Source organism: Pseudoalteromonas sp. Of11M-6 (assembly GCF_022347905.1).
Classification (GTDB): domain Bacteria; phylum Pseudomonadota; class Gammaproteobacteria; order Enterobacterales; family Alteromonadaceae; genus Pseudoalteromonas.
The window spans coordinates 1-57671 of sequence record NZ_JAKRFW010000030.1; the positions used below are offsets into that span (position 1 = coordinate 1).

Here is a 57671-nt window from a genome sequence, read left to right on the forward strand (position 1 = left end):
TCGTTGCTGCTTTGCTTTTCAGCGTAGCGCCCCGTGTCAGTGGGGTCGCATTATAGGGCGATCCGATTTTAGTGCAACCCTTTTTTTAAAGAAAATTGCAAAAAATAGATCGCTCGAGCAAAAAAAAGCCGAAACGTTCATTTTTAACACGTTAATAAGGCATATTAGGCTTTCTAAAGGCGACTTTTCTAGTTTAATTAACACAATTTTCGAATCTACAAATATGTAAGAGAGGTGTGTCTACTATAGATAGCACTTTTTAGTATGGACTTGGTGAACACTATCTATAAAACAAACCGGCCTAAACTGAATCTATTCAGTTTAGGCTGAGGGAATTGAGATAACTCCTAAAAACTACTGTTGTAGAAGATGAATAGCTGTAAGCCCTCTTTTATTTTATCAACTGGACCAAGTTCAATTTTTATGTTGATTAGAGCAGAATACATTGTCGGTAATGTATGAGTTAGCAGTTGCAGGTTCTTCAATTGCTAACTTTATAAATGAAGCTAATAAGAATAGTGACCAAAAGATATGAGAGAGCGTTTAGTTATTATAAACAGACGCAAAAGTCTTAAGGGATATAAAAAGAAAAAGCCGAGCTATGCTCGGCTTTTTTGTGTCTTTAAAAAGACTAATTACTCTGCAGACTGCGCGTCTTCTTGAACTTCTTCTGTCGCTGGGCGATCTAGTAGTTCAATATAAGCCATTGGCGCATTGTCACCTGTACGGAAGCCACACTTAAGAATACGAGTGTAACCACCTGGACGATCCGCGAAACGTGGACCGATCTCAGAGAACAATTTACCAACTACTTCTTTATCACGCGTGCGAGCAAACGCTAAACGACGGTTTGCTACGCTGTCAGTCTTAGCCAGTGTGATTAAAGGTTCAATTACACGGCGCAGCTCTTTTGCTTTAGGCAAAGTAGTTTTGATGATTTCGTGCTTCACCAAAGAACCAGCCATGTTGCTAAACATCGCTTTGCGATGGCTGCTGTTACGGTTTAATTGACGACCACTCTTACGATGGCGCATGACCCTATCCTTCTAACTAAACTAATATAGTAACTTAGATTACTCAGCTAGACTTGCAGGTGGCCAGTTTTCTAGGCGCATACCCAGAGATAGACCACGTGAAGCTAGCACGTCTTTAATTTCAGTTAGAGACTTCTTACCAAGGTTTGGTGTTTTCAGAAGCTCAACTTCAGTACGCTGTACTAAGTCACCGATATATTGAATTTGCTCGGCTTTCAGACAGTTTGCAGAACGTACAGTTAGTTCTAAGTCATCAACTGGACGAAGTAGAATCGGATCGAACTCCGGTTTCTCTTCTTTCTCTTCTGGCTCAGAAACATCACGTAGGTCTACGAATGCATCTAACTGCTCAGCAAGGATAGTTGACGCACGGCGGATCGCTTCTTCAGGATCTAAAGTGCCGTTCGTTTCCATATCGATGATTAGTTTATCTAAGTCTGTACGCTGCTCAACACGAGCTGACTCAACCGAGTACGCAATACGCTCAACCGGGCTGAATGATGCATCTAGCAACAAACGGCCGATTGGACGCTCATCGTCATCAGAGGATAAACGACTAGACGCCGGTACATAACCGCGACCACGCTCAACACGAATGCGCATGCTGATTTCGCTATTGTCAGCAGTTAAGTGACAAATGACATGCTCAGGGTTGGCGATAGTCACATCTCCGTCGTGCTGGATATCAGCCGCAGTCACAGGGCCTACACCAGACTTAGTCAGGGTAAGGAAAACTTCATCTTTACCTTCTAGAGATACCGCTAGACCTTTAAGGTTTAACAGAATTTCAATGATGTCTTCTTGTACGCCTTCTTTCGCGCTGTACTCGTGCAATACGCCGTCAATTTCAACTTCTGTCACAGCACAACCAGGCATAGATGAAAGAAGTATACGACGTAGAGCATTACCTAGTGTGTGGCCAAAACCACGCTCTAGAGGCTCTAAAACTACTTTAGAACGCGTTGAGCTTACAGCGTCGATATCGACTAATCTTGGTTTTAGGAATTCGGTTACAGAACCCTGCATTTTATCCTCTCTTAACTCTTAACTTTACTTCGAGTAAAGTTCGACGATTAGTTGTTCGTTAATGTCCGCAGACAGATCAGAACGCTCTGGTAGACGCTTGAAAGTGCCTTCCATTTTCTTACCGTCAACTTCAATCCAAGTTGGCTTTTCACGTTGCTCAGCCAACTCTAGAGCAGCGATGATACGCGCTTGCTTTTTAGACTTCTCGCGAATTACTACTACATCTTCAGGAGTAACTACGAAAGAAGGGATATTAACAACACGACCATTAACCATAATCGCTTTGTGGCTTACTAGCTGACGTGCTTCAGCACGTGTGCTTGCAAAACCCATGCGATATACAACATTGTCTAGACGTTGCTCTAGAAGCTGTAACAAGTTTTCACCTGTGTTACCTTTAAGGCGAGCAGCTTCTTTGTAGTAGTTACGGAATTGCTTTTCTAGTACACCGTAGATACGACGAACTTTTTGCTTTTCACGTAGCTGTAAACCGTAATCAGATAGACGACCTTTACGTGCGCCGTGCTGACCAGGTGCTGTTTCTAGTTTACACTTAGAGTCAATTGCTCTTACGCCGCTTTTAAGGAACAGGTCAGTACCTTCACGACGACTCAGCTTGAGCTTAGGGCCCAAATATCTTGCCATGTTCTTTCTCCTAACCTATTGTTATACGCGACGTTTCTTCGGTGGACGACAACCATTGTGTGGAATTGGCGTCACGTCAGTGATGTTAGTGATACGGTAACCAGCAGCATTCAATGCACGAACAGCAGACTCACGGCCTGGACCTGGACCTTTGATGAATACTTCTAGGTTCTTAAGACCGTACTCTTGTGCAGCAACACCTGCACGCTCCGCAGCAACCTGTGCAGCGAATGGAGTAGACTTACGAGAACCACGGAAACCTGAACCACCTGCAGTCGCCCAAGAAAGAGCATTACCTTGACGGTCAGTGATGGTCACAATCGTGTTGTTGAAAGATGCATGAACGTGAGCCATGCCGTCAACAACCTGCTTTTTGACCTTTTTACGACGAATTGGTGCTTTTGCCATAACTTACCCCACCTTATTTCTTGATAGGCTTGCGAGGACCCTTACGAGTACGCGCGTTAGTCTTAGTACGCTGACCACGTAGTGGTAGCGAACGACGGTGACGTAAGCCACGGAAACAACCAAGGTCCATAAGACGCTTGATGTTTAGTGTAACTTCACGACGAAGATCACCTTCAACAGTGTACTTGCCAACTTCTTCACGAAGGATGTCAAGTGTTTCGTCATTTAACTCGCCGATTTTAGTAGTTTCAGCGATACCTGTCGCAGCTAAGATCGCCTTAGCGCGAGTTTTACCTACACCATAGATGCTTGTTAAACCGATAACAGCATGCTTATGATCAGGAACGTTAATGCCTGCGATACGGGCCACTAACATATCTCCTATAAATAAACTTGATTATCATCTTGCTGGAAAGCCCGTATAGGATACCCAACCGACATTCAAGTTTTACCAAAGAAACAGGCTAAGTAAAGTTACTCAGCCTGCACGACTTAATTTGCTTAGCCTTGCCTTTGCTTGTGCTTTGGCTCACTGCAGATCACACGTACAACACCTGCACGCTTGATTACTTTGCAGTTACGGCAAATTTTCTTAACGGAAGCACGTACTTTCATTACTCAACTCCGTAAACTGACCTTAACGGCCGTAGCCTTTAAGGTTCGCTTTTTTCAGCACAGAATCATATTGATGTGACATCATATGAGTCTGTACTTGTGCCATAAAGTCCATGATGACAACAACGATAATCAGAATCGATGTACCGCCGAAGTAGAATGGCGTTTGCCATGCCATAGTCATAAACTCGGGCACCAGACAGATAAAGGTTATATACAAAGCACCTGCCAATGTCAGGCGTGTCATCACTTTATCAATGTATTTAGATGTCTGCTCACCTGGACGAATGCCTGGAATAAAAGCGCCAGATTTTTTCAGGTTATCTGCTGTCTCACGCGGGTTAAACACCAACGCAGTGTAGAAGAAGCAGAAGAAGATAATAGCCGCAGCTAATACCATCGCATACAGTGGTTGACCTGGAGTCAATACTGCTGAGATAGCTTGTAGCACATCAGCGACCGGACCTTCACCTTGGCCAAACCAGCTTGCTATTGTACCAGGGAACAAAATGATACTGCTAGCAAAGATTGGTGGAATAACACCCGCCATGTTAACTTTTAGTGGTAAGTGCGTGCTTTGAGCAGCAAATACCTGACGACCTTGTTGACGCTTCGCATAGTTTACAACGATACGACGTTGACCACGCTCGAAGAACACAACTAGGTAAGTTACAGCGAATACGATTACCGCAATCAATAACAATGCTAAAATATGCAGATCACCTTGGCGCGCCATTTCTGCTGTCGAACCAATTGCAGACGGCAGGTTAGCTACAATACCAACAAATATTAGAACTGAGATACCGTTACCGATACCACGCTCAGTGATTTGTTCGCCCAACCACATAAGGAACATAGTTCCTGTGACTAAGCTCACTACAGCTGTGAAATAAAAGCCGAAGCCTGGATTCACAACTAGGCCTTCCATCATGTTAGGTAGACCAGTAGCGATACCTATCGATTGGAATGTAGCAAGCACAAGCGTACCATAACGCGTATACTGGCTTATTTTCTTACGCCCTTGCTCACCTTCTTTCTTAAGCTCTATCATCGCAGGATGTATGTGCGTTAATAGCTGCATAATAATCGAAGCCGAGATGTACGGCATAATACCTAGCGCCAATACCGATGCACGCTCAAGCGCACCACCGCTGAACATGTTGAACATCTCAACAATGGTGCCCTTTTGTTGCTCGAAGAATTCGGCAAGTACAGCGGCGTCAATCCCAGGGATTGGCACAAAAGAGCCCAGACGGTAAATAATGATAGCACCCAATACGAATAGTAATCGGCGCTTCAGTTCCGCAAGCCCACTTTGTGCACTTTGCATATCTTGACCTGGTTTAGCCATAGCGTACTTCCTTAGTCTTCTACCTTGCCTCCGGCAGCTTCGATAGCTTCGCGTGCACCTTTAGACACTTTCATGCCTTTAACAGTAACAGCGCGTGAAACTTCGCCAGATTTTACAACTTTTACGAACTGGATGTTCTTTTTAACGATACCAGCTGCCTGTAACGCGTTTAGATCTACCACATCGCCTTCAACTTTAGCGATTTCGAATAGATTCACTTCTTTAGACACAAGAGACTTGCGTGAAGTGAAACCAAACTTAGGTAGACGACGTTGCATAGGCATTTGACCGCCTTCGAAACCAACGCGTACTTTACCGCCAGAGCGTGACTTTTGACCTTTGTGACCACGGCCACCAGTCTTACCAAGACCAGAACCGATACCACGGCCAACACGCTTACCAGCTGTTTTTGAACCTGCAGCAGGTGAAAGTGTATTCAAGTTCATCGAATTACCCCTCAACCTTAACCATGTAAGAAACTTGGTTGATCATACCGCGAACTGCTGGCGTATCTTCTAGCTCAACAGTGTGATTGATACGACGTAAACCAAGGCCACGTAATGTAGCTTTATGCTTCGGTAAACGACCGATTGAGCTACGTACTTGAGTTACTTTTACTGTGTTTGCCATGGTGTCTTACCCCAAGATTTCGTCAACGCTAAGACCACGCTTCGCAGCAATACCTTCTGGAGAATTCATATTCTCTAGCGCTGCGATAGTTGCGCGAACGATGTTGATCGGGTTAGTTGAACCGTATGCTTTAGATAGTACGTTCTGTACACCAGTTACTTCTAGTACTGCACGCATCGCACCACCTGCGATGATACCTGTACCTTCAGATGCTGGCTGCATGTATACTTTAGAACCCGCGTGGCGACCCTTGATTGGGTGCTGTAGCGTGTTACCTTTTAGTTCAACAGTGATCATGTTGCGACGTGCTTTTTCCATTGCTTTTTGAATAGCAGCAGGAACTTCACGTGCTTTACCATAACCAAAACCTACTTTACCAGCGCCATCACCAACTACAGTTAGTGCAGTGAAGCTAAAGATACGACCACCTTTAACCACTTTAGACACACGGTTTACCGCGATTAGCTTTTCAGCCAATTCAGGCTGTTGTGCTTTTGCTTCTACGTTAGCCATTGTCTACTCCTAGAATTGCAGACCGGCTTCGCGCGCAGCATCAGCTAGCGCCTTCACACGGCCGTGATATTTAAAGCCACTGCGATCAAAAGCGATTTTTTCAACGCCTTTGTCAGCTACGCGCTCAGCGATTGCTTTACCAACTGCTTGAGCCGCTTCGATGTTGCCTGTGCCTTTAACTGTTTCAACAATTGCTTTTTCAACAGTAGAAGCAGCAGCCAGTACATTACCCTCAGCATTGATTACTTGAGCGTAAATGTGACGTGGCGTGCGGTGGATAACAAGACGTGTTGTGCCTTGTTCGATAATATTTCTACGAGTGCGCTTAGCACGACGTAGACGAGCTGTTTTCTTATCCATCGTCTTACCTTACTTCTTCTTAGCCTCTTTACGACGCACGTGCTCATCAGCGTAACGTACACCTTTACCTTTATAAGGCTCTGGTTCACGGTATGAGCGGATGTTAGCAGCTGTTTGACCAACTAACTGCTTGTCTGCGCCTTTAACAACAATTTCAGTCTGGCTTGGAGCTTCGATAGTGATACCTGTTGGGATCTCGAAGTTCACTGGGTGAGAAAAGCCAAGGGTTAAATCTAATGTATTACCCTTAACTGCCGCACGGTAACCAACACCTACTAGCTGTAGTTTCTTCTCATAACCATCGTTAACACCAACAATCATGTTGTTGATTAGCGCACGTGCAGTACCAGCTTGAGCCCAAGCATTAGCAACTTCACGAGGAGCTGTAGTGATAACGTTGTCGTTTAGTGAAACTTCAACCGCATCGTTGATTGTGCGAGTTAATTCACCGTTCTTGCCTTTAACTTTGATGTCCTGGCCGTTAATTGTAACTTCAACACCGGCAGGAACATTGATTGGAGCCTTCGCTATACGAGACATAGTTCCCCTCCGATTAAGCTACAAAGCCAATGATTTCACCACCAACGCCAGCGGTACGCGCAGCGCGGTCTGTCATCAGGCCTTTAGAAGTTGATACGATAGCGATACCTAGACCACCCATTACCTTAGGTAATTCGTCACGTCTCTTATAGATACGTAGACCAGGGCGGCTAACACGCTGGATGTTTTCGATTACAGCTTTGCCTTCGAAGTACTTAAGTTCGATAGTCAATTCTGCTTTTACGTCACCAGATACTGCGAAGTCAGTGATATAACCTTCGTCTTTAAGTACCTTAGCTACAGCTACTTTCAGCTTTGAAGTTGGCATTGAAACAGATACCTTCTTCGCAGACTGACCGTTACGGATACGTGTGAACAAATCCGCAATTGGATCTTGCAAGCTCATGTCTTACTCCCGTGATTCTATTACCAGCTAGCCTTTTTAAGGCCAGGAATTTCACCGCGCATCGCTGCTTCGCGAACTTTAATACGGCTTAAGCCGAACTTGCGAAGGTAACCATGAGGGCGGCCCGTGATGTTACAACGATTACGTTGACGTGAAGGGCTAGAATCGCGTGGTAAAGACTGTAGCTTTAACACTGCATCCCAACGCTCATCATCAGATGCATTAACATCGCTGATGATAGCTTTTAACGCAGCACGCTTTTCAGCATACTGAGTAACTAATTTAGCACGTTTTACGTCACGTGCTTTCATTGAATTCTTTGCCATAACCCTACCCTTACTTTTTGAATGGGAAGTTGAACGCTTCTAACAACGCACGGCCTTCGTCATCTGTTTTCGCAGAAGTAGTGATTGTGATATCCATACCGCGAACGCGGTCTACTTTATCATAATCGATTTCTGGGAAGATGATTTGTTCACGTACGCCCATAGAGTAGTTACCGCGACCGTCAAAAGACTTTGCGCTAACACCGCGGAAGTCACGAATACGTGGCATCGCGATAGAGACTAAACGCTCTAGGAAATCCCACATACGCTCGCCGCGTAGGGTTACTTTACAGCCAATTGGGTAACCTTCACGGATCTTAAAGCCAGCAACTGATTTGCGTGCTTTCGTCACTAGAGGCTTCTGACCAGAGATTGATTCTAGGTCTGCTACTGCGTTTTCTAGAATTTTCTTGTCAGCTAGGGCTTCGCCCACACCCATGTTAAGTGTGATCTTTTCGATCTGAGGGACTTGCATGACAGAGCTGTAACCGAACTTCTCTTGAAGCTCTTTTACCACTTTGTCTTTGTACACTTCATGCAGTTTCGCCATCGTCTACTCCAACTATTAAATAGTTTTACCGGTAGACTTGAAGAAACGGACTTTTTTACCGTCTTCAAATCTAAAACCTACACGATCCGCTTTGCCAGTTTCGGCATTGAAAATCGCTACGTTTGATACGTCGACTGACGCTTCTTTCTCAACAACACCGCCAGCTTGCTGTAGTTGTGGTACAGGCTTCTGGTGTTTCTTGATGATGTTAACGCCTTCAACAAATACTCGGCCAGTTTCAGTAACAACTGAAAGCACTTTACCGCGCTTACCTTTGTCTTTACCGGCTAGTACGATTACTTCGTCATCACGACGGATTTTTGCTGCCATGATCGACTCCTTATAGTACTTCTGGTGCTAGTGAAACGATCTTCATGAACTTTTCAGTACGAAGTTCACGAGTCACAGGGCCGAAGATACGAGTACCAATAGGCTGTAAGTTATCATTTAAGATAACAGCCGCATTGCTATCGAAACGGATTAAAGAGCCGTCTGGACGACGTACGCCTTTTTTAGTACGCACTACTACTGCGTTTTTAACATCACCTTTCTTCACTTTGCCGCGAGGAATCGCTTCTTTAACAGAAACTTTAATGATGTCGCCAACCGCTGCGTAGCGACGGTGCGAACCACCAAGGACTTTTATACACTGCACTTTGCGAGCGCCGCTGTTATCAGCAACGTCCAGCTGAGTTTGCATTTGGATCATCTTAATGACCTCCGGTGTAGTTACAACTCGCCTAGATTTCGTTCAAAATCAAGGCATTTAGGTTAAATTCCACTCAAAAAACTGTGATTATGTCTTTCAAGGGCGGGCAATTGTATCAGCAATGTCGCATCAAAGATAGTTCAATTTTTAATTAATTTAACGCGTTAACATGACGTACCGATTACAGTTTGAGGATATGGCGGCAAGCAATCGAGAATTCAACCACTTGCGCAAATATTAAACAAAGTTTACAGCGAAAATTTTATTTCGATTATTGTTTAGGCATATCGCTTAGTAGGCTGTGAACAAGAATTTCTCATCCTTTTCTCACAAACAAGCTCAAGCTTTGAGCAAACAGCTATATGGAGCGACGAGAGAATTTTAGAAATCGTCAAGTCGAGATAAATCTCGACCTACGGCTCTCTTTTACTTTTGATGTAATCACCCACATTGCTTACGGTGTCTAACCAATAACCGTTTTTAGGGTTCTGTGAGAAGTCGAGATAAATCTCGACCTACGACTCTCTTTTACTTTTGATGTAATCACCCACATTGCTTACGGTGTCTAACTAATAACCGTTTTTAGGGTCCTGTGAGAAGTCGAGATAAATCTCGACCTACGGCTCTCTTTTACTTTTGATGTAATCGCCCACATTGCTTACGGTGTCTAACCAATAACCGTTTTTAGGGTCCTGTAAGTAAGGAATAAGCTGGTCTAACATTTTGGTGTCGACGGTGTACATGCCTTTTTCGCCCACCTCATGTCCAGCAAGAATTATCCAACTGTTATTCGCCCTAAGATGCTCCAGTAGCCCTTTTAGTTCTTCAAAGCTAACACCGTCCATCCTGATTCCGGTGAGTTGCGCAAAGTCAGTATAAGTTGGGTGGTTAGCGGTTTCATCTAACCACGTGCGGCCACTGTCAAAATGCTTCGCAATCACAGGCACATAACTTTTTACTTCAGCGCCGCGACCAACAAAGGTATTACCACAAGGGTATGCAAAGCTTCTAGGTGTTACGCCCAAATGCTTTTCAATATATTTTGTGGTGCTTACTACATCCCGTTCTATGTAGGCCAAATCAACCTGTTCGAGTCCTTTGTCCTTTTCCCTTAGCCAGGCAAAGTTGCCCGTACATAAGTGTTCACTGGTGTGATTGCCTATTTCATGCCCCTGCTTCACAGCGGCTTGCCACAATGCGAGCTTTTCCTTCACCTGTGGTGGCATAACATAAAATGTGCCTTTCACCTTGTGGCGATTGAGTAGCGGCACTCCCACATCAACTTGACTTGGTCTTGCATCATCAAACGTAAGGCTTATTGCGTTACGAGCGTTATTGGGGTAACTAAAGGTTTGCTTGTTACCTGCCGCTATACTAGACGTATTCACGAGCAGAGCGCTTGCCATTAAGGCGGCCAAACTGAAGTGAGAAACTAAATTAGAAGATAACTTTGCCATTTGCTTGTCCTTATTGTTGTTTATCCTTATAACCTACATGCGGCTGTGAGTATGACAAAGTGTTAAATTTTCAACTTGTTATTTGCGACTAAGCCCAACGCAAATGGTACTAATTTAGTATTTTTAGCGATACACTAACCCCAATAATAAAAGAGAAAGACAGCGCTGTGTTGAAGTTAGAAGAATACTATCAGGACGTGATCTTGCTCGCCGAAGGCGGAATGAGCAAAGTGTACCTTGCTACCGACAAAAAATTAGGCCGCCGAGTGGCGGTAAAGGTGATATCACTAACTCAGCACACGCAATCAGATGCACTCAACGAAGCCCGCCTGTTAGCGCGTTTTAACCATCCAAATATAGTACAAATTTATGATGTATTTGAAAGCGATGGGCTAATGGCTTTGGAAATGGAATATGTGCAAGGTGCAACTTTACAGCACTACACAAAAACACACGTATTAACTACCGAGCAAAAAGTCGAGCTACTAAGCCATATTGCCGATGGCCTAGCCTCAGCTCATGGCCAGAACATTCTTCATTTAGACTTAAAACCTGGCAATATACTGGTTAATGAACAGAGCATAGCCAAAATTGCCGACTTTGGTATTTCACAATTAGAAGACAACCAAGCCTCTCGTCCACATACCAGTTACGGTAGTCTCACAGCAATGTCACCAGAGCAACTTCGTGATGAAACGCTAGACAGTCGCAGTGACTTATTCTCATTTGGGCTAATAGCTTATCAATTGTTAGCAGGACATCATCCTTATTTCGAACAAGCTGACGATGGTAGTGACAAGTCTATTGCTGAACAGATCAAGTTCCAGCCATTAAAAGCCAGTGCTAAACGTATTTTAGGTATTCCCCCTGCACTGGCACAGCTCATTGATCGCTTATTGCAATACGACAAAAACGCTCGCCCAAGTAGCGCGAATGAAGTCAGTCAGCAGCTAAAGCAAATTTTACACGCCTTTAGCTACGATAACAGCGAAGCGACAGTGTCACTTGAACAAATAGAGCTACGAGATAGAGCCAGAGAGAAAGCCAAAGCACGTAAAAAGCAACTAGGTATTGCAGCACTTTTCACCTTTTTAGTGTGCTTAGCCGTTGGTGGGTATTGGTATTGGCAGGAAACCAAACCCAAGATCTATATTGCAGCGCTACCGATAAAATTCACTAACTCTTTTCAACTACTTGAAGCGCATCAACAAAACATCGAGTTAGCAATTAACGACGCACTTAAACAACATTTTTTAAGTAATAATGATTACGTCTTCATTTCAGACAGTGAAGTAGATCAAACACAAAAATTTATTGGTGTTGACGCACCATTAAAGGCATTGGGGCGAGCGTTAAATAGTAATGAGCTCATTACGATAAAACTAGACTGTAATATTCAAAGCTGTGACATCGTTATCGACTTAGTTGATGCGTCTAATGGAGCCTTAATTAATAGTGCGCGAACGATGACGTCGAGTGAAAACTACAGCCATGTTTTTGCTATTACAGCCTCGGCCCTCACTTCATTAACCGGAGGCTCAACTGATTTAGCCACTGGCAATAAAACATTACTGAATAACTACGCCACACTGCATGATGCTAGCTTAGTAAAAGGGGCTGACCGCGTTGCGATATTAAAAGAGTTAACAACGCTGATTGATACTGCGCCGGACTTCCTGCCGCTGTATTCACTTTACTCTGAACTCGCAATTCAGTTGTATACAGATAGTTCAAATGATCAAGTACTTCTAAACTGGGAGCAAGTATTACAGCAAGCCCCCAAGAGATTAAAGGCAAGTACAATTATTCAAACTTCCTATCTCGAGTTTTATGCGTTTGTAAAAGACAAGAGCCGTGCCAAAGGAACCTTTTTAGCCATTCAGAATTCAGTCAAGGACGAGTATCAAAAGCATGCACTTATCAGCATCTACTATAATTTAATAAACGATTACGCTTCGGCCCTTCATCACATTGAGCTTGCCTATGAACTTAGGCCGACCTTAAAAGTCATCCGCAATGCAGCCTTGCTCAACATGAAGCTTGGCCAGTATGAAGAAGCCTTACCTTACTTACGAGCAGCCAGCCACTACGGCCCTGACAACCTGAAAACACTAAAGGCCATTGCCGATATCTCTCTTCTACTTGGTAAGCTCCATGACGCAGAGAAATCTTATCAAGCTCTAGTTAATCGCTCATATACAAGTACGGCTACCTTTAATAATTATGCCATTGTATTGATGCTCTTAGGTGATTTAGAACGGGCACTAGAGTTTGCTGAACGAGCGACTCAGTTGGCGCCCAGCAATGTAGAAATCTTACTTAACTATGCAGACATTTACTCCCTAATGGGCGAGAAGGCGAAAGCCAGTGAAGTGTATCAGCAAATTTTAGCCAGTGCTCCAGCAAGCCAAGTTGAAGTCGTACGCATTCAAGCTTTGGCACACCTAGGTCGGAACCAAGAGGCATTAATAGCAATTGATGAATATTTGGCAGAGTACCCCGATTCAGCCGAGGCTTTTTACGTAAAATCGTTAATTCAAACACTGATAGAAGAAAAGTATTCCGCGATGGCTTCACTGAAAAAAAGCATTGATTTAGGCTGGAGCCCGTCTTTTTATCGCCTGTCATGGTTCAAGACACTATGTCACTCGCCATCACTTGAATTAAGAATTGGCACAGAACACTTTACCTATCTGTGCCAAGTGCAAATTACGAATTAGACTGGAGCATCTGGCTCGTCAATTATCACCCTTGGATCTTGAGAGAAATAACGCACAGCACCATTTGCGGAATTGTATTGAGCAACAAGTCTGAACTCAATATTCGAGTTGTTATTCTCTACGAGTGTAACAACCCTCGCATCAGGGTCAGCTGAAAGCGCTTTGATATCATCTTCACTTAGCGTATTCGCAACATTCAATGCTTCAATCTTTACCTCAACCGTTAACTCATCTTTTAATGTGCTTGTAAGGTTATAATTGAAATTGTCTTGCGCTTCGGTAAAAAAAGTACCGTTTTCAGCAAAGCTCCAGCCGGCTTCATCAGTAACGAGCTTATAAGTTAGAACAGCGCTTTCACCCTGAGCTAATTTAAGTTCAACTGGTTTATCGTCATTTGAAAATATCCAGTTACCCTCAGCTTTTGGCGTCACCGTGTATTCGAGTAAAGTAGGTGTACTCATTCTTTTATCCTTCGTTTGTTTATAGAGCTATTCGCATCTATCTAAGCACATGAATAGCAGTAATTCTATTACAGCTGGTTACAACTTATAGGCATAAGTCATCATAAGCTCACTATAACTGCATATAGATAATTAACTCGCGATAAATATAGAACAAGGGCTACCATCGGCAAGCCCTTGTTAAGCTGAAATTGATTTAAAACAAACAGATGAGCTGTTTATTGAAGCGTCATAAAGATCTATCCACCAAACAAACCTTTAAGTTTGTCTTTTACCTTATCCTTAACCTTGTCTTTGGCTTTGTCTTTTGCCGCTTCTTTTAGGTCTAAGCTAGTTTCAACTTTGTGGAATGGACCTTTGATCCGCACCGGAATTTTAAAGCCGGTACTGTCATCGCTGCTGGCTTGCCCTTCAATGGTATCAACAATTCCAGTCACCACACGATAATCAACTAAAGTTTGTGGTAAATCAACGGTGCCCTTGCCTGTCACTCGTAGTAACGGGCTTGCCAACGAGAAGTCATCGTTTTGACCTACGCCTTTGGTAAAGACAAAGGTGCCAGTCATGGCTGAGAAGTCGGTTTTTTGATCTGGGTCGAAATTAGCATTGAGTCCTTGCGATACCGAAGAGAAGTCACCTTTGAGCATCTCTTTGCCCTTACGGATCATCTCAGCAAGGTTTGCGCCTTTTACGCCACCATCTTTGAACTCAAAACCTAATTTACCACCTAGGGCATTCACAAATTGCTTTTGACTGATACCTTGTGTGTTTAACGTCCAATTAAGACTACCTTTGCCCAATACTTTGTCAAAGCCAATGGCATCGGTCAGTAGTGGCTCGGCATTAATTGCCGTTAACGCAAAGTCAGTACTGATGGCATAAGGTTTTGCTGCTGCATTTACAACAACCTTACCTTTACCCTGACCTTCATAGGCTTGGAATTTATCTAGGCTCAGTGTCGCCTTACCTGAGTTAAGTACTAAGCTGATTTGGTTTTCGCCAAGCTTAATTTCTCTCGCACGTAGCCCTGTTGAGGTGATCTTCACATTCGCATTGAGGCTATTAAGTACTGACAAATCAATTGCAGTGTCATCCCACACGATAGGCTGTGCTGGTGCGCCTTCGAGCTCAGGTTGCGTTTGTGGCTTTTCCACAGGTTCTGGCAAATAAGGATTAAGATCTAACATGCCAAGGTCAACGCTCGCGGTAATATCAGGCTTACCAGAGAGAGTGACTTTACTTTGACCCTTTATTACCAATTCGTCCAAGGTCGCTTCTAAGGCATTGAGAGTAAAAACTTGCCCTTGCGTCGTCATTTTAGCGTTTAGGCCAAAGTCATTGAACGCATTTTCTTTGGCTTTTAGATCAACGCCCTGCCACTTAGCTAGCGCTTTTACCGAGTCGCCAGACAAGGCTAATTGACCGCGAATGGTTTTACCTTGCTCTGCAATTTCACCTTTATAGTCAAGGTTGAACAGCGCTGATTTTACTTGTTGTTCAACATTAAAGGTTTCACCTTCGATCGCCTTTGCTGGATTATCGAGTGTAGTAACTAGGTTAAAAGTTTGACCTTGAAAAGTCAGCTTACCGTCGACTTCTAATGGTTGGTACAGTGACGATAACATCACGCTAATGTCTAAATCAGTTACCTGATATTCAGCGCCTGTCACACCGTCAAGATAAGTCACCGAGCCACCATAAATCGCCACTTCGCCAAGGCTAACATCTAAGCCTTCTGGTAACTGCATATTACCTTTTGAGCTGGTTTGCGCCGTGGGCGTGTTTTCTGCACTGGTGGGTAGCAACTGCCAGTTAGCATTACCTTGTTTGTCGGTTTCTAGAATAATTTTAGGATTATTGATCACAAAGCGCTCAAGCTTAGCTTCGCCTGACAGCGCACTTAACCACGGAATATGTACGGCAAGTTGCTCCATGGCGAACATATCTGGGCGACTGCCCGTTGCCATGTTGGCAAATCGCACTTGGTTTAGCTCAATGTGCAGCGTTGGGAAAATACCGATGTCAGAGTCGCCATCGATCGACAGTTTTCTACCTGTCACTGACTCAACCTGTAACGTGACTTGGTCAATAATTGCCTGTTTGGGGATTAAAAACGGGGCTGCGATAACAAGAATAATAATAAGCGCGACAATGGCGCCTACGATTTTAACTAGCCGGTTCATTGCTTTTCCTTCGTAAGGCTTGGTTCTCTTTATGATAACGGCTGTAGTCGAATATACCATGAATAAAGGCAAATAATTTGTACTGAGCGATTGCAACCTTTTGACTAATCGGTATGATCCTCGCCCTTGCCAGTTTTTAGCATCATTAGCTATATTTTACTGGTTGGTTTATTAATCAAACTTGGAGTATCTAACCCGCATGAAGAAACTGCTCATATCACCGTCAAACATGGCCTTGGGCGAACAAGAAAGTCAGATTTATCAAAATATCCTCAAACAGGCCACGGAGATCAGCCTTAATCTGATGGCGGTTAAAGTGGAAAATCACCCTGAAGATTTTCTTGGTTGGTGTTATGAACTGCTTGATGTGGCGAAAAATCGTATCAATTTTGATTTACTGGATGACCATCAATTACCTACAGTGAAAAAGCTACAAGATCTGCTCATCGCAGCGATTAGCTTTTTACAACTCAAAACGTTACGCATTGCGCCTTGGCCTATGGTGGCTGCATTTATTACCAGTCACAAAGAAGTGATTGCACTAGATGAGCAATTAAAACTGATTGAATATCTTAAATCAATGCGCAGCACTCCACTTAAAGATATGATTAAAGAAGATCGCCTCGCCTTTAGCGGTAAGCATGCTGCAAATTTAGATACCAGCGTGTATCAGTTTGACGTGGAGTGGTTTGCCTCCACCAAAAGTGCAAAAGGCTTTCACCAGTTATTAGACGACCTACCGGGTGCTTTTGATGAAGCGCTAGCCACAATCCCGGCAGAAGGTGACGTGACGCTCGAGCATTATCAGTCATTTATGGTGGGGTATTTAAGCGCTTTTGCTGGCAACGAGGAAAAGCCAACGCTTGCACCAGCTACTCGCCTATTAGCAATGCGTCGCCCTGATGTGTTCACTCCAATAACCTCGAGCAAGCTTGACGCTTTGTGCCAAGCGCTTGGTGTTGCTAAACTTAACAATCGCGATTTTGAGCGTTACTGGACCGATGTCGTCAGCACCATTAAAGCAATGCCATGGTATACGATGGCCGCTCCTGTGGATGAATTTGAAACGCAACTTGCTGAAATTAAAGCGCTGCTACCATGCCTGTTTTATTACGCGGATAAAGACACCGCCACTAACTCCAATTACTTTAAGCTACTGCATAAGCCTAAGCGCAGCGGCAGCAGTGGTGGCAAAAAAACAGTACGCCGCGGTAAAGAGTCAGCTGAAGTGTTAGTCGACCGCGCACTCGCGGATGAGTCTATTCCAGAACATATTCGCGCCAAACGTGACTCGATAGTCGCTGAAGTGGAAAAAGGCCGCAGTGTTGATGAAACCATCAGCCTAATGCGCACCATCTTTGGATAACTAACCTAAACTTCAATAACGGCTAGCGCAATCCATAGCTTGCATTAATATCGTGCAAGCTATGGTACTTTGCACCAGCCATGTGCAACATTTATGCAAATCACTCTGTCCTACTTTCGAAACTCAGAAGTTAAATTCCAATATTTTTAATAACATAGAATAAATTCTCCGCTATTTCCTGACATTGGCCTCCCCCTTGCACTTACTCTTTGCAGAAAATGCAATGACAACAACCGAATAATAACTCTGCGTTCAATGGGGAAAACAGAATGAAAAACAAACCTTTGCTTATGCTACTAGGCGGCCTGACTGCGTGCTTTTGTGTCTCTGCTCAGGCGGAAGTGACCGCGAATATTGCGGCAAGCTCAAATTATTACTGGCGTGGTATCACCCAGACTGATGACGGCGCAGCGGTGTCTGGCGGCTTGGATTATAGCAATGAGTCTGGGTTTTATGCGGGCACTTGGGTCTCTAACATCGACTTTGGCGACTCCGCCAGTTACGAAATGGATCTGTACGCGGGTTACGCTGGCGAAATCAAGGGCATGAGTTTTGATTTCGGTTATATCCACTACGCCTATCCCGATGCCAGTGGAGATATTGATTTTGGCGAGATTTACGCCGCGCTTGGCTGGCAATACTTTACTTTTAAACTCAGCCACTTAGCTACAGCGCAAAGCGACTCAACCACAGAAGAAGACATGCTATATGCCGAAGTGTCGGCCAGCTTCCCCATTTTTAAAGACAGTGAATTAACTCTACATATTGGTCGCTCCAGCGGAGATACAGTGCTTGAGTGGACAGGAGAAGACGACGCTTATATGGATTACGGGGTGAGTTTATCTACGCAAGGTTTTACCTTCGGATTAGTAAAAACCGACCTAGACAGTAGTGACGATATTAAAGCATACGTAAGTTATGGATTAGATTTTAATCTGTGATGACCAAAGGTGAGCGGTCCTGTGACAGCCGCATCACCTTATTTTTTACTTGCTGCAACACGTAGGGCCGAAAGGCCCTTTTTTTAATTCTTCAACATTCTGAGTTTGGAACATTAAAAACGTACTGTAATTCATTGCGAGAATTGTAAAAATGAATTGTGCAACCTGTTACCTTACTGCTGTCTCCAGACTCTAGCGGAATTCCACCTGGATTACCAAACCGAGTCGCCGAACCATCCTTAAGTTTCAACTGTCCGAACTGACTTAATTTTTCTAGCTGGTATAAAACACACTCATTAGTAATTTCTTGCGGCCCATGAAGTGCTTGCAATAGCGTCGTAATTCTTTTCCCCCCAGCAACTCGCGAATGAGCTTTATTCAACTTAATACCCAGTAAAGGTACATTTTCAGCATCCCAACCGATATGATCTATGCTCAACGCTAGCACATCACGAAATGAGCTAGACTCTTCATTTTCATAAAACGTCTTAGCATAAACTAGCGGTTGCTCATGTTCAGGTATACTGACTGACACACTCGCTCCAAAATGAGATAGACTCACGGAACCTCCAGTGAAACGCGCGCCTTGATAAATTCTCTTATTAACATCAATACCGTCACCCATCCCAACTGTAATCTCAGCCAACGCAAGCTCCTCCAGTGCCATCATTTTTGAGGGGTCGAGCAAAGTTGCTAGCGCAGAATTTGATGGGCACGATTGTTCTGGCTGCTGAGCCTGACTACGCACGTTTGACAAACCATAACGACTCACATTCTGACTTGAGGTAGTTGCTAGTACGTGCTTCATCTCTTCATAAAAACTGGCCGCCTCTGCAAAGACCTTTTTTTGTACTTCCGTTAACGAAAAGGCAGTCACTTTGACATCATAGGGTAAAAAATCTTCATGCGTAACCCAAAAACCGTAAGTCGTTCCACTTGAAGGGTGTACAAGAAAAACCTGTTTTTTTGCAGAAGTACACTGCATGTTTTCAGGGGTCATAGGCGCGCTAGGTTTTAATGGATAGCAGCTTTTTTGTGGTGCATAAGTTTTAGCCATTTGCTGAGCTTTACTTTCAGATGTACATAAGCTGCAAAACTGGCCTCGATAATCAGACGCACTCGAATTCGCAAATACAGGTCTGGTGGCCAATATGCACATCAAGAATAGCACCGCTGAGATTATACATTTCATTTATTTAACTCCTTTTTAGAAATGAAAGTACAAAATAATCAAAAGAAGAGACAATATACAAGTAGTTTGAGATAAGTATTAAAGTTCAAAAGTCGTGCTCTCAGCTACTGCGAAGCTATCTATGTTTACTAGGAAAAACTTCGCTATTCATTTGTTCTAATTGATAAATTTTTAACAAACTACGATACCTGGGGTTTGAATGCAACTGATATTATAACTGGCTCAAATTTATTGCCGTGGTTTGCCCCAAATAACTTCAGGGCAAACTAATCGGTTATGGTACGCTATGCCCGGTGGACGCCGTCCAAATGCGATACCACTGCTCGCGACTCATGCTAAGTGACTGTGAAGCAAACGCGCTGGCAACTCGAGTGATATTTCCCGTTCCAAGCACAGTGGCAGGTTTCGATGGATGCATGGCAAGCCATGCGTAGATCACTTGATCAATTTCAGTGCTACCAATCTCTTCACCCACTTGCTGTAGCACCGCACGCAGTCGTTCGGCTTTTTCATCTTCGCTGGAGAATATTCTCCCCCCTGCCAGCGGCGACCACAGCATAGGATTCATGCCTAGTTGTTGGCACTGATCAAGCGTGCCATCGTCAAGCGCTTTCATCTCATAAGGTGAAAACTCAATTTGGTTAGTCACTAAAGCGAAATCGAGTCTCGATTGCAATAAGGCAAGCTGGCTCGATGTAAAGTTCGAGACCCCAAAATGCAGCACATCGCCGTTTTGTTTGAGGGTATTAAACGCATCGGCAACTTCATCAGCATCCATCAGATAATCCGGGCGATGGATCAACAACACATCTAACCTATCCGTGCCGAAATGCTTTAGTGACTGCTGCGCTTGGGCAATGATATGCGCCTTACTCGAATCATAGTGGTTCGCCTTTCCCGCTAGTCCCAAGCTTGGAAATGCGGGCTTAATGCCACATTTAGTGATGATCCGAATGTGCTCTCGAATGCTAGGCTCAAGCGCTAAGGCTTTGCCAAACTCCGCCTCACACTGATACTCACCGTAAATATCAGCATGATCAGTATCGCGTATTCCAAGCTCAATCGCTTGCTTTAAAAAGCGTAAATTTTCTTGCGGCGTAATTTGCCAATCTAATAGCCGCCAAAACCCCAATACTAATGGGTCAAGTACGCGGGTGTTTGAGTTCATAACGTAATTCCTACTGTTGCAGCCACTTGCTTGGCTTTTTCGACAGCACTTTCAGCCGAATCTGAGCGCGCTAACGCCACACCCATTCTACGCTTGCCACTCACCTCGGGTTTACCAAACAAACGAATATCCGTTAGTGGCTCTGCAAGCGCTTGTGCAAGATTGTTGAACTGTAGCTGTGTTGATTCCCCTTCGACAAGGATCACGCTAGATGCCGATGGCCCATTAAAGTGAATGGTGGGGATAGGCAAACCTAAAATTGCCCGAGCATGCAGCGCAAACTCACTTAAGTCTTGCGAGATAAGCGTGACCATGCCGGTATCATGTGGCCTTGGTGAGACTTCGCTGAAGTAAACTTCATCATCCTTAATAAAGAGCTCAACGCCAAACAGACCCCGACCGCCCAGTGCTGCCGTGACTTTTTCAGCCATCGCTTTACTGCGCTCTAGCGCGAGTACTGACATCTGCTGCGGCTGCCAACTTTGCTGATAATCACCATCTTGTTGCACATGTCCAATTGGCTCACAAAAACTCGTGCCATCAATGTGGCGTACCGTCAAAAGCGTAATTTCGTAATCAAAATCAACAAAACCTTCCACAATCACTCTGCCCTGACCTGCACGCCCCCCCTCTTGAGCGTAGTGCCAAGCCGCTTCGATATCCGCGACACTTTTAATCACACTTTGCCCTTTACCTGACGAGCTCATGATAGGCTTAACCACACAAGGTATGCCGATATGCGCGACAGCTGCATTAAAGTCTGCCAGGGTGTCAACAAATTGATAGGGGGAAGTAGCAAGCCCAAGCGTTTCAGCGGCAAGACGGCGGATCCCTTCTCGGTTCATGGTCAGTTGAGTCGCTTTGGCGGTTGGCACAACCGTGTAACCTTCAGCCTCTAATTCCACCAGCTTATCCGTCGCAATGGCTTCGATTTCCGGCACGATATAATCAGGTTGCTCTTGTTCAATAATCGCTTTGAGCTTTTCACCATCCAACATAGACAAGGTATAGCTGCGATCTGCCACTTGCATCGCTGGCGCATTGTCGTAGCGATCTAAGACAATCACTTCTGCACCTAAGCGCTTAAATTCGATAACGACTTCTTTTCCTAATTCGCCACCACCGCAGAGTAATACTTTGCAAGCAGTTACCGAAAAGGGCGTGCCCAGAGGTTTGATTTTCATGATGATTCCTTGGTTGGTTTGATACCCCATGGTAGCGACTTTTTGTCATATGCAAAAGCTGAGAAGACGGCAATTCAACTCGAAATCACAAAATACACATTTCAAACACATTCTTTACATATCGTACACAAAGAGCATTTTTATATTTAAAGGATTACTTCAATGACTGCCCAGTCTCCTATTGATTACAGCACTCAACCGCAGATCTTATTAACGCGCGCACTCAACCAATACGCCAATAAAATCGCACTGGTATTTAACGGTACGCAAGTCACCTATCAAGCACTTGAAGAGCAGGTAACACGGGTCGCCACGAATATTCAGCAACAGGTGAGTCTGAGCCAATCTCAATCGCCTTATGTGGCACTATATCTCGAGCGTGGCATTGATATGGTCGTGGGGATCTTAGCGGCAATAAAATCAGGACTGGGTTATATCCCTATTTCCACGGAGGCACCCAAAGCTCGCTGCGAGTTTATTCTTGAAGATAGCCAACCAGCGCTTATCGTCACCCATGGACATTATCAAGCACTGCCACAATTTGGCCACACACCTCAAGTGCTGATCGACTCTCCTGCAACGCAAGCCTTTGTTACTCCTGATTATAAAATGAGTGATATTGCTTATGTGATCTACACCTCGGGCACCACTGGCACGCCAAAAGGCGTAGAAGTACCTTACCAAAACTTACTTTATTTAGCCGAATCACAAATTAACCGTTTTGAGCTAGACCGATTAGACCGCGTTATGATGTTTGCTTCTTATATTTTCGATGCTAGCGTGTTTGAGCTGCTCGTGCATATCATGTTGGGTCAAACTGTATTTGTAACGACAGAAACCGAGCGACGAGATGCCAAAGCGCTGAGCCAATTGATCTCAAAAAATGCGATTCAATTTGGCGCTATCCCTCCTGCATTGCTGGCTTTGATGGATCCCCGAGATTTGCGCTCGATGCGCAAATTAATCGTTGCAGGAGAAACCCCAAATCTAGAAATGCTATCTCGACTTTCAGAAGTCACGCGAGTGTTTAACGGTTATGGTCCTACCGAATATACCGTGTGCACCTGCGCCAATGAATATACCAATGCCGACTCCGAATTTAATATTGGTCAACCCTTTGTGAATACCAGACTTTATGTGCTAGATGAGCAATTGCAACAAGTAGCCAATGGTGCTATCGGTGAGCTTTATATTAGTGGTGCAGGTTTGGCAAAAGGATACTTAAACCGTCCTGAACTCACAAAGTCTCGATTTATCGCAAACCCCTATTATCAAGCAGAAGTAGACCCTGCGCACTTCGCTAGACTTTATAAAACTGGCGACTTAGTTAATTTTGACGGTGATAATTATCATTTTGTTGGTCGTAATGACAGCCAAATTAAGCTACGCGGATTTCGTATTGAGTTAGGTGAAATAGAAAAAGTTGTTGCCCAACATGAGGCGGTAAAACTTGCAAGCTGCCAAGTAGTACAACGAGGTAATGCTAAGTTCTTGGTGGCATTTATCGTTCCCCACAGTAAACCCACAGCAGACCTTGGACAACACATCAGCCAGTTAGCAGAAAAGTTACTGCCAGACTACATGCTGCCAGATCACTATCAATGTTTAGACGCATTACCCATGACCGAAAACGGGAAGGTAGATAGCCGCGCGCTCGCTAATTACGAATTAAGTAGCCAACAAGACCAACCGCAAGATCAGCTGAGCCAAGAACAACAAGATTTTTTAACACAGTTTCAAGGTTTCTGTTTGCCAGGCCTTGGCTGGCAACAAGATTTTTTCCAACAAGGTGGTGACTCCATTTCTGCAATCAACCTTAGCAACCAGTTATTTCAGCAGCTCGGCTTAAGCGTGCCAACACACCTAATCTATCGCTATCGTAGTGCTGGACAAGTATGGCAGGCAATGCAAACTCAACACTTTGAAACCATTGCGATTCCAAAGCGCGGTGCTGATTTTGAGGAAGTCGCCCCGCTATCACTGCAACAACGCGCGATTTGGTTTTTAGCCAAAGCCGATCCAAGCGATAAAGCCTATCATGCAAAGTGTACAATCACCTTCAGTGGCGATTTAAATGTACCTGCACTACAAGGTGCATTACAAGATATCGTTGATAACCATGCGATTTTCCGTACTAGCTACGACTTACATGAGCCGCTGCAGTATATTGCAAAGCACTACCAGCAAGATGTGCCTTACTTTGACTTTAGTGAGTATCAAGAAGCACAAGCATTAGCTGAGGTCGATAAACTCGTTAATGGTCATATGAATGATATTTTTGCGATTGACCAATTACCGCTGGCACGCTGGGCAATTGTAAAAATTAGCGAATCTAAACATGTACTTATTCATATTGAACATCACTTAGTACATGATGGTTGGTCTTCTAACATCTTCCTTGATCACCTATTTAGTTGTTATAAACAGCGCTTGAATGGAGCAAGCCATGGTACTTTGCCTGAGATCACACAATACGCCGATTACGCAGCCTATCAGCATCAATGGTTGGGAACAGAGCAAGCCGAGTTGCAACGTCAATTTTGGAAGGCACAACTTCAAGACGCACCGAGCCGTATTAACTTGCCTGTTTCTCGTCTCGGCGAAACCGCAACCGAACGTGGTCGCGCACACCGAGTTAAACTGCCTCGTTCACTATGGAACAATTTAAAAGCCTACAGCCAAACGCATCAGATCACGCCATTCGCCGTTGCCCTTGCGGCATTAAATATTGTCCTTTCGCGCTTTAGTGGCGATCAGGATATTTGTATTGGTTCTGGCGTTGCAAACCGAGGCTACACCAATGTGGATGATACCATTGGTATGCTCGTCAGCACCGTAGTGGCGCGAGTACAGCAAACACCAGAAATGTCTGTTGAACAACTGGTACAGCATTGTTTTGAAGTCAGTAACGACATGCTGGCCAATCAAACCCTACCATTTACTGAAGTCGTCGCGGACGTAAACCCTGAGCGTATCAAAGGTGTTAACCCGTTATTCCAGATCTGTTTTAGCTTCCATGATTCACCACTCCCAGAGCTCACGCTTCCAGGGTTAGATGATATTGAGTATTTCGAGGCGATCAGCAGTCAAGCGGCTAAGTTTGAGATTAATATCGTGGTGCTTACCCGTATGGGGCAAGATCAGGATGATTCGGTCACTATGTTATGGGAGTTTGACTTGAATCGCTACGATCCTTGGTTTATCGATGCCTTGAGTGACAACTTCAGTCATATTCTCGCTCAACTTATCAGTGTAGATGGGCAATTACCACTTGAGCAGTTAAGTTTACAAAACCTTGCTGAGCGCGATGTTCAAGCGGCACAGCACCAAAGCCAAGACTTGCTGTCACTATTTACGCATCACGCGCAGTCTCGCAACCAGCAAACTGCACTTATCACCAGTCAAATGGAGTTAAGCTACCAGGAGCTAAGTACTCGATCAGACAGTCTGGCTGCACATATTCTTAAGCAGTATGGCACGCTTGAGTATATCGGCCTATACCTGCAGCCCGGCATTGACACAGTGGTTGCAATGCTCGCCATCATGAAAGCTGGCGCCGCTTATGTGCCGCTATCGCCAAGAGCGCCAGCTGCCCGCAATGCTTTTATTATTGACGATGCTCAGCTCAAGTTAGTATTAACTAACACCATAAGTCAGCAAAGCTTGAGCGAAAATGAGCAATCAAATTGGCCACTGTTAAACTTGGATAATACATTCGCGCCTTGCGATATTGCACTTTGCCGACCGTCGCCTGATTCTGCAGCCTACATAATTTACACCTCAGGTACGACGGGCCAACCTAAAGGCGTTATTCAAAGCCATAAAAATGTTGCGCGTTTGCTATCTGCCAGTCAACCGCTTTACCACTTTAATAGCGAAGATACTTGGGTGCTTTATCACGATACGATTTTTGACTTTAGTGTTTGGGAAATATGGGGAGCACTGTGTCATGGCGGTCGGTTGTTTATTCCAAGCTACGAACAAGCAAGAGACAGTTTTGGTTTTGTAAAGCAGTGTGAGCAATTTGCTGTCACCGTCCTTAACCAAACTCCAAGTGCATTCTATAATTTTAGTGATATTGCCATTTCTGCGGGCGCGTCACTTGATAGCCTTCGCACTGTGATCTTTGGTGGTGAGCAGCTCAACTACGATAAACTAGCTCCTTGGTGGCAACGTTTTGGTAAACGTATTCAATTGGTCAATATGTACGGTATTACTGAAACCACAGTACATGTCACGTACCAACCTTTGCACCCTAACATGAATACCCAGATTGCTGACATTGGTGTGCCGCTCAATGATATGCAGGCTTGGGTGCTGGATAGTCAGTTACGTCCAGTACCTGTGGGCTGTCCTGGAGAGCTGTTTATCTCTGGTGCAGGTTTGGCGATTGGTTATTTGAATCAGCCAGAACTGAGCGCTACTCGCTTTTTCGAGCTAACGCTAAATGGCAAACTCACCCGCGTTTACAAAACCGGTGATAACGCCAGACTATTGCCAAACGGTCATTTAGAATATCTAGGTCGTTTGGATAACCAAGTGAAGATCAGGGGGCATCGTATCGAGCTTGGTGAAGTCGAATCCCAATTGCTCAGCTGTAGCGGTGTTAAAGAGGCAGCAGTGATCACCTATACACGCCAAAATCAAACGGCGCTAAGTGGCTATGCTGTGATGGAAAGCCATGCTTATTTTGACGCCGAGCTGTTACTTAATTATCTACGAACGCAGCTGCCAGCATATATGATACCGGATAGCATCACCCAACTCACGGCGATGCCACTAACCGTTAACGGTAAGCTAGATAGCAAAGCACTACCACTGCCGCAGGTGTTATCATCAAACCAATACGCAGCTCCGCGCACTGCGCTTGAACAGACGCTTTGCCAAATTTGGCAAACCACATTAGAACTGGAACAAGTCGGTATCCATGATAACTTCTATCGCCTAGGTGGTAACTCCATCTTAGCGGTGCAGCTCGTACGCAATGCCCATAAATGGCATCAGATTGCGATCCCGTTATCAGCGATTATTGCCAATCCATCAGTCGCGGCTCTGGCTCAACACCTAAACACCATAGAGTTGAGTGATATCACCCAATCTCAGGAGGCACCTGCCACCACCTCTTCACAGGTGATGGAGCTATAGTCATGGAGTTAACATCTTTACTGAACGACCTTCACGCGCAGCAGTTGCGCGTGTGGGTGTCTGAGCAAAATACCTTGGCACTGGGATATGAGGGTAACGTAGCGCCAACTTTGCTCACAGCACTCAAAGCGCATAAAGCTGAACTATTGGCGCTACTAAGCGCCCACCAGATCTGCTCCGAAGCCGCCTTTTTAAGTTGGCCATTATTAAAACCAGTGCCGCTTTCCAATGCCCAGGCAAGGTTGCTGTATGTAGACAAACGTGCACCAAAGTCCTGTGCTTATCATATTCCAATGCTGGTTGAGCTGAATGATCCAGCGCAGCAACAAGACATAATCTCGGCACTAGCACAGCTGCTTGTCCATCACCCGATCCTAACGAGTGTAATTGAAACCGATGCTGAGCATTTTAACTGCCGAGCAACCTTACAACCTCTAGCGGTCGAGTATCACCGTGCAACCACTTTGGCTCATGTACAAACACTGGTAAAAGAGCACATCCACACGCCGTTTGACCTCCATACTCAAGCTCCCTTTAGAGTCTGTATTATTGAGCTTGAGCAAAGGCGTTTTATGCTTTTCCTTTGGCATCATATCGTCTTTGATGCTTGGTCAATGCGAGTCATGTTGCGCGACTTAGTTAGCTTGCTACGAGGAGAAAGCATTAAGCCATTAAGCTATTTTGACTTTGCCAAGTGGCAACAAAGGCAAGAACAAAGCGCTGCACACAGTTATTGGCACACGCAACTTGCAGGCGCTCATGCCACACAAATTGCACCGCTGTTCGCTACACAAACACACGAAACCGAATCGCTCACGCACTATTTTGCACTTTCACCACAGCAAAGTCAGGCATTGCGTGCCCTAGCAAAGTCATTAAATACCACAGTGTACAGCGTGTTGCTTGCCCATTACTGTTATATTTTGGCACTTCATAGCGGTGAAACAGACATCGTGATTGGTGCGCCATCGGATAATCGAGATCACCCGCAAACGCAAGAAATGATTGGCTTTTTTGTCAATACCTTAGTGCTTAGAGTGAAGATCGATTATCGCCAAAGCTTTGCTAGCCTCGTGAAGCAAGTTCATGAGACTGTTCGCGCCGCAAAACAATACCAAAGTTACCCTTATGATCAACAAGTTGCCTGTTTGAGTGAGGGCAAACACTCACCTCAGCCAAGCCTGATGTTTAGTGTACAGAGATTTGCCAGCGAGCTTATGGACGAGTTTGCGTTACCATTTTCAGCGGTTGATGCTTTTACTAACGAGTCTTTATATAACCCGATTAAATGTGATTTCCGTCTGGCATTTGATGATAGCAATACAAATCTGCAAGGACAGATAAGTCTTGATCCCAATAAGTTTGATGATGCATTTGCACAGCAATTTGCCCACACCTATCAGCAATTATTGGTACAGCAGTTAGAGCACAGCGACGTCGCTCTTGAGCAATTATCAACTTCTCACCCAAGCACAAAGCCATCAGCAACCACAGTTAAGCAAACTTCAACCCTATCGCTATATCAACAATTTTTAGCCTGCGCCTCAGCAGCTCCAGATGCACCAGCGTTACAAATCAACGATGAGGTTATTACTTACCAAACACTCGCTGCGCGTGTTCAGCACCTGACTGTGCAACTCCAAGCACAGTTAACCCACGAGCAAAACCCTGTTATCGCGCTGATATTTGAGCGCAGTCCAGAGATGATAGTCGCCATATTAGCAACGCTTGGAGCCGGTGCTGGATATTTACCCCTCAATCCAGAGCAAGGCCAAACACGTAGTGAGTTTATGTTGCAAGACAGTGGTGCCAACCTGCTACTTTGTCATCAAGCAACCTTGAATACAGCCATGTGTTTTAGCGCAATCACAGAGGTGCAAAACATTGACGAGTTAGCGCAACAACCAGCTCCTGTTTTCGATATAGATCAAGCGAACTCAACGTGTCATTCATCACTTGCATATATTATTTATACTTCTGGAAGCACCGGTAAACCAAAAGGCGTCATGGTAGAGCAGCGGCAAGTTCAGGCTTTGGTTCAAAGCGCAACTGCGGCTTACGACTTTAACTCCAGCGAAAAAACACTGAGTCTGGCTCCGTACTTTTTCGACGCGTCCGTAGAGCCACTCTTTTTAACGCTGCTCAACGGTGCTTGCTGGGTGATCATGAATGAGGCAAGTGCAAACTCGCCAGCTATGATAAGCGAAACTATCGTTAGCCAAAGGATCAGTCACTTAGTCACAGTTCCTGCATTTTTAAGTGCCATCGGTACGCCGCCCCAGCATCATGCACTACAGCGTGTGATCACCGGTGGCGAGCCTTGTGACCGTAATCTCATGGAGGCATGGACGCCTCTTCTTCATATTGAATATGGTCCGACCGAAACCACGGTAACCGCAACAGCAAACCACCAGCCGCTACAATCACGCTATTTCAATAATATTGGTGTACCACTGCCTCATGTTGATATTCAGATTGTTGATGCCAACCTCAAAGCGCTGCCACCCTTTTGTCAAGGAGAGATCCTTATTGGTGGCGCGAGTGTCGCTCGAGGCTATGTTAACCTTGCAGAGCAGACGGCGTCGCGCTTTATTAACTGGCACGGAACACGTATGTATCGCACGGGCGATCAAGCGCGGTATCTGGCAAACGGCGAGATCCAATTTTTAGGACGTGCCGATGAGCAGGTAAAAATTCGTGGCTATCGCATCGAGCTACAAGAAATAGAGCACCTACTTAACCTGCATTCGCAAATCAACCAAGCTTGCGTCAAAGTACAGCAAAACAACCATCTCATTGCTTATTTCACTGGCGACCAAACCCTCTCTCACACCGAGATTGTGAAGTGGCTACAACCACAATTGCCAGATTATATGCTGCCAAGTGCCACATGTTGGCTCGAACAATTGCCTGTGCTCGCCTCTGGTAAAGTGGACAGCCGCAGTTTACCAAGCGTCGCTCTGGTATCACAGACACCATACCGAGCACCACGCACCCCATTAGAGCAGCAGCTTTGTGCTCTATGGCAGACGCAACTTGATGTTGAGCTAGTAGGTATTGATGATGACTTTTTTGCCTTAGGGGGCCATTCTCTCAGTGCAATGACATTAGTGGCTAAAATGCACTCTAGCTGTAACGTTAACATCAGTTTGAGTCAATTTTTGCAAAGCAAAACGATAGCGCAACTGGTATTACAACAAACTAGCAACGCCAGCGAGCCTTTAGCGGTCGCATCAACATCACAATTACTTGATGAAATCATCGTGCCCGCGCAGCAGCAAGCGATGCTCACCAGCGAGCAATTAGCGACACAATCTGGCGCTTTTCATATCCCCTTACAGCTAAAATGCCAAAGTGGGCTACAACAGCAAGCGTTACAACACGCAATCTATCAGCTGGTTAAGCGTCATGCTATTTTGCGCACCCGCTATACTCAACAGCAACAAGGTCGCTGGGCATATAAAGATGAGCAAGGCGTGCCAACATGCAAACCCCTAATAAACACGCCGCATAGTGAATTTATCGCTCAGACATTTGACCTTGAGAATGATGCGCCGCTACGGATCGGACTGTATCACCAAGATGATGAATTTGGGGTGTTACTGGTATTTCATCACATAGCCTTCGACGGCTGGTCGACACAAGTATTGTTGGATGAACTGAACACGCTGCTATCAGGACACACGCTTGCCCCAACCTCACTGCAATTTCGCGACTATGCATATTGGCAATCAACACAACAATACGACGAAGCCGCCGCATTTTGGCAGCAACACTTGATTGATATTGATGTCACCCCATGGCCAACCGATGAGCCAAGACAGGCGTTGTTTGATCACCAAGGTGAAGCATTCCCCTTTACCCTCTCGGCAACACTAACATGTGAGTTAAGGACGCTGGCAAAATCACATCAGGTATCTATGTACAACTTACTACTGTGCGCTTTTCAGCTCGCATTATGTGCATGGGATAGTCGTGAAAGTATTGTCGTTGGCTCCCCCACCGATAACCGCGACTCGGCATTTAAAGATACGCTAGGTTACTTTGTTAATACCTTACCGATGCCGCTGCGTGTCGACTTAAATAAGAGTTTTTCTGACTACCTAAGACAAAGCCAAACGCTGTTACTTGCGGCGAAATCTCACCAACAATTGCCGTTAGAGTCAATTGCCGCACAACTTGGATTGATCCGAGAGGTGGGTGTATCGCCACTGTTCCAAGTGTTTTTTACCTTTGATCAGTTCTCACTACCAACGGCGCAATATCAACATTTTGAAGTCGCCAGCGACACAGCCCAGCAAAACCAGTATCACCCAGCCAAGTTTGACTGGAATTTGGTGATTAAAGATATGCCAGAACAATTGATTGGTCAGCTCATTGTTGCTCGCAGTCGTTACCAGTCTTCCCGCTGCCAACAATTTGTGCACTTTTTTTGCCGTTATCTTGAAAATCTCTGTCAGTACAACGAGGAACCTTTACTACAATGCCCTTTGGTTAGTACTGAATATTTACAGCAAGTCATCTCAGAAACACGATTATCACAACCAAATGACGCTTTTTTAGTGCAATTTTCGAAGACAGTAGCAGCGTATCCAGCACGCACAGCATTAAGCTTCGCTGAGCAAACCGTGAGTTATCGCGAGCTAGACTTGTTTTCTGATCACTTAGCAGCACAGTTGATTGCAACCAATGACGAAGGCTCGCCAGTTGCACTTTATTTTGATAAAGGTATAGAAGCTCCCATAGCAATGCTAGCGGCGCTAAAAGCGGGCATGCCCTTTGTTTCACTCTCAGCTAATCATCCCGTTGCTCGGCGCCAAGAGATTATGGCAAAAGCGCAGGCAAAACTGCTCCTTAGCCGCACACCACTCAGCTGGAATGCATTGCCAACACTGACCTTTGATGTACAGACACTACAGCAAAGTGCTCAACTACGGCCATTCTCAGCCAACACTCATGCAACAGACAAGCTGGCTTACCTCATTTTTACTTCGGGGACGACGGGAGAACCAAAAGGGGCGATGCTGTCTTACCAAGGCCTTGCTAACCTCTGCACCGAGAAGCGCAACACCCATAAATTAGAGGGAAATACTCAGGTAGTCACTAGCCAATATGCTGAATATGTTTTTGATGCCTGTATTTGCGAGATATTCCCAGCCCTAGCTGCTGGCGCTAAACTGGAAATCATTCCAGAGCCAATACGCAAAGATCCACAACAGCTGTGCCGCTATCTCAAAGCTAAACAGGTCAACGTCGCGTTTATTCCTACGGTATTTATCAATCAGTTTCCAAAGTGGATAGCGGATATTAACTTAACCGTATTGTATGCCGGTGGTTCTCGTTTAGACCCAGTCAGCCACAAGTTGGCAGAGTATCATTTCAATGAATATGGATTAAGTGAAACAAGTGTTACCGCAACACTTAGTGAAGTGTACCCCAATACACCTATCACTATTGGTAAGCCTATTCGTAACACTCGATGCTATGTGTTGGACCCTTTTATGCGGATTTTACCGGACGGTGCGTTGGGTGAGCTATACATCGCCGGTGATTGCGTCGGTTTGGGCTATTGGCAGTCACCAAAGCAAACGGCAAAACACTATATTGACTATCACCTTCGCTGTGAAAACAACCACTTTTCTGACGAAAAGCTCTACCGCAGCGGAGACTTAGTGCGTAAAAATCAGCAAGGTGAATTCGAGTTTGTTGCCAGAGCTGACAAACAGTGGGATTTACATGGTCACCGTGTTGAGCCAGGCGAAATTGAGTATAAACTCAAAGCGCATCCAGATGTTGACCACGCCGTTGCACACTTACATTTAAGTGAAACAGGCAAAGTGCTGTTGGGTTATGTCGTACTTAACGCTAACACTGAGTGTGATGTGAACGACCTTCGCCTATGGTTGAATCAACAGCTCCCAAGCTATATGCAGCTTGCTGCGATATCACAGATTGACGCACTTCCAATGACAGTAAATGGCAAACTTGATACCGCTCAGCTCATCATTCCAACGCTGCAAGATAGTATTACCTATATCGCGCCAGAAACGGAACTACAACAACAACTCGCCAATGCTTGGCAGCAAGTGCTTGAAGTCTCCGAGATTGGCCTACAACACGACTTTTTTGCTTTAGGTGGCTCATCGATACAGGCAGCACAAGTTACCGCTCTGTGTAGTCAAGCACTCGGCAACGAAATTGCCGTCGCGACCTTACTGACTTACCCACAACTTGACGCATTTGCCACGCAAGTAGAACAACAGCTAAACACGCTCGCCAGCAGCGAAGACTGCGAATTTGAAATGGAGTTATAACGCATGATCGAATCATTTATTTATGAATTAAAACAAAGTGGGATAAGCGTTTGGCAGCAAGAGGATAAATTAAAAATTGCTAGCAACGTGAATTTACAAGGCCAAGCCATCGTTGAGCAGCTAAAACAGAATAAGCCACAGTTGTTACGCTACCTCACAAGGCAAGGCATTGATAGCAAAGCTCGTTTTGATGAGCTGTCTATCTTGCCATTGGAAACGCGATGTGCTCCGCTTACGCTTGGGCAGCAACAACTACTGTTTACGCAAGAAGTGAGCAACGCGGCAAGTACTTATCATATTCCATGCCTACTCAAAATCGCCAAGCACTGCGATATTGAAAAACTCACAGCAGCAATAGAACAACTGGTGATCCGTCACAGTGCGCTAGATATGGTTGTGGCCTATGATCACCAAGGAAAGACGATACAGCAGCCTGCCAATGAGGCGTTTATCGTGACGCATCATGAGCTTGGTAATCTAAACTTGCATGAGCAGTGCGAGCATTTCTTTAACGAGCCGTTTAGCTTACAGCATTCTCGACCATTTCGTGCCTATGTCATCACCTCAAAGGAGCAGCAACATGTGTTTTTTGTCTGGCATCATATCGCCTTTGACGGATGGTCTTTGGGACTGTTTTTACAAGAATTGACATCACTCTATGAGGGAGAAAATCGACCTCTGAGTCTACAATTTAGTGATTATGCTTATTATATGGCAACACCCGGCCAACGTGAACGACAAGCAACAAGTCAACGTTATTGGCAAACTCAATTGGCTGATTACGAACCATTAAAACTTGCGCAAACTCAGTCGCGCCCAGCCACCTTTGATCATCGCGGCGCGATACAGAGCATTGTGCTAGATGAAAGTACGACCCTAAAGTTACAACAAACAGCGAAAACGCACCGCATTAGTATTAATACACTTGGGCTTGCGGCTTGGTATCACACCCTTGCGCTACTCAGTCATCAACGTCAATTTGTTGTTGGTATTCCAAGCGAGAACCGTCCAACGGCACTGCAGCAAAACATACTTGGATATTTTGTTAACTCATTGCCGATTAAAGCGGATATCGACATGACGATGTTACTTGAGCGCTGGTTCACTCAAGTTAATCAAGTCGTTAATCAAGCCAAGCGACATCAGGCCTTACCGTTTGAGGCCATTAAGAATAGCTTAGACGTGCCGCTCGACACTAGCATGCACCCGATATTTCAAACGTTGTTTAGCAGTAGTCAGTTTGCCCCTGAGCAACATCATACCTTATGGCAAAGCGTTGACCTTGATCTAACCCAGCAATGCCAAGCGAAGTTTGATTTAACATTACACTTGAGTGCAGGGAAAACCACTGAGTTAGGGTTAACTTATGCCACGGCACTTTTTTCCAGTTCATACGCGCAGCAGATCCTCGAGTTATATCAAACGGTTTTACAGGCATATCTAACAGCTGAAAACGCCCAACAGCCTCTCTATAGCCTACCTTTATTGAGTAACACGGCGCAGCAAAAACAATATCAATTAAGTGGAATGCAACACGCCTATCCGAGCGTGGCAAGTATCACCGACCAGTTTGCTGAAATAGCAGCGCGCTATCCAGATAAAGCCGCTATCAGTAATCGCCATCAAACCATGAGCTATCAAGTGCTTGATCATCAAGCCAAGCAACTTGCCAATGCAATCTTGGCAGCCTGCCCTGAACCCAAAGTCGTCGCACTCTACATGCAAAACGACATTGAGTTTGTGATTGCCATGTTGGCGGTACTAAAAATCGGCGCGGCATACACAACACTATCGCTCAAAGACCCAGTAGTGCGTCATCAATATCAACTGAGTGATAGTAATGCCGATGTAATTGTCACCTTGCGTGAACATAGCCAAACATTGGCAACACTCAACCACAACAATATCGTTGAAGTTTTCTGTGATACGAGTCTGGAAGATACTGATATCACGGCCGATTTTGAGCCTATGTGCATCGCACCTAGTGAAGTCGCGACGATTATCTATACCTCAGGTACGACAGGAAACCCTAAAGGCACATTGCTCTCTCACGCCGCAATTAGCTCTTTGGCACTCAATAATCATAGTTACCAGCATCAGCCCCAAGATAGCTTTATTCAACTCGCAAACCCAGCTTTTGATGCCACTCTATTTGAGATATGGAGTGCATTACTCAACGGTGCCGAGGTGCACTTAGGCTATCAGGACAGCCTTAATTCTGCAGCGCAGCTCAGTGCAACATTGCAGACGCTGAATATCACTTCGATGTTTCTAACCCGTTCACTGTTCGACACTTTGTTGCTGCAAGACGAGCATATTTTCGCTTCTCTGACTCATTTACTCGTAGGTGGTGAAGCATTAACAGAGTCGATGGTAAATAAATTGCTGGCGTCCACATCTTGTCCAAAACACTTTATCAATGGTTATGGTCCGACTGAGTGCACCACGTTTACCACAGTGCAAACGATGTCTAAACAGCAGTCTGAGATAGCAATCGGCAAGCCAATCCCAGGGCGAGCAGTGGCTGTAGTCGGTCGCAATAATGAATTACTGCCACTTGGCTGTCCCGGCGAGTTAGTGGTTTGTGGACATGGCGTGGCTGCACGTTACCTCAATCACCCAACACTCAACAGCGAAAAGTTTGTATCCCTAAATCTGTTTGGCTCAATGCAAAAGTACTATCGCACGGGCGACTTAGTGTATTGGAATGCACAACAGCAACTGTGTTATATCAACCGTGGCGATCAACAAGTCAAAGTGCGGGGCTTTAGAATTGAATTGGCAGAGATTGAGCATCATCTTAATCAGCTGGCGGATATAGATAGTTGTGCGGTTATTGCTAAAAAGCAGCAGGCTCAGACCTTGCTGCATACTTATTTGGTCATCAAACCCGCAGCCGATCAAGCTGCGGCACTCAGCCACTGTAAAACTCAACTTACCAAGTTACTTCCTAGTTATATGATGCCACATAGCTTCACTGTCCTTTCGGCGTTACCGTTAACGCTCAACGGCAAACTCGACAAAACTAAGTTGCCAGAACCTGAGCTAAAGCAGCATCAACTCGTCGTGCCACAAACCAACACAGAAAAGGAAGTGCAAGCCATTTGGCAGGATGTTTTAGGTCAGAGTCCACTTTGTTGTGTGACGGCAGTGACTGAGCAAGGTGCCGACTCCATTAGTTTATTAAGCTTTTGTGGTGCCGCAAGCAAGCGTAATTGGCAGCTAACTCCACAACTTATCCTTGAACACCTATCAGTGCAGCAACTGGCAAGATTTATTGATAATCAGACCCGACTTGATTTTGCCACCATGAGTGAAGCTCAAGCAATTGACGCTGCGCTTGCCCATGAGCATTTCGCTCCTTCACGTTTTTTTAATGCACCGCAGAGTGAGTTTCTGCTTCACCTCATGCCCGCAGCAGCAACCGCTGATAGCTTTGCACCTTTGTGTGAAAAACTCGCGCCCGACCTGCGCATTCACGCATTAGAAAATATCAAACTGTTCACAGGCAAACACATCAGCTTGCATACTATGGTGCGCTATTATGCTCAGCGTATTACAGAGATATCGCCAACTGGCCCACTTTACTTGGGCGGCTTTTGTGAAGGTGCGGCATTGTCACTGGAAGTGGCGCGTTACTTGGCCGAAATGGGTAGAGAAATTGTCCACTGCTTTTTGATTGACCCCGTCTTACCAAGACTTACTTCAGCAGCACGTCAGGCCGCCGAAGAAGAGTATATCCGTTCGCAAGACGATGACGCTAAACCTATCGCCCGAGCATTTTTAGACTTTACTCAATACTTTCAAAGCGCGACGGCGTTTACCTTCCCTGTGAGCTTCTTTATCGCCGATCATGTCAGTGATGAGGCCATTCCACTTCCGGCACTGAGGTTGATCCATCAAGTGGAAGACATACCTGCACTGTATAAGCGGACATTTGCAGGTGACAGAAATGGTTTTGAAAATTTACTTGCCAATGCAGACTATATTGCGCTTGAAAGTGCACACGATGAAATCATGACCGACGCTAAAGACTTATCCATCATCGCGTCACACATTAATGCGTTAATGCAACAAACGAATAGCGCCGCAACCACTGTGGAGCAACGCGCATGACTCGTTCACAATTTGCTACACGATACGGCATCCACCTTGGGTTAACTATGTTTGCCAGTATGCTGGTGCTCCCTATTTTTACGCCTTACATGCTGAACTTAGGTCTAGCATTGCAAGATGTGGCCTTAGCTATGGTGGTCATGGCTATCACTATCGTGGTGTGTGAAGTACCAAGTGGTATTGCGGCAGATGCCATTGGTCGCCGCAAAGTATTTTTAGTTTCTTTAGTGTTTGCCGCTGTATGCAACTTACTTTTATTGTTGAGTGAAGACTTTTGGCACGTCTGCTTAGCCATGGCATGCTGGGGATTAAGTCAGGCGTCGTTAACTGGCACGCTCAACGCATGGTTTGTTGAAACTTATCAAAAGCTTGAAGGAGATGAGCCACTGAATAAGGGGTTCGGTAAAGTGTATGGTATTGGCTATCTTATCGGCGCCAGTGCCGCTTTATTTGCCGCCCTCTTTTTGGCGTTTGCGACTAGCCCAACACAACAGCTCAACCACTTGTATCAAGCCTTAATCTTGGTTTCGATAGCGGTATTGTGTGTGGTATTTGCATGTACTTTTGTCGTGGTGAAAGAGTCAACGAGACCTCAGCAAGAGGTGCTTGAGAAAGGACTGATTAGCCAAGCTAAGGCCATGCTGGCAACTTGTAAGCAAAGTGGTATGCAAAGGCTGCTGTTGGTGATTGTTTTTGCAATTCCTGTTGCCAGTAGCATAGAGAAGTTTTGGCCAGCCCTAACAGAACGCTACAGTAGTGCACCAGTTGACTCTATTGCGTGGATATTCCCAGCAATGATGGCGGCTGGTTTTGTATTAAATGGCGTCGCTGCAGCTATCAGTGCTCCGATCTGCTCTTTATTTGGTCAACGCTTAGGGTATGTCATGGCGTTCGCTCATTTCGCCAAATTTGCCTTTGTGCTGTTACTTGCTTGGGTTACGTCACTACCATTACTGATTGTAGCTCTGCTGTGCTTTTATCTTTGTATGGGACTAGCACAACCGGCACAACTGCAACTACAACATCAACTGAGTAGCGATAGCGTGCGAGCTAGTGTGGAGTCAATAATGTCACTGACCACTCGCTTTGGTGGCTTGCTCGGCTCTGCATTAACCGCTTTACTGTTGGGCTACGTCAGCCTGACTATCAGCTGGATAATATTAGGCGTAATTTCACTCGTTGCTATCATGCTGTGTTGTTCGAGCACAATCAATCAACCGGAAGCTGAGCTCGTTGCTGCGCAGTCGTAACAGACTACGCAGCGATGTACATAAAAGCGAGAAGCTAATCTATAGCAACTTTGCCATGCCAAGGAGTATGGCTTTTCAGCTGCAGCGTAAGTTCATCGCCATGCGCTAGGCTCCCTACCCCTTTTGGCGTTCCTGTTAAGACAATATCTCCTGGCTGAAGCGTAAAGTAACGAGCAATGTCCTTTAGCAACTCAGCGATTGGAAAAATCATTAAGCTAGAGTCGCCATGTTGTTTAAGCTCTCCATTTTGCCAAAAACGATATTCAATACACTCAGCAAAGGTGTTTTCATCACATGGTACAAAAGGCGTCGCTGGGCAACTATTATCATAGGCCTTTGCCCGCTCCCATGGGTGCCCTTGCGCTTTTAGCTCACTTTGTAAGTCTCGTAATGTCAAATCGAGTGCCAGCCCAATTCCGGCGATATGCTTGAAAGGCGCTGGGGTTTTTGCATCAATTTTGGTGCCTACCAATAGTGCAAGCTCGGCCTCATAATGATGTTCGCCAAGTGCGGCGTCCAACTTCATTTCATTATTAAATGGTACTAAGCTCGTTGCTGGTTTGATAAACAACAGTGGACTGCTTGGAATAGGGTTATCTAGCTCTTTGGCGTGCGCTACGTAGTTTCTACCAACACAAACGATTTTCCCCGCTGGTAGACTTATTTTATTGTTTTCATTATCAATGTGTTGATACATTTCACCCTCTCTGTACGGCCACAAGCTTTAGTTATGGAGCGTACCATAACCAAAGCGTTGAGATAGCAAGTTATCATATAAACGGTATTATTCCGGTTTACAGACCCAGCGCACCATATCCTTAATTGAGGGTTCCTTGCCATACATCACCATGCCCGCTTTAAACAATCGCCCCGCAGCAACACGGATAAGGTAGCAACCAAGTAATGCGCTGACCAACGCACATAACACTTGCCAAATGGGTACTTCAATTAACGCCATTTTTACTGGCATCACCACAAATGCGGTAAGCGGAAAAAGACTCAAAATATCCACAGCAAGGCTGCTTGGACTATCAACAATCATAAACGCGATAACAATTGGCAATATAGGGATCATCATAAATCCTGTCTTGCCACTATGGTTAGGATCGTCAATAGCTGCGGCTATTGCTGCCATAAAGGCTGTTGCCATATAAAGGCCTACTATCGCAAACAGGGTAAACCAAGGCAACATTGCAAAGTCTATCATCGTAAAGTCCAAGGCTTCGTTTTTTACAACGACTTGTATGAAAGCCATCGCCAACAAAAATGAAAATAACGTACTTAACATCGCCTTTAGACAATGGAGCATTTGACCAAATATTTTGCCGTCAATCCAAGTTTGCGCATTCATACAAGAATATAATTGCTCGGTAACACGCTGCTGCTTTTCTCCGGTGATAGACACGAAGATCTGTCCAAATGACGTAAAAATACCGATGAGCATCAATAGCATCACGCCAAATGCTGTCATCGAAGACTGGTTGTGTGCCTCCTTAACCGCATCCTTGGTATATTGATTGGTAACGCTCACAGGTTGCTGTAACAAGGCGAGCTGAGCGGCAGATAAATTAAAACTCTGTGCGAGTTCGTTGCTGTAAAACTGCTTAAGCGCTACCTCAACTTCATTCTGCCAAGACATTTTACCTGTGGTAATCAGTTCAAACTGTAACGCCTCACCCGTTTGGGCTTGAAGTATCAAAATACCGTCAATTTCCTCTTGTTCTAACTGAGTCAGAAGTTCAGCTTTTGAAGCATCAACTCGCTTTAGAAGCAAAGGCTCAGGTAGCTGAGTTAAGTTCATGGCGGATGGTGTTGCGATAACATATTGCTCAGGTTCAAAAAACGAAGTGCTTTGCCAAAAATAGATAAGCAAACCTATCGCCAGCATAATTGCTTTACCGATCAACTCCTGCTTGAGTTTAAAAAAGTACATAAACTCCCATTTGGTCACTTGCAGTATCTGTTGCAGTTTATGAGACATGGGCATTCTCCTGAGATTGCACTTTGCCTTGATGAGACTCGATTGCTTTAAGATAGAGTTGATGCAAGTCCATCGTTTTGGTTTCTATTCCTTGCAAAGTCGTTGATTTAGACAAATCGGCGAGCAGCAAATTAAGCTCTGAGGAGTCACTCAACTCAAACTTAATTCTATTCTGACTTAATTGAGTACACGCAACCTTGTAGTTACCTAAATTGAGCTCTGTGTAGTTCGTTGCCTCACTGAAGCTCACTGTGATGTCGATGCCAACACCAACGTCCTGTTTTATTTCGGCTAACGTGCCATAAAGCACGGCTTGCCCGTGATTCATTAACAGCATTCGATCGGCAAGCTTTTCCACCATCGCCATCTGATGTGCGCTTAAAATAACCGTCATGCCTTGTGCTTTTAACGCTTCTAAAAACACCACCACCTTTTCTTGGTTGATGGGGTCAAGACCAGAGAAAGGCTCATCAAGCAATACAACCTTGGGTTTGTGCAATACTGCCGATATTAACTGTACTTTTTGCTGATTGCCTTTTGACAACGATTTCAACCGCTCATGCGCTCTATCACTTAAGTCAAACTGTGTTAGCCAAGACTCAATCTGTGCTAGCGCTGCGTTTTTCTCAACACCGCGTAGCTTGGCAAAATAGAGCAAATTCTGCTGCACGGTTTTTTCAGCGTAAAGCCCTCTATCTTCTGGGAGATAACCTAAACTTTGATGAGGGATTGATTGATGTGCTTGCCCATCAATATTCACAGCGATTGTGCCGCTATCTGGATAGGTAAATCCAACCAACATTCTCACAAGGGATGATTTACCCGCACCATTGGGGCCCAGTAATGCAAAGATCTCACCTTGTTTAACGCTAAAACTTAGATTGTCTACTGCTTTTACCGAAACATATTGCTTCGACACCCCTGTTACTTGCAATAAATCTGGCATAACTTTCCTTTAAAAACGAATGAGGGCTTTCGAAAAGCCCTCTCCTACCTATATATCCATTAGAGTGACTTGATGTTATCGGCGGTTTTCTTATCAATCAGTTTTACAAACGGATCAACTCCCGCAAATTTCGGTAACTCTGTTACTTTCAACTCAATCTTATTTTCACCCGATGTGATGACGTGCTTTTGTAGATATAACAGCGTTTCGTCACTTTGAATGTTGTTAGGATCGGCAGAGAATAAGGCTATATCAATCTCTTGATTAAGCGGGATTTCTTCTTCGTTACCTTCACCATCTGCATGCTTTTTCGCCGCCTCAACCGTTAAGGTCACCGTATGTAGCTCTCCCGCTTGCGTCGCTTCTTGCACTTCAACACCCGCAAGCTTAAGCTCATACAACGTAATCGCATTGAACTGATCTTCGATAAATACTTGTTCTTGCTCTGAAGCCCCCGCTTTTAAGTAAGTCAAAAAGTCGAGTGTCGTTGGGTAGATATCTGTTCTAAAACGATAGTCATTTAAAAAGCTTCTTAATGCGCTATTGAGTCGCGTTTCTCCAAGTAAATCGTGCAGCGCTAACATCACAACAGAACCTTTATTGTAGTGAATGTACTGCTGACCGACGGTTCTGGATAGCGCCCGCTCTTCATACGGATCAGAACCTCGTCCACTTAAATAGGTGTCTAGTTCATACTTCAAGAATTTACGAAGATTATGCTCGCCGTACTTTTCTTTCATCACCATAATGGCAGAATATTGCGACAACATTTCCGACAGGATATTTGATCCCTCCACATTAGCACCAATTACCTGATGCGCCCACCACTGGTGTGCCAGCTCATGTGACGTCACATAGTAAGGTACATTGATATTGTCAGGGTTACGGGTGTCCGTTAAAAATCCAATATTCTCCGAGTAAGGCACTGTATTGGCAAAACTTTGCGCAAAGTCTCGGTAACGAGGAAACTCAATAATACGCATTTGCTTATGTTGGTAAGGCCCAAACTCTCGAGTGAAATAATCAATTGAGTCTTTAGTCGACTGCAACATAGTGTCGACGTTCCAAGCATGATCTTTATGGTAGTAAACCTCGAGCGCAATGCCTTTGTACTCTTCTCGTTTCACCTCAAGATCCATCGACAAGATGTTATAGAAGTGCAGCATTGGAGCATCCATTTCATAGACATAGGTCGTGCGGCCGTCTTTGCTGAATTTTGATTGCAAATAACCCGGCACCATCGCAACTTGCGATTCATCCGTCGTCACCGTTGCGGCGAATGTGACGAAATTTTCAGCAAACAATGGCTCATGATGATAGTGTGTTTCTTCAATCTTATTGCCACGTTTTAGTGGTTCAAGGCTGCGCTGACGACGCTCACTTTTGTCTTGAATTTGCTTATAGATGTTATAACCAAATGTCGGGAACAAGGTCGCGTTATCAATGAAGGTACCATTGTTCACCAAAGTTTCATCATAGCCTCTATCTACAAAGCCAAGCGTTTGGCGTACGACTGACATCGTAATTACACGCTGCTCACCCGGTGTCATTGGTTGTGAAAGCTCAAGCCAAGCATGCTTAAAGGTTTTATCCTCTTCAGCAAGCGTAGCGCCAGCCATTTCAACTTGCCACTCTAATGTATGATCAGGTTTATTGACCAAGAAGCGAGCAATCTCTTTATCTGAGCGGTTTTCAACCAACAGCTTTACCTGCGCTTCAATACGACGTGTCTTTGGAAATATCTCAGCATTGAGCTGTACGTCTAACGTGACAGGTACAGGGTCATCACGATACTGGGCAAATTGTTGCTCATATAGCTCTGCGATATCTTCAGCTTCATCCTGCGTGATAAACTCATTGACCATTTGCGTGTTGTAGTAGATGTAGCTGCCACTGCCCACGAATATTAAAGCACCACAAGCCAATAATGCTTTACCAGCGTTACCTAACTGATAGCCCATCAGTGAAATGCGTGCTTTCAGCGTTTGTCCTGCACCACGAGGCCAAAGTGCATAGCTTAGTGTCGCTAATATCATGCTAAAACCAAACCAGTACAAATTGTACCAATGTGCTGCACTGAGAAAATGACCATAACCATTAATATCTGAGTACGGCACTGGGGAAGTTTCGCCTAAGTGGTACATATTGTGCTCAAAACCAAAGTTGGTCAGGACTATCGAAATAATGAAATAAACGACATATATTCCCATACCCATATACTTGCTTGGACTCATCACCTGTATCAAAAATGCTAAGGTGGTTTGGAAGGCAAAACCTAACACATATAAATATCCCAAGCGCACAATATACTGGGCAAGATCTATCTGTGTCACACCCGACAATAGTTGATAGCTAATGGTGATCAAGCTACCAAATACACATAGCAGCGTCATCACCGCAACTAAGGCTATGTATTTAGAGCCCCAAAATACCCAGTTTGCAACAGGATAAGAGTCAACAATGTCTCCCATTCGCGAATCACGGTCATGCCATACCAGCTCAGCGCTGTAATACACCAATACAATGACCAATAATTGCCAGAAGCTCCCATGGATAAGCTCCACCATTCTAAAGGTCACTGGCCATACTTCTGTGCCATACCAATTAAATGAGCCAACCAATGCAGGTATTAAGGTTGCCACCGCCAAAATTAATAACACTAAGAATGGGTAGCTTTTAAGCACTTGCTTTACTTCAAAAGTGGTTCTGGTGCAAAAGTGCACCCAACTACTACCTACGCTCGCTTTAAAATCAAAACGATTCAGCAATGCCGACGCTTGGTTACCATCTTCTTTGGCTTTACTCTTAGTTTTTTGTTTTTGCGGTAAATAATGAGAAGTATTTAAGGCTAAAGCACCTAAACTGAGCAGTGCAACTGACATCCAAATGAAGCGGTTATAGAGCAGTTCATCAACTAGGCTAATGACTGACGTATTGCGATCTGCAATGGTCCAATATTCTGATTGCGCCGAAATAGCTGATAGGCCAAACATGTCTAAATACGCAGCAATAGTACGGTATTCAATGTCTGAAAAAATACTATTTGCCACAAGATAAGTCACAAACAAACCCACAGCAACTAAGTACATTGCTATCATGGTTCTAAATTTTTGCGCCACCAGCGCAAATAGGCTCGCCATAAAGAACAGTGAAGGGGCCGCGATGACAAATAGTGGCGTTAGGTAATAGTTGAGTTTATTAGGCCCAATCAGTTCGGTATCTAGCCAACCGACTAAACCACCAATGCCTGAGCCTACCCAGATCCCCACTAAACACATTGAAAATACTAGTAAAGTAACAAGATAAGCGCCGAGAAAACGACCCAATCGGTACTGAGCTAAGTGCAAAGGCTTACTCAAAATAAGCTCACTGAACTTACTTTGATCGTCTCTTATTACCGCACTACCAACAAAGTTAACCACCAAAAAGATGGAAAAAATGGTCATGATGGCAACGGTTTGCAAGATGGCATAGGGCGAGTTTACATTGACGTTACTGCCACCACCAATCTGTACTGAGTCCGAAACTGACGCAAAAAAGGTGAGTAAAAATAGAATCAGAGAAGTCACATAAAAGGAAGGCTGACGGACAAAATACCGTAGCTCAAAACGCATCATTTTAAATAGCATCTGCCTACTCCTTACGCTGCTTGATTATTTCGATGAGTATGCAGAGTAGAAAAATAGACGTCCTCTAAATCGGCTGGTACCGCTTCAAAGCCTTCAGGTGCTTGATCAGCAAATACATTAAGTAAGGTCTGGCCCGCGAATAAGCGCTTAGAAATAACCGGTAAGTTTTGCTCTACTTCTTTCGCTTCTGCAAGTGTGACCGACTTACGCCAGATTTTTCCCTGTAGCTGCTCCGTGAGTGCAATAGGATTACCTTCAAGTAAAATTTGTCCGCTCGCCAATACAGCCATATTCGGACATAGCTCAGACACATCCTCTACAATATGCGTTGATAAGATGACTACTTTACTCTCACCTAAGCCAACGAGTAGATTGTGGAAACGATTACGTTCTTCTGGGTCTAGTCCCGCCGTCGGTTCATCCACAATGAGTAAATCAGGGTCGCCAAGCAGTGCCTGTGCAATACCAAAGCGTTGACGCATACCTCCGGAAAATCCGCTTACCGCATTTTTACGGTGATCATATAAGTTAGTTTGTGCGAGCAATCCGTCAACGGCTTCTTTACGCTCTTTTTTATTATTTAACCCTTTTAGGATTGCCATATGATCCAATAAATCATACGCACTAACGCGTTGGTAAACACCAAAGTCTTGCGGCAGGTAGCCTAAACGTGCACGAAGTGCCTTTGGCTCCTTTAAAACATCTACACCATCGAACTGTATAGTGCCTGCATCTGCCGACTGTAATGTGGCAATCGTGCGCATCAACGAAGATTTACCAGCGCCATTAGGTCCGAGCAAACCAAACATTCCCTTTGGAATAGTCAGGTTTACACCTCTCAAAGCATGAACGCCATTGTCATAGGTTTTTGAAAGTCCTGAGATTTCGAGCATTTTTATTTCCTGTCCGGATTTTTATTATTGTCCTTTTTATAACATTTCCCTAGGTTAGTGACAATTAACATAAACATATCAATTGCAAATAAAAGTAAACACTGAAACACTAAGAAGCATTCTTAGTTTACAACACCCAAGGAAAACTAACATGCAAGATCACGCCAACCACCCATTGACGGATTTTATTGAATACCCTCACGAGGAAATGCTAAGTCGTGCGGAAGCATTCTTGGAGAACAGTAAGAGACGTCATAGTATCCGTGCTTTTAGCGACCGCCCAGTACCGCAAGAAATCATCGAAACTTGTATCAAAGCAGCGGGCACTGCCCCTAGTGGTGCAAATCATCAGCCATGGCATTTCGTGGCGATTGGCAGCGCAGAAAAGAAAAAACAGATCCGAGCTGCAGCCGAAGACCTCGAGCGCTCGTTTTACCAAGGCCGTGCGGGAGATGAGTGGCTGGACGCACTAAAGCCTTTGGGCACAGATGCACAAAAACCCTACTTAGAACATGCACCTTGGCTTATCGCTATTTTTAGTCAGAAAAAAGGTGGGATCCACGCGGAAGACAAAAATACCAACTACTATGTCCATGAATCGGTTGGGATAGCTACTGGGTTTCTTATCCAAGCTCTGCATAATGCAGGACTTGCCACACTGACCCATACACCTAAACCTATGAGCTTTTTAAGCGAATTGTGCGGTAGAGATAAAGATAACGAACGTCCTTATATGTTATTGATTGCGGGTTATCCAAGTGATGATGCAACTATTCCAGAGCACGCAACAGTGAAAAAATCACTCGCCGAAATCGCTTCCTTTATTTAAAAGTTCGGATCAGCTAACTATCGCTGCACAGCTAGCTGATCACCTTCGTTTAGGCCACTAATAACAATCGTTTTATTACCTGTCTCTTCGCCCAACCTGAGGTAGCGTTTGTGAAGCTGGCCAATTTCTATTACCTCAACCATCGCCAATTGACCATACTTGCTGATCATATTAGTTGGAATTTGGATAACCGCCTGCTCGCCAAGCACAAGTTCAACCAGCGCGTACATGCCAGGCACCACTTTTTGCAGCAAAGGCATATCCAGTTTAATAATAAAGCTGCGCGCTTGGCTGTCGGCAATTGGCACCATTTCCGACACTCGCGCGGTTTGGCTTATGTCTAGCGCAGGTATGCGTACCTTAATCTCGCTTCCTAGCTGAATATGCTTAACTTGGCTCTCGCGAATTGGCGCTTCAATCTGCAATTGTAATGGGTTGAATAACGAAATAATGGCGCCACCGGGGCTAACCATGCTGCCCGGCTCTTGTAAGCGCGCCACCACTTTACCCGAAATAGGGGCTGTGATTTGCGTGTAACCCAGCGCGACTTCAGCGCTACGATACGCTTCTTGCAATGCCTTATCTTGCGCTTGTAACTCGTTCACTGTGGCTTGCCACTCATCCACTTGGTTAATCGCGATAAGCCCTTTTTCATTAAGAGATTTATTGCGTACTAACTGCTTAGTTGCTTGCTCTAGCTTGGCTGAATTTGCCGCTTGCTGCGCTGCCACTCTTTGCAGCTCTGCTTTAAGCTCTGCATCATCGAGTGTTGCTATCAGCTGTCCCGCAGTGACTTTATCACCGGCTCTGACGTTAAGCGTTTTAAGCTCCGCCAATAACCGACTGGACACTAACGTATTTTCTTTTGCGACCACACTCGCGGGAACTTGTTCAATCATCGCAATCAGCGACTTTTGTACTGTATAACGTGTTCCTTGATAGGCGGGAAGTTCGGACTTATTGCCCGGAGCTAGCTTATTTTGGAATCCACCAGCGAGCCATACGACCATCAATAATAGGCAAAAAATAGCAAGAACAGGAATAAAGATTTTATTACGAGACATGAGAAGACTCCTGAACTGATGAGGCATTAAGGGGTTGATTAGGTGTCGATGATGATTTGAATACTAAATAGTAAACGATAGGCACGACCAACAGTGAAAATAACGTTGAAGCAATGATCCCAAAGATAATAGCAAGGGCGAGGCCACTAAAAACGGGATCTAAGATAATCACTAAATTGCCTAATAACGTCGTACCTGCTGTAAGTAATACCGGTCGCATTCTTATACTTCCCGCCGCAATCAATGCATCGATAAGTGCCATACCAGCCGCTCGAGACTGATTAATAAACTCCACCAAAATCAGGGAGTTTCTCACCACTATTCCGGCCAGCGCTATCATCCCTATCATCGCGGTCGCTGTAAATAACACGGGCTCAGGCGCACCTGCAACCACACGCTCACCAAACTGGTTGAGTAACCAAAAACCCGGCATAATCCCTATCATAGTGAGGGGAATAGCCGACATAATGATAAGTGATAAGCTACTAGATGCCGTTTGTACCCGCAGGATGATAAATATCGCCACCAGTGCAAACGCAAATGCGATCCCCATATCTCTAAACACATCTATGGTAATGCGCCACTCACCTTCGCCTTTAAAGGTATAATGGGTTCCCTCAAACATTGACCAAGTGACTCCTCCGCCACTGTGTAAAAAGGTGCGAGATGCCCAATTGCTCGGTGTTATCTGTTGGTTTTCATCCGCAACCACATCGGCAATCACCTCAGCTGGCGTGCGGCCATTTAGCTCCGCAAACACATAAATCACCTCTTGTAGGTCTTTTCGAAGGATCACGGGAGCCGTAGGAATAGATGTTAATTCGCCCAGTTCACCAATCGCCACAAGGGGTCTCGCAGCCTGCTCTAAGCCGTATTCTTGAGTGGTTTTAGCCAACTCCTGACGACCACGAACTTGCATCGCTAATACGTTTTGCCATTGATTACGCTGCGCGTAACTCACACCTAACTCGATGGGCACCGTTGCGACCTCACCTTGAGTATATAAAAAGCCTGCTGACATGCCGCTGCTTGCAACCACTAAAGATTGATTAATATCCTCTGTGGCCACACCTGATAACGCAGCCTTTTGTTTATCAACCACAAACCGCTTTAGCCATGTTGGCGAAGCCATTGAGGTGTCAACCTCAACCACATGTGGCTCCTGCCTTAAACGATGTGCTAACCTCTGGGCTGCTTGCTCTTGCGTTTCACGAGCAACAAACGGATCTGCATAAACCTCAGCAACGAGTGTACTTAATACCGGAGGTCCCGGCGGCACTTCCACCACTTTTACTTGCGTCAAAGTTTGGTTAAAAGGCTGAAGCTTTTCACGCAGTCGCATGACGATGGCGTGAGATTGATGTTCGCGTTCACGCTTATCCACCAGTAAGACTCTAAGTTCGGCAAGATGCGTACCACTACGACGATAATAGCCTCGCACCATACCATTAAAATCCATACTGGAAGGCTTGCCGACAAAAGCGGCGATGTCGGTCACTTCAGCTTCTGACCAAACGATTTGCTGTACTTGCCTCGTCATTGCGGCCGTTTGCTCAAGGCTGGTTCCCTCGGGCATATCTATCAATACTTGGATTTCACTTTTATTATCAAACGGCAGCAATTTCAGTGGTACGGCCCTAAAAATAGGGAGGCTCACACTTGCAACAAATAACCCTAACACACCCCATAATAACCATTTGGCTTTGCGGGGGTTTTGTAAAATTGGCAGCATGATTTTGCTGTAGTACGAGTCTTGAGGCGCGACTTCACTTGTTTTTGAATCCGCTTTGAGTAGCTTTTTAGATAGCCAAGGCGTCACTAAAAAAGCCACTAACGTCGAGGCAATGACACTAATGGGGACGTTAAATGCCATGGGTGCCATATATGGGCCCATCATGCCAGTAATAAACGCCAATGGAATAAACGCCATGATGATAGTTAACGTTGACATCAAAAGCGCAGATTTGATCTCGACCATAGCAGCGACAATGTTATGATCTGTGTCAGCCGCCGCGCCGCGATGAATAAAGCGACTAATATTATCAATCCCAGTGATTGGGTCATCGACTAACAATCCCAGCGACAAAATAAGCGCAAACAAGGTGACCCGATTAATGGTGTAACCAAACGCAAAGTCCAACCCAAGTGTAATGCCATAGCAAATTGGCACTGCAAGACCAACAACGATGGCAGGCCGCCAACCTAAAAATACGCCGACAAATATCACAACGGTAAATACCGCAAAGGCCAAGCTAGAGGTAAGACTATTGACTTTGTCATTGGCCGTCTCGCCATAGTTTCTTAGTACTTTTACCGATACCTCAGCGGGAAGGAGCTCCTGTTGTAGCTGGGTCACAAGCGCTAAACTTTGCTCTGCAACCGTTACCGCATTACTTCCCTTTTGCTTCGCCACGCCAATCGTCACTAATGGTGCATCAGCCTGGCTGCCGCTGCTTGCTAACCACTGATAGCTATCGGGCTCACTAGGACCATCAATAACCCGAGCAACTTCTTTTAAAACAATGGCACGACCATTAATTACATTTACCGTGAGCCCTTCAAGTGCCGACTTATTACGAAGGACATCACCTGATTCAAAGGCAATTGTGTTACTGCCTGCCGTCACTTGCCCGACTCGTGTCACTAGATTACTACTTTGGATAGCACCTAAAACATCCATTGGTGTTGTTTGATGTGCGGCAAGCGCAGCTAAGTTCAACTCAACCCTAAGTGCTCTCGTGCGCCCGGTAATAACTGAAACCTCGCTGGTATCTGCAATGCTCTGTAACTGGATAGCTAGCTCTTGTGCAAAACGCGTTAGCGCGTAGTCATCATATAGTTGCGGCTTGGAACTTGTCAGTCCAAGCATAAGAATCGGAACGTCATCGACTTCTATTGGGCGGATCTGCCACTGAGTGACAATTCCCGGCATAGTATGCTGGTTGGCATACAGCTTAGTGTAGGTGTTGAGAATGGCTTTCTCTCTGTCTTCACCCACATGAAATCTTAAAGTAACAACCGTGCCGCCGGTTTGGGTCGTAGAATAGACGTGTTCAACGCCCGGAATTTGCAGCAGTAACTTTTCAAGTGGAGTGGTGACCAATCGTGCCACTTCTGGTGAGGCAGTATTTGGTACCGACACATGAATATCCAGCATAGGCACCACTATTTGTGGTTCTTCCTCTCGTGGTGTCATTTGCAATGCAAATAATCCAAGTACCACAGCGCACAAGAAGATAATCGTTGGCAAGCTGCCTTGTAGAGCATACCGAATGACACCATCTAACTTTTGCATCTCAGTCGTTCCTAGTTACTCTGCACTTGAGGCGCAGAACAGCTGATATAAACTCTCGAGTAGTACAGCGACTCGGCTATCTTTAACCTGATAATAAATCGTCGCTCCCTCACGCCTAGTCGCCACGATTTGTGCCTTTCTCATGCTAGCTAAATGTTGTGATAAGGCAGACTGCGCTAACGGCACCATTTCGTTAAGCTGGCTAACACTGAGCTCTTGCTTTTGCAATGCACACAAAATCATCAAGCGATTTTTATTCGCCATAAGCTTTAACAAGGCTTCTGCCTGTTCGGCATTTTGCGCCATTTGCTGAAGATCCATGTTGACTCCCAAAAAATAAATGCGCTTAAAGTATAGACACAAACATTAGCAATGTCTAATATTAGAAACACCTAATATTAAAGATGACACTCATTATGACCTTACATCCTCTACTTAGATTAATCGCTGGTGTTATGTTTGCCATTTCTTTACTGCTCACACATTTTGTCAACCCACATTGGGTTTGGTTTAGTGTGTTTATTTGTGTCAATTTAGTGCAGTCTGCTTTTACAAACTGGTGCCCTATGATCGCTATATTGAAGAAACTTGGCATTCAGGAAAGGTGAGTCATAATGAAACCGATAACCCAATAAGGAGCTATATATGCTGATATCTGCCCAAGATGTATTAAAGACAGTCAAGCCTAATCAACGCTGCATTGACGCGGTACAAGCAAAATCAGAGATTGCACAAAACAATGGTCTGGTTATCGACGTGAGAGAGCCGGCTGAACACAGTCAAAAGGCAGCCAACGGCACGGTAAATATCCCAAGAGGATTGCTAGAATTTAAGCTTCCAGAGCTGGAAAAAGACGCAGACAGACCAATTTATTTACACTGTGCCGCTGGTGGCCGTGCTATTTTTGCCGCAGAGCAACTAACTCGTATCGGTTACACCAATGTCAGCGTAATTACCTGCAAAGCTGAAGTGGTGTGTGACACGCTTTAAGCACATTATGACCTTCTTTTTATTGAGGCACTGAGTCACAAAACTTTATTAGGCTCAGTGCTTTTTCTGACTTCCATTTCTTACCCAGCCTTAACATTCGCTATAAAAGTATTTAAATCATTAAGTTAATTAATTTTATAAATCTATTGTCATATGACAGTTTGAGCACTGACGTAAGCTTGTCGGCGTGTTTTAATGGAGCAACAGGCACAGTGGAGACAACAACTTAACGGGAGTTCAATATGTCTGACTTAAAAAAGCTAGAAAGAGCCACCTACAAAGTGTATTTCCAAGATGGAGATCATCAAATTACGTGTTGTGCAAATGCATTAAATTGCACTCAATATGTTTTCGTCGACGATGTTTGCGTTTCTCAAAAACGCCACTTACTCGGTGATAGTACCCATAAATTTACTTATGCAGATCAAGCCTATGAAGCTAGATTTTGTTTAATTAACGGGTTTACTTTTGAAACTGAGTGCCTACTACTCAAAGGAAAAAAAATACTTGGTCGCCAGTCAAGTCCCCCTCTGAACGATCAACTGACCTTAGCCAAGGTCATATTCACTTTTATGGGCTACGGCCTAGTTGCAGGTTTTTGTATATTTACTCTCACGTACTACTTGGGACGCTGGTACGGCAGCACCGTACTTTAAGTTCGTCAAGGAGGAAATAATGCAAATAAATAATAATACAGTAAAGCTGTTGCGAACCGAAAAGAGTTGGACTCAGCAACATTTAGCAGATGCCTCTGGAGTAAGTCTACGCACAATTCAACGCGTCGAGAGCGACGGGACAGCAAGTAAAGAGACTGTAATGAGTTTGTGTGCGGTGTTTGAAATCTCCCAATCCAAGCTTATTGACTTGGCCGACATGCTCCATAATAAAGAAAACAAAGAAGAAAAAACAGTGAGTTATCATTTATTCTTGTTTACTGCAATCCTATCCCTAAGCGTTGGGGGCGTTATCGGCGCAGGCCTGATTTATCTGATAATTCGATAAATACCTTATTCTTATAGCAGCCGAAATCCATAAAAAGGAGTGCTCAAACATAGCACTCCTTGATTTTTCTTACGCGCGGTTTGGAATAATTTTAATTTCGACTCGGCGATTTTGTGCCTTACCTTGCTCGGTGCTATTGCTCGCGATTGGCTGAGACTCACCCATGCCCTCTGCGTACAAACGCGCAGGTAGTACTTGCTGTGATAATAAATACTGCTTTACGCTATTTGCGCGCTGTTCAGACAAAGTCTGATTGAAGCTCGCTGAACCAGTAGAATCTGTATGTCCGACAATCGTTAAGAATGTCTTATCGTACTGCTGCATCACGCGTGCAATACCTTGAAGTGTATTGTAAAAACCAGGGCTGATAGCTGACTTACCTGTCGCAAAGGTTATGTTTGATGGCAACACTAAGCGCATTTGATCGCCTTCACGAACAACCTCAACACCCGTACCAGCAAGCTCTTGGTTAAAAGCGGCTTCCTGCTTGTCCATATAGTTACCAATCGCGGCACCTGCAATTGCCCCAACCGCAGCACCAATGGCAAGACGCTTATCTTTGTGGTTACCAGTAGCTTTACCTAGCACCGCACCAGTCGCAGCACCAATCGCCGCTCCCTTACCTGTGTTATTCATTTCACATCCAGACAAAGCAACCACAACAGCTGCACCAATTAACATATTTCTTGCAATCATCTTCCCACCTGAGTTCGTTTCAACTTGATTGTCTATATTGTTGCAATAAACAATTAACTCTGGCTGAAGCTTTACTGGTTTTTTAAGGATGAGCAGGGACTAAGTCGCTTATATGCTCAGAAACTGGTGGCAGTTTATATTTTGCAACCACAGCATCAAGCTGCTTTTTTTCAGCCAATTGCTTCATCGTTAAACGAATGGTTTGCGCAAGCTCGGTGCCGCTGAAGCGTTTGCTCATCGCCATATGACCATAAATCGGCTGAGCGTGGTGATAGGAGACTTTTTTTAACTTTTCAATGGGCTGACCAAGCACTTCCATCGCCACCTCCGCGGTGTCTTCCACTGCGATCACAAGGTCAACACGTCCTTTAAGCAATAAATCAAACGCCACTTGCTCACTAAACACAGGGACTTTATTGAGTTGACGGTCCTCATCAAAGCGAGGGTAAAAAACGCCGCCACGCGTCACCGCAATCCGCTTGGTATAAAGATCCGTATATTGTTCCACCCGAATATCGCTGTCTTGCTTAGCATAGAACACAAACGAAGATGTCAGCGCCATGTAGGCGGGTTCGACAAAGTCGATTAACTTTTCTCGTTGAGGCGTACGGATCAAGCCACCCATGACGTCTACTTCACCTTGCGCTATCATCCGCATACAGCGTGAGAAAGGACAGGGAACGGCATTTATTTGATAATCAACACCAGCTTGAGCCTGTACCGTTGCCAATATATCTAAGACTAAACCTTGCACTTCACCATTGTCTTCAATAATGCTATACGGTGGCGCGTGATCAACAGCGACATTGATTTGCTGAGCAAAACAAGAGAAGTTCGCCAACAAAAAAAGTAAACAGGGCGATAAAAAAGTCATTCGCATAATACTTATCCAACTGAGGCGCACCAGCACCAAAAGTCATAAATATGTCATATAAAAATGTGAGGATACAAGGTTAACAATATCACAAGGTACACTATGTTTCTGAAAATATTTTATCAGTTTTTGTTATTAGGATGTACGAGCTTTGGGGGACCTGCAGCCCACCTTGGGTTCTTTAAAAAACACTTTGTCGATAACTTAAAATGGCTGAGTAACGAGCGCTATGCCAGTATGATCAGCCTGTCACAAATACTGCCAGGACCGGGGTCCAGCCAAGTCGGATTCGCGATTGGTTTAGAAAAAGCTGGAATACTAGGAGGGATCGCCGCCTTTTTAGGATTTACGCTACCGTCTTTTTTGCTCATGATCATGCTGGCATTAACCGCTGAGCAGCTTTCGGGCACTGCGTTGAATGTCATTGATGGGTTGAAGTTGTTTGCTGTTGTTATCGTTGCCGATGCGGTACTGAGTATGGCGAAAAGCTTTTGTCAAACCACAGCACTCAAATTCGTCGCATTTTTCGCCACATTCACACTGTTGATGCTGCCGAACTTAAGCGCACAATTGGGTGTGCTTATGACGCTTGTCATCGCGGGTTGCTTTTACTCATTCAGCAATGCGCCAAGTAAACCGAGTCAATCAAAAAGCCAAATTAACTGGTCTGTATTTGCACTCTTTATTGGCCTATTTGCGTTAACCTTTGCCATGCTACCAAATCAACTATTTGCCGAGTTTTATCAGGCAGGTGCTTTGGTTTTTGGTGGTGGTCACGTCGTGCTGCCGCTGCTACAAACCAGTGTCGAGGGGGTCGCGCAAGAAACCTTCTTAACGGCTTATGCTGCCGCGCAAGCCATTCCTGGGCCGATGTTTACCATCGCAAGCTTTTTAGGCGCCGTTGTCGACAATACCCATCCCATTTTGGGCGCAGCGATTGCGACGCTCGCTATTTTCTTGCCGGGCCTACTGTTAATGTGGGCGTTTAACCAACAGTGGCAATCACTTATTGCATTGCCACGGTTTGCAAGTATTAGCGCGGCCTTAAATGCCGGTGTTGTGGGAATTGTAGCCGCTGCGTTTTATCAACCAATTTGGCTTTCTGCGGTGCATAGCTTGCTCGATATCACCGCGGTGGTATTAGGCTTTGCAGCACTAAAATGGCTAAAGCCCGCGATATGGCAGTTGCTTATTGCCTTTATGGTGTTTGGGGTTATCGCAGGAAGTGTGTAGGCCACGCTTGAGTGGCCTTGATGATTATTCTGAAGTTGCGTCTGGTTTGCTACCGGCGCGCACTTTCACGCGGTGTGCGCCAAAGTAATCACTCACGCTTTGATATGGACGTAACCCAAATGCTGGCATTACGCTTAGCATGTAGTCCAAAATATCGGCTTGTAGGTGCTCGTAAAACACCCAGCGTTTATCGCGACTAAAACAGTAAAACTCTAGAGGCAAGCCATGTTGTGTGGGTGCAAGTTCCCTGACCATACATAAACAATCTTGATTGATGGCATCATGCTGCTTCAAGTAGGCCTCTGCATAGCGTCTAAATAAGCCTAAATTGGTGATATCGCTTGGTACATCTTCAAGTTTTTCCAGTAGTGGATATTGCTCGGTTAGCGACGCTCGCTTTTGCTCTGGCAACGGCTCAATGCTAGTAAAATCAATATGGATGGCGCGTTTGATGCGGCGTCCTGCTGACTCTTGCATGGCACGCCAGTTTTTAAATGAATCAGAGATCAACATATAAGTTGGTATGGTGGTGACGGTGTTATCCCAGTTACGTACCCTAACGGTATTTAACCCCAGATCTATCACCTCGCCGTCTGCACCAAATGCGTCAACTTGGATCCAGTCGCCAGTGGTTACCAGTCGGTTGGCCGCTATTTGAATACTCGCAACCAATCCCAAAATCGTATCTTTAAATACCAAAATAATGACTGCCGCGATAGCACCAAAACCGGAAAGAATATAGGTCGGTGATTTATCCACCAAGATACTGACCACCAATATAGAACAAACTATAAATATCAGTAACTTAATTACTTGAATAATCCCTTGGATCGGCACTTCTTTGGCGAATGGAAAGAGGTTATAAACGCCATTCCCTAAATTGACTAAACTGCTAAATAAAAACCCTGATGCCACCACCAACATAACGTACACCAGTGTTTCCATCACGACAAACACCCAAGCTGGCGCGACAAATAGACGCTCGTGGTAGGCGGAAAAAACCAGTAAACACAATACAAAGGCAAAGCGGCCGCTAAATTTACTTAACTGAGGGGCAAGGTGACCAATTTTACGCGGTGAAATATGGCGCGCGAGGTTTTCTACATTGGGTAGCACTAAACGGCGGATCACCCAATATAAAAACAATAATCCAACCACCGCGACACCATTGGTAAATAAAGCACTGATCACAGTGCCCTGCGGTAACTCTTTTAACCACGGTTGAACGACATCATGAAGGTGATCAAACTTCATAGCTGTTTTAGCTCCTCATTGAGCGTGTCATTTGGCTCAGTCGAATGCAGCCAATGCGCTTCGAGTTGGCAATCTTTGCGTTGCCAAATTTCATTCATAAAAGATTGAAACTGTACACGATAGGCTTTATCGGCTTGATAGTTGCCAAGTGGCACTTTTTCCATCGCGATGTAGTCTATTTTTACATCAATTGCATCCAAGCGTCCAAGCGTAAATGCACGGCAAATATGCTCCCCCTCTAACTCATAAGCCAAAGTCGCGTTGAGCATGCCATCAAGTTGCTCAGATAACACTTCAAGGGCAAACGCTACACCACCCGCCTTTGGTTTGAGCAGATGCTTAAACGGACTATTTTGATGCATATGTTTGGCTTTA

48 protein-coding genes (1 of these 48 running past the window's edge) are annotated in these 57671 nt (G+C 44.9%); 13 read left to right on the forward strand and 35 right to left on the reverse strand.

The annotated features are described in order from the left end of the window. Positions 1–635: 635 nt before the first annotated feature. The 18 genes from rplQ to MHN32_RS14685 form a co-directional block, all read right to left on the reverse strand. Positions 636–1034 (reverse strand): 50S ribosomal protein L17, encoded by a 399-nt coding sequence (gene rplQ / locus MHN32_RS14600; RefSeq protein ID WP_010606804.1) that lies wholly within the window; start codon positions 1032–1034, stop codon positions 636–638. A gap of 39 nt (positions 1035–1073) precedes the next feature. Beyond that, positions 1074–2060, reverse strand: coding sequence for a DNA-directed RNA polymerase subunit alpha (gene rpoA, locus MHN32_RS14605; protein WP_010378288.1), 987 nt, complete (start codon positions 2058–2060; stop codon positions 1074–1076). A 24-nt stretch (positions 2061–2084) separates the two neighbouring features. After that, positions 2085–2705 carry a 30S ribosomal protein S4 gene (gene rpsD, locus MHN32_RS14610; RefSeq protein WP_017218390.1) on the reverse strand — a complete coding sequence of 207 codons (621 nt, stop codon included), beginning with the start codon at positions 2703–2705 and terminating at the stop codon, positions 2085–2087. A gap of 21 nt (positions 2706–2726) precedes the next feature. Further along, a complete protein-coding gene (rpsK, locus tag MHN32_RS14615) occupies positions 2727–3113 on the reverse strand; it encodes a 30S ribosomal protein S11 (RefSeq protein WP_010378285.1) in 387 nt (128 codons plus the stop codon). Between the two features lie 13 nt (positions 3114–3126). Next, positions 3127–3483: a 30S ribosomal protein S13 gene (rpsM, locus tag MHN32_RS14620; protein ID WP_010378282.1), complete on the reverse strand. Its 357-nt coding sequence runs from the start codon at positions 3481–3483 to the stop codon at positions 3127–3129. A 131-nt stretch (positions 3484–3614) separates the two neighbouring features. After that, a complete protein-coding gene (gene rpmJ / locus MHN32_RS14625) occupies positions 3615–3728 on the reverse strand; it encodes a 50S ribosomal protein L36 (protein ID WP_002959476.1) in 114 nt (37 codons plus the stop codon). Positions 3729–3750: 22 nt separating this feature from the next. Further along, a complete protein-coding gene (gene secY, locus MHN32_RS14630) occupies positions 3751–5079 on the reverse strand; it encodes a preprotein translocase subunit SecY (protein ID WP_010606805.1) in 1329 nt (442 codons plus the stop codon). Positions 5080–5090: 11 nt separating this feature from the next. Continuing rightward, on the reverse strand, positions 5091–5525 hold the full coding sequence (rplO, locus tag MHN32_RS14635) for a 50S ribosomal protein L15 (RefSeq protein ID WP_095728863.1): 435 nt from the start codon (positions 5523–5525) through the stop codon (positions 5091–5093). A gap of 4 nt (positions 5526–5529) precedes the next feature. Next, complete coding sequence (gene rpmD / locus MHN32_RS14640) at positions 5530–5709, reverse strand: 50S ribosomal protein L30 (RefSeq protein WP_010378276.1); 180 nt, start codon at positions 5707–5709, stop codon at positions 5530–5532. A 6-nt stretch (positions 5710–5715) separates the two neighbouring features. Further along, positions 5716–6222 carry a 30S ribosomal protein S5 gene (gene rpsE / locus MHN32_RS14645; RefSeq protein ID WP_010606806.1) on the reverse strand — a complete coding sequence of 169 codons (507 nt, stop codon included), beginning with the start codon at positions 6220–6222 and terminating at the stop codon, positions 5716–5718. A 9-nt stretch (positions 6223–6231) separates the two neighbouring features. Beyond that, on the reverse strand, positions 6232–6582 hold the full coding sequence (gene rplR, locus MHN32_RS14650) for a 50S ribosomal protein L18 (protein ID WP_010378271.1): 351 nt from the start codon (positions 6580–6582) through the stop codon (positions 6232–6234). 9 nt (positions 6583–6591) lie between these two features. Then, the gene (rplF, locus tag MHN32_RS14655; protein WP_102057674.1) at positions 6592–7122 is read right to left on the reverse strand and encodes a 50S ribosomal protein L6; all 531 of its coding nucleotides are present in this window, start codon (positions 7120–7122) and stop codon (positions 6592–6594) included. A gap of 13 nt (positions 7123–7135) precedes the next feature. Then, a complete protein-coding gene (gene rpsH, locus MHN32_RS14660) occupies positions 7136–7528 on the reverse strand; it encodes a 30S ribosomal protein S8 (RefSeq protein ID WP_010378266.1) in 393 nt (130 codons plus the stop codon). Positions 7529–7548: 20 nt separating this feature from the next. Next, positions 7549–7854, reverse strand: coding sequence for a 30S ribosomal protein S14 (gene rpsN / locus MHN32_RS14665; protein WP_010378264.1), 306 nt, complete (start codon positions 7852–7854; stop codon positions 7549–7551). 10 nt (positions 7855–7864) lie between these two features. Next, positions 7865–8404, reverse strand: coding sequence for a 50S ribosomal protein L5 (rplE, locus tag MHN32_RS14670; RefSeq protein ID WP_010378262.1), 540 nt, complete (start codon positions 8402–8404; stop codon positions 7865–7867). A gap of 15 nt (positions 8405–8419) precedes the next feature. Next, complete coding sequence (rplX, locus tag MHN32_RS14675; protein WP_010378260.1) at positions 8420–8734, reverse strand: 50S ribosomal protein L24; 315 nt, start codon at positions 8732–8734, stop codon at positions 8420–8422. Positions 8735–8744: 10 nt separating this feature from the next. After that, positions 8745–9113, reverse strand: coding sequence for a 50S ribosomal protein L14 (gene rplN / locus MHN32_RS14680; RefSeq protein WP_010378257.1), 369 nt, complete (start codon positions 9111–9113; stop codon positions 8745–8747). A 617-nt stretch (positions 9114–9730) separates the two neighbouring features. Beyond that, complete coding sequence (locus tag MHN32_RS14685) at positions 9731–10570, reverse strand: polysaccharide deacetylase family protein (protein WP_239422204.1); 840 nt, start codon at positions 10568–10570, stop codon at positions 9731–9733. 167 nt (positions 10571–10737) lie between these two features. On the opposite strand from MHN32_RS14685, the gene MHN32_RS14690 reads away from it, so the two are divergent. Further along, positions 10738–13290, forward strand: coding sequence for a serine/threonine-protein kinase (locus MHN32_RS14690; RefSeq protein WP_239422205.1), 2553 nt, complete (start codon positions 10738–10740; stop codon positions 13288–13290). Here MHN32_RS14690 and MHN32_RS14695 read toward each other — a convergent pair. Continuing rightward, positions 13287–13751, reverse strand: a complete 465-nt coding sequence (locus MHN32_RS14695) for a hypothetical protein (RefSeq protein ID WP_239422206.1) — start codon at positions 13749–13751, stop codon at positions 13287–13289. The two genes, MHN32_RS14690 and MHN32_RS14695, sit on opposite strands and share 4 nt — an antisense overlap. Before the next feature lie 239 nt (positions 13752–13990). Then, complete coding sequence (locus tag MHN32_RS14700; RefSeq protein ID WP_239422207.1) at positions 13991–15934, reverse strand: AsmA family protein; 1944 nt, start codon at positions 15932–15934, stop codon at positions 13991–13993. 199 nt (positions 15935–16133) lie between these two features. Between MHN32_RS14700 and MHN32_RS14705 the strand changes: the two genes are divergently transcribed. Continuing rightward, entirely contained in the window at positions 16134–17300 is a 1167-nt protein-coding gene (locus MHN32_RS14705; RefSeq protein ID WP_239422208.1) for a hypothetical protein, read from the forward strand. Positions 17301–17569: 269 nt separating this feature from the next. Beyond that, on the forward strand, positions 17570–18241 hold the full coding sequence (locus MHN32_RS14710) for a TorF family putative porin (RefSeq protein ID WP_010378243.1): 672 nt from the start codon (positions 17570–17572) through the stop codon (positions 18239–18241). A 91-nt stretch (positions 18242–18332) separates the two neighbouring features. Here the strand turns inward: MHN32_RS14710 and MHN32_RS14715 are convergent, their stop codons facing one another. From MHN32_RS14715 to purT, 3 genes are all read right to left on the reverse strand, one after another. Then, complete coding sequence (locus MHN32_RS14715) at positions 18333–19433, reverse strand: hypothetical protein (RefSeq protein WP_235368403.1); 1101 nt, start codon at positions 19431–19433, stop codon at positions 18333–18335. 274 nt (positions 19434–19707) lie between these two features. Then, positions 19708–20601, reverse strand: a complete 894-nt coding sequence (locus MHN32_RS14720) for an aldo/keto reductase (protein WP_239422209.1) — start codon at positions 20599–20601, stop codon at positions 19708–19710. Next, complete coding sequence (gene purT / locus MHN32_RS14725) at positions 20598–21785, reverse strand: formate-dependent phosphoribosylglycinamide formyltransferase (RefSeq protein ID WP_227386777.1); 1188 nt, start codon at positions 21783–21785, stop codon at positions 20598–20600. Before purT ends, MHN32_RS14720 begins: the two co-directional genes overlap by 4 nt. A 162-nt stretch (positions 21786–21947) precedes the next feature. Between purT and MHN32_RS14730 the strand changes: the two genes are divergently transcribed. The 4 genes from MHN32_RS14730 to MHN32_RS14745 are packed head-to-tail and all read left to right on the forward strand — an operon-like array spanning position 21948 to position 38610. Further along, positions 21948–26930 carry a non-ribosomal peptide synthetase gene (locus MHN32_RS14730; RefSeq protein ID WP_239422210.1) on the forward strand — a complete coding sequence of 1661 codons (4983 nt, stop codon included), beginning with the start codon at positions 21948–21950 and terminating at the stop codon, positions 26928–26930. A gap of 2 nt (positions 26931–26932) precedes the next feature. Then, positions 26933–33244 carry a non-ribosomal peptide synthetase gene (locus MHN32_RS14735; RefSeq protein ID WP_239422211.1) on the forward strand — a complete coding sequence of 2104 codons (6312 nt, stop codon included), beginning with the start codon at positions 26933–26935 and terminating at the stop codon, positions 33242–33244. Positions 33245–33247: 3 nt separating this feature from the next. Continuing rightward, positions 33248–37360, forward strand: a complete 4113-nt coding sequence (locus tag MHN32_RS14740) for an amino acid adenylation domain-containing protein (protein WP_239422212.1) — start codon at positions 33248–33250, stop codon at positions 37358–37360. Beyond that, entirely contained in the window at positions 37357–38610 is a 1254-nt protein-coding gene (locus MHN32_RS14745; protein ID WP_239422213.1) for an MFS transporter, read from the forward strand. Before MHN32_RS14740 ends, MHN32_RS14745 begins: the two co-directional genes overlap by 4 nt. Before the next feature lie 34 nt (positions 38611–38644). Here MHN32_RS14745 and MHN32_RS14750 read toward each other — a convergent pair whose 3' ends face one another. From MHN32_RS14750 to MHN32_RS14770, 5 genes are all read right to left on the reverse strand, one after another. Then, complete coding sequence (locus MHN32_RS14750; protein WP_239422214.1) at positions 38645–39307, reverse strand: fumarylacetoacetate hydrolase family protein; 663 nt, start codon at positions 39305–39307, stop codon at positions 38645–38647. Between the two features lie 87 nt (positions 39308–39394). Further along, positions 39395–40591 (reverse strand): ABC transporter permease, encoded by a 1197-nt coding sequence (locus MHN32_RS14755; protein WP_239422215.1) that lies wholly within the window; start codon positions 40589–40591, stop codon positions 39395–39397. After that, positions 40581–41537 carry an ATP-binding cassette domain-containing protein gene (locus tag MHN32_RS14760; protein ID WP_239422216.1) on the reverse strand — a complete coding sequence of 319 codons (957 nt, stop codon included), beginning with the start codon at positions 41535–41537 and terminating at the stop codon, positions 40581–40583. Before MHN32_RS14760 ends, MHN32_RS14755 begins: the two co-directional genes overlap by 11 nt. Positions 41538–41596: 59 nt before the next feature. Beyond that, a complete protein-coding gene (locus tag MHN32_RS14765; RefSeq protein ID WP_239422217.1) occupies positions 41597–45166 on the reverse strand; it encodes a M1 family aminopeptidase in 3570 nt (1189 codons plus the stop codon). An 11-nt stretch (positions 45167–45177) separates the two neighbouring features. Beyond that, positions 45178–46059: an ABC transporter ATP-binding protein gene (locus MHN32_RS14770; RefSeq protein ID WP_010606823.1), complete on the reverse strand. Its 882-nt coding sequence runs from the start codon at positions 46057–46059 to the stop codon at positions 45178–45180. Positions 46060–46210: 151 nt separating this feature from the next. Here MHN32_RS14770 and MHN32_RS14775 point away from each other — a divergent pair, with 151 nt between their 5' ends. Then, positions 46211–46888, forward strand: coding sequence for a nitroreductase family protein (locus tag MHN32_RS14775; protein ID WP_010606824.1), 678 nt, complete (start codon positions 46211–46213; stop codon positions 46886–46888). Between the two features lie 17 nt (positions 46889–46905). Here MHN32_RS14775 and MHN32_RS14780 read toward each other — a convergent pair whose 3' ends face one another. Genes MHN32_RS14780 through MHN32_RS14790 form a run of 3 tightly spaced genes read right to left on the reverse strand, consistent with a single transcriptional unit; the run spans position 46906 to position 51568 of the window. Beyond that, the gene (locus MHN32_RS14780; protein WP_174170274.1) at positions 46906–47952 is read right to left on the reverse strand and encodes an efflux RND transporter periplasmic adaptor subunit; all 1047 of its coding nucleotides are present in this window, start codon (positions 47950–47952) and stop codon (positions 46906–46908) included. Next, positions 47942–51247 carry an efflux RND transporter permease subunit gene (locus tag MHN32_RS14785; RefSeq protein ID WP_206471197.1) on the reverse strand — a complete coding sequence of 1102 codons (3306 nt, stop codon included), beginning with the start codon at positions 51245–51247 and terminating at the stop codon, positions 47942–47944. Before MHN32_RS14785 ends, MHN32_RS14780 begins: the two co-directional genes overlap by 11 nt. Before the next feature lie 15 nt (positions 51248–51262). Next, on the reverse strand, positions 51263–51568 hold the full coding sequence (locus MHN32_RS14790; protein ID WP_010606827.1) for a metalloregulator ArsR/SmtB family transcription factor: 306 nt from the start codon (positions 51566–51568) through the stop codon (positions 51263–51265). A gap of 95 nt (positions 51569–51663) precedes the next feature. Here MHN32_RS14790 and MHN32_RS14795 point away from each other — a divergent pair, with 95 nt between their 5' ends. The 4 genes from MHN32_RS14795 (at position 51664) to MHN32_RS14810 (ending at position 53239) form a co-directional block, all read left to right on the forward strand. After that, complete coding sequence (locus MHN32_RS14795) at positions 51664–51855, forward strand: DUF2892 domain-containing protein (protein WP_239422218.1); 192 nt, start codon at positions 51664–51666, stop codon at positions 51853–51855. A gap of 37 nt (positions 51856–51892) precedes the next feature. Next, positions 51893–52237 (forward strand): rhodanese-like domain-containing protein, encoded by a 345-nt coding sequence (locus MHN32_RS14800; protein WP_010606829.1) that lies wholly within the window; start codon positions 51893–51895, stop codon positions 52235–52237. A gap of 242 nt (positions 52238–52479) precedes the next feature. Then, complete coding sequence (locus MHN32_RS14805) at positions 52480–52893, forward strand: hypothetical protein (protein WP_239422219.1); 414 nt, start codon at positions 52480–52482, stop codon at positions 52891–52893. Positions 52894–52912: 19 nt separating this feature from the next. Continuing rightward, positions 52913–53239, forward strand: coding sequence for a helix-turn-helix transcriptional regulator (locus MHN32_RS14810; RefSeq protein ID WP_010606831.1), 327 nt, complete (start codon positions 52913–52915; stop codon positions 53237–53239). Positions 53240–53308: 69 nt separating this feature from the next. Here the strand turns inward: MHN32_RS14810 and MHN32_RS14815 are convergent, their stop codons facing one another. Together MHN32_RS14815 and MHN32_RS14820 are read right to left on the reverse strand one after the other, a co-directional pair. Next, on the reverse strand, positions 53309–53935 hold the full coding sequence (locus MHN32_RS14815) for an OmpA family protein (RefSeq protein WP_010378204.1): 627 nt from the start codon (positions 53933–53935) through the stop codon (positions 53309–53311). An 82-nt stretch (positions 53936–54017) separates the two neighbouring features. Further along, entirely contained in the window at positions 54018–54809 is a 792-nt protein-coding gene (locus MHN32_RS14820) for a transporter substrate-binding domain-containing protein (protein ID WP_227386768.1), read from the reverse strand. Positions 54810–54911: 102 nt separating this feature from the next. On the opposite strand from MHN32_RS14820, the gene chrA reads away from it, so the two are divergent. Then, entirely contained in the window at positions 54912–56042 is a 1131-nt protein-coding gene (chrA, locus tag MHN32_RS14825; protein WP_174170270.1) for a chromate efflux transporter, read from the forward strand. Positions 56043–56066: 24 nt separating this feature from the next. Here the strand turns inward: chrA and MHN32_RS14830 are convergent, their stop codons facing one another. Both MHN32_RS14830 and MHN32_RS14835 read right to left on the reverse strand, forming a co-directional pair. Then, entirely contained in the window at positions 56067–57296 is a 1230-nt protein-coding gene (locus MHN32_RS14830; protein WP_174170269.1) for a mechanosensitive ion channel domain-containing protein, read from the reverse strand. Next, positions 57293–57671, reverse strand: the 3' end of a protein-coding gene (locus tag MHN32_RS14835; protein ID WP_239422220.1) for an acetyltransferase. It continues 542 nt past the right edge of the window; the window shows 379 of its 921 coding nt (coding positions 543–921); its start codon lies off the right edge, out of view; it ends in the stop codon at positions 57293–57295. The genes MHN32_RS14830 and MHN32_RS14835 overlap by 4 nt, the downstream gene beginning before the upstream one ends.

Excerpts from the sequence above, each read along its gene's own strand:
- rplQ (WP_010606804.1), bottom strand. The coding sequence starts at position 1,034 with ATGCGCCATCGTAAGAGTGGTCGTCAATTAAACCGTAACAGCAGCCAT.
- rpoA (WP_010378288.1), bottom strand. The coding sequence starts at position 2,060 with ATGCAGGGTTCTGTAACCGAATTCCTAAAACCAAGATTAGTCGATATC.
- rpsD (WP_017218390.1), bottom strand. The coding sequence starts at position 2,705 with ATGGCAAGATATTTGGGCCCTAAGCTCAAGCTGAGTCGTCGTGAAGGT.
- rpsK (WP_010378285.1), bottom strand. The coding sequence starts at position 3,113 with ATGGCAAAAGCACCAATTCGTCGTAAAAAGGTCAAAAAGCAGGTTGTT.
- rpmJ (WP_002959476.1), bottom strand. The coding sequence starts at position 3,728 with ATGAAAGTACGTGCTTCCGTTAAGAAAATTTGCCGTAACTGCAAAGTA.
- secY (WP_010606805.1), bottom strand. The coding sequence starts at position 5,079 with ATGGCTAAACCAGGTCAAGATATGCAAAGTGCACAAAGTGGGCTTGCG.
- rplO (WP_095728863.1), bottom strand. The coding sequence starts at position 5,525 with ATGAACTTGAATACACTTTCACCTGCTGCAGGTTCAAAAACAGCTGGT.
- rpmD (WP_010378276.1), bottom strand. The coding sequence starts at position 5,709 with ATGGCAAACACAGTAAAAGTAACTCAAGTACGTAGCTCAATCGGTCGT.
- rpsE (WP_010606806.1), bottom strand. The coding sequence starts at position 6,222 with ATGGCTAACGTAGAAGCAAAAGCACAACAGCCTGAATTGGCTGAAAAG.
- rplR (WP_010378271.1), bottom strand. The coding sequence starts at position 6,582 with ATGGATAAGAAAACAGCTCGTCTACGTCGTGCTAAGCGCACTCGTAGA.
- rplF (WP_102057674.1), bottom strand. The coding sequence starts at position 7,122 with ATGTCTCGTATAGCGAAGGCTCCAATCAATGTTCCTGCCGGTGTTGAA.
- rpsH (WP_010378266.1), bottom strand. The coding sequence starts at position 7,528 with ATGAGCTTGCAAGATCCAATTGCGGATTTGTTCACACGTATCCGTAAC.
- rpsN (WP_010378264.1), bottom strand. The coding sequence starts at position 7,854 with ATGGCAAAGAATTCAATGAAAGCACGTGACGTAAAACGTGCTAAATTA.
- rplE (WP_010378262.1), bottom strand. The coding sequence starts at position 8,404 with ATGGCGAAACTGCATGAAGTGTACAAAGACAAAGTGGTAAAAGAGCTT.
- rplX (WP_010378260.1), bottom strand. The coding sequence starts at position 8,734 with ATGGCAGCAAAAATCCGTCGTGATGACGAAGTAATCGTACTAGCCGGT.
- rplN (WP_010378257.1), bottom strand. The coding sequence starts at position 9,113 with ATGATCCAAATGCAAACTCAGCTGGACGTTGCTGATAACAGCGGCGCT.
- MHN32_RS14685 (WP_239422204.1), bottom strand. The coding sequence starts at position 10,570 with ATGGCAAAGTTATCTTCTAATTTAGTTTCTCACTTCAGTTTGGCCGCC.
- MHN32_RS14695 (WP_239422206.1), bottom strand. The coding sequence starts at position 13,751 with ATGAGTACACCTACTTTACTCGAATACACGGTGACGCCAAAAGCTGAG.
- MHN32_RS14700 (WP_239422207.1), bottom strand. The coding sequence starts at position 15,934 with ATGAACCGGCTAGTTAAAATCGTAGGCGCCATTGTCGCGCTTATTATT.
- MHN32_RS14705 (WP_239422208.1), top strand. The coding sequence starts at position 16,134 with ATGAAGAAACTGCTCATATCACCGTCAAACATGGCCTTGGGCGAACAA.
- MHN32_RS14710 (WP_010378243.1), top strand. The coding sequence starts at position 17,570 with ATGAAAAACAAACCTTTGCTTATGCTACTAGGCGGCCTGACTGCGTGC.
- MHN32_RS14715 (WP_235368403.1), bottom strand. The coding sequence starts at position 19,433 with ATGAAATGTATAATCTCAGCGGTGCTATTCTTGATGTGCATATTGGCC.
- MHN32_RS14720 (WP_239422209.1), bottom strand. The coding sequence starts at position 20,601 with ATGAACTCAAACACCCGCGTACTTGACCCATTAGTATTGGGGTTTTGG.
- purT (WP_227386777.1), bottom strand. The coding sequence starts at position 21,785 with ATGAAAATCAAACCTCTGGGCACGCCCTTTTCGGTAACTGCTTGCAAA.
- MHN32_RS14730 (WP_239422210.1), top strand. The coding sequence starts at position 21,948 with ATGACTGCCCAGTCTCCTATTGATTACAGCACTCAACCGCAGATCTTA.
- MHN32_RS14735 (WP_239422211.1), top strand. The coding sequence starts at position 26,933 with ATGGAGTTAACATCTTTACTGAACGACCTTCACGCGCAGCAGTTGCGC.
- MHN32_RS14740 (WP_239422212.1), top strand. The coding sequence starts at position 33,248 with ATGATCGAATCATTTATTTATGAATTAAAACAAAGTGGGATAAGCGTT.
- MHN32_RS14745 (WP_239422213.1), top strand. The coding sequence starts at position 37,357 with ATGACTCGTTCACAATTTGCTACACGATACGGCATCCACCTTGGGTTA.
- MHN32_RS14750 (WP_239422214.1), bottom strand. The coding sequence starts at position 39,307 with ATGTATCAACACATTGATAATGAAAACAATAAAATAAGTCTACCAGCG.
- MHN32_RS14755 (WP_239422215.1), bottom strand. The coding sequence starts at position 40,591 with ATGTCTCATAAACTGCAACAGATACTGCAAGTGACCAAATGGGAGTTT.
- MHN32_RS14760 (WP_239422216.1), bottom strand. The coding sequence starts at position 41,537 with ATGCCAGATTTATTGCAAGTAACAGGGGTGTCGAAGCAATATGTTTCG.
- MHN32_RS14765 (WP_239422217.1), bottom strand. The coding sequence starts at position 45,166 with ATGCTATTTAAAATGATGCGTTTTGAGCTACGGTATTTTGTCCGTCAG.
- MHN32_RS14770 (WP_010606823.1), bottom strand. The coding sequence starts at position 46,059 with ATGCTCGAAATCTCAGGACTTTCAAAAACCTATGACAATGGCGTTCAT.
- MHN32_RS14775 (WP_010606824.1), top strand. The coding sequence starts at position 46,211 with ATGCAAGATCACGCCAACCACCCATTGACGGATTTTATTGAATACCCT.
- MHN32_RS14780 (WP_174170274.1), bottom strand. The coding sequence starts at position 47,952 with ATGTCTCGTAATAAAATCTTTATTCCTGTTCTTGCTATTTTTTGCCTA.
- MHN32_RS14785 (WP_206471197.1), bottom strand. The coding sequence starts at position 51,247 with ATGCAAAAGTTAGATGGTGTCATTCGGTATGCTCTACAAGGCAGCTTG.
- MHN32_RS14790 (WP_010606827.1), bottom strand. The coding sequence starts at position 51,568 with ATGGATCTTCAGCAAATGGCGCAAAATGCCGAACAGGCAGAAGCCTTG.
- MHN32_RS14795 (WP_239422218.1), top strand. The coding sequence starts at position 51,664 with ATGACCTTACATCCTCTACTTAGATTAATCGCTGGTGTTATGTTTGCC.
- MHN32_RS14800 (WP_010606829.1), top strand. The coding sequence starts at position 51,893 with ATGCTGATATCTGCCCAAGATGTATTAAAGACAGTCAAGCCTAATCAA.
- MHN32_RS14805 (WP_239422219.1), top strand. The coding sequence starts at position 52,480 with ATGTCTGACTTAAAAAAGCTAGAAAGAGCCACCTACAAAGTGTATTTC.
- MHN32_RS14810 (WP_010606831.1), top strand. The coding sequence starts at position 52,913 with ATGCAAATAAATAATAATACAGTAAAGCTGTTGCGAACCGAAAAGAGT.
- MHN32_RS14815 (WP_010378204.1), bottom strand. The coding sequence starts at position 53,935 with ATGATTGCAAGAAATATGTTAATTGGTGCAGCTGTTGTGGTTGCTTTG.
- MHN32_RS14820 (WP_227386768.1), bottom strand. The coding sequence starts at position 54,809 with ATGACTTTTTTATCGCCCTGTTTACTTTTTTTGTTGGCGAACTTCTCT.
- chrA (WP_174170270.1), top strand. The coding sequence starts at position 54,912 with ATGTTTCTGAAAATATTTTATCAGTTTTTGTTATTAGGATGTACGAGC.
- MHN32_RS14830 (WP_174170269.1), bottom strand. The coding sequence starts at position 57,296 with ATGAAGTTTGATCACCTTCATGATGTCGTTCAACCGTGGTTAAAAGAG.